Source organism: Bradyrhizobium sp. 22 (assembly GCF_000482425.1).
GTDB classification, from domain to species: domain Bacteria; phylum Pseudomonadota; class Alphaproteobacteria; order Rhizobiales; family Xanthobacteraceae; genus Bradyrhizobium; species Bradyrhizobium japonicum_B.
Genome location: NZ_KI519400.1, coordinates 399,287 through 455,199, shown reverse-complemented (window position 1 = coordinate 455,199; position 55,913 = coordinate 399,287). Strand labels below are relative to the sequence as shown.

The 55,913-nt window shown below is 65.0% G+C and carries 54 protein-coding genes (1 of these 54 cut by a window edge); 32 read left to right on the top strand and 22 right to left on the bottom strand.

Going from position 1 to position 55,913, the window contains the following annotated elements:
• The 8 genes from K410_RS37345 to K410_RS0127585 all read right to left on the bottom strand — a co-directional run.
• Window positions 1–1,269 carry the 5' portion of an arylsulfatase gene (locus K410_RS37345; protein ID WP_049820346.1) on the bottom strand. It extends 375 nt beyond the left edge of the window, so 1,269 of the gene's 1,644 nt are visible here — the first part of the coding sequence; the start codon lies at window positions 1,267–1,269; the stop codon falls past the left edge of the window.
• A 33-nt stretch (window positions 1,270–1,302) separates the two neighbouring features.
• The gene (locus K410_RS0127615) at window positions 1,303–2,076 is read right to left on the bottom strand and encodes a GntR family transcriptional regulator (protein ID WP_028137876.1); all 774 of its coding nucleotides are present in this window, start codon (window positions 2,074–2,076) and stop codon (window positions 1,303–1,305) included.
• Between the two features lie 4 nt (window positions 2,077–2,080).
• Window positions 2,081–3,133: an ABC transporter ATP-binding protein gene (locus K410_RS0127610; protein ID WP_028137875.1), complete on the bottom strand. Its 1,053-nt coding sequence runs from the start codon at window positions 3,131–3,133 to the stop codon at window positions 2,081–2,083.
• Complete coding sequence (locus K410_RS0127605; RefSeq protein ID WP_028137874.1) at window positions 3,130–3,969, bottom strand: carbohydrate ABC transporter permease; 840 nt, start codon at window positions 3,967–3,969, stop codon at window positions 3,130–3,132. The genes K410_RS0127610 and K410_RS0127605 overlap by 4 nt, the downstream gene beginning before the upstream one ends.
• Entirely contained in the window at window positions 3,966–4,901 is a 936-nt protein-coding gene (locus K410_RS0127600) for a carbohydrate ABC transporter permease (RefSeq protein WP_049820345.1), read from the bottom strand. Before K410_RS0127600 ends, K410_RS0127605 begins: the two co-directional genes overlap by 4 nt.
• Before the next feature lie 3 nt (window positions 4,902–4,904).
• Entirely contained in the window at window positions 4,905–6,299 is a 1,395-nt protein-coding gene (locus tag K410_RS0127595) for an ABC transporter substrate-binding protein (RefSeq protein ID WP_028137872.1), read from the bottom strand.
• 215 nt (window positions 6,300–6,514) lie between these two features.
• Window positions 6,515–7,249: an SDR family NAD(P)-dependent oxidoreductase gene (locus K410_RS0127590; protein ID WP_028137871.1), complete on the bottom strand. Its 735-nt coding sequence runs from the start codon at window positions 7,247–7,249 to the stop codon at window positions 6,515–6,517.
• 15 nt (window positions 7,250–7,264) lie between these two features.
• A complete protein-coding gene (locus K410_RS0127585) occupies window positions 7,265–8,299 on the bottom strand; it encodes a LacI family DNA-binding transcriptional regulator (RefSeq protein ID WP_028137870.1) in 1,035 nt (344 codons plus the stop codon).
• 197 nt (window positions 8,300–8,496) lie between these two features.
• On the opposite strand from K410_RS0127585, the gene K410_RS0127580 reads away from it, so the two are divergent.
• From K410_RS0127580 to K410_RS0127550, 7 genes are all read left to right on the top strand, one after another.
• A complete protein-coding gene (locus K410_RS0127580) occupies window positions 8,497–9,795 on the top strand; it encodes an ABC transporter substrate-binding protein (protein ID WP_028137869.1) in 1,299 nt (432 codons plus the stop codon).
• Window positions 9,796–9,857: 62 nt separating this feature from the next.
• Window positions 9,858–10,745 (top strand): carbohydrate ABC transporter permease, encoded by an 888-nt coding sequence (locus K410_RS0127575; RefSeq protein ID WP_049820344.1) that lies wholly within the window; start codon window positions 9,858–9,860, stop codon window positions 10,743–10,745.
• A gap of 4 nt (window positions 10,746–10,749) precedes the next feature.
• Window positions 10,750–11,577, top strand: a complete 828-nt coding sequence (locus K410_RS0127570) for a carbohydrate ABC transporter permease (RefSeq protein WP_028137867.1) — start codon at window positions 10,750–10,752, stop codon at window positions 11,575–11,577.
• 7 nt (window positions 11,578–11,584) lie between these two features.
• The gene (locus K410_RS0127565) at window positions 11,585–12,589 is read left to right on the top strand and encodes a zinc-dependent alcohol dehydrogenase family protein (protein ID WP_028137866.1); all 1,005 of its coding nucleotides are present in this window, start codon (window positions 11,585–11,587) and stop codon (window positions 12,587–12,589) included.
• A 6-nt stretch (window positions 12,590–12,595) separates the two neighbouring features.
• Window positions 12,596–13,669 carry an ABC transporter ATP-binding protein gene (locus K410_RS0127560; protein WP_028137865.1) on the top strand — a complete coding sequence of 358 codons (1,074 nt, stop codon included), beginning with the start codon at window positions 12,596–12,598 and terminating at the stop codon, window positions 13,667–13,669.
• The gene (locus K410_RS0127555) at window positions 13,666–14,625 is read left to right on the top strand and encodes a sugar kinase (protein WP_028137864.1); all 960 of its coding nucleotides are present in this window, start codon (window positions 13,666–13,668) and stop codon (window positions 14,623–14,625) included. The genes K410_RS0127560 and K410_RS0127555 overlap by 4 nt, the downstream gene beginning before the upstream one ends.
• Window positions 14,622–15,659 carry a tagatose 1,6-diphosphate aldolase gene (locus tag K410_RS0127550; RefSeq protein ID WP_028137863.1) on the top strand — a complete coding sequence of 346 codons (1,038 nt, stop codon included), beginning with the start codon at window positions 14,622–14,624 and terminating at the stop codon, window positions 15,657–15,659. Before K410_RS0127555 ends, K410_RS0127550 begins: the two co-directional genes overlap by 4 nt.
• A 184-nt stretch (window positions 15,660–15,843) precedes the next feature.
• Here K410_RS0127550 and K410_RS0127545 read toward each other — a convergent pair whose 3' ends face one another.
• The 4 genes from K410_RS0127545 to K410_RS0127530 all read right to left on the bottom strand — a co-directional run bounded on the left by K410_RS0127545 (window position 15,844) and on the right by K410_RS0127530 (window position 20,838).
• The gene (locus tag K410_RS0127545) at window positions 15,844–16,656 is read right to left on the bottom strand and encodes an IclR family transcriptional regulator (RefSeq protein WP_028137862.1); all 813 of its coding nucleotides are present in this window, start codon (window positions 16,654–16,656) and stop codon (window positions 15,844–15,846) included.
• Window positions 16,657–16,768: 112 nt separating this feature from the next.
• Complete coding sequence (locus tag K410_RS0127540; protein WP_028137861.1) at window positions 16,769–17,863, bottom strand: extracellular solute-binding protein; 1,095 nt, start codon at window positions 17,861–17,863, stop codon at window positions 16,769–16,771.
• A gap of 33 nt (window positions 17,864–17,896) precedes the next feature.
• Window positions 17,897–19,687: an ABC transporter permease subunit gene (locus K410_RS0127535; protein WP_028137860.1), complete on the bottom strand. Its 1,791-nt coding sequence runs from the start codon at window positions 19,685–19,687 to the stop codon at window positions 17,897–17,899.
• Window positions 19,684–20,838, bottom strand: a complete 1,155-nt coding sequence (locus K410_RS0127530; RefSeq protein WP_028137859.1) for an ABC transporter ATP-binding protein — start codon at window positions 20,836–20,838, stop codon at window positions 19,684–19,686. Before K410_RS0127530 ends, K410_RS0127535 begins: the two co-directional genes overlap by 4 nt.
• A gap of 242 nt (window positions 20,839–21,080) precedes the next feature.
• On the opposite strand from K410_RS0127530, the gene K410_RS0127525 reads away from it, so the two are divergent.
• From K410_RS0127525 to K410_RS0127490, 8 genes are read left to right on the top strand one after another with little or no spacing between them, the layout of a single operon-like run.
• Window positions 21,081–21,890 carry a CoA transferase subunit A gene (locus K410_RS0127525; RefSeq protein WP_080672307.1) on the top strand — a complete coding sequence of 270 codons (810 nt, stop codon included), beginning with the start codon at window positions 21,081–21,083 and terminating at the stop codon, window positions 21,888–21,890.
• On the top strand, window positions 21,890–22,648 hold the full coding sequence (locus K410_RS0127520) for a CoA transferase (RefSeq protein WP_028137857.1): 759 nt from the start codon (window positions 21,890–21,892) through the stop codon (window positions 22,646–22,648). The genes K410_RS0127525 and K410_RS0127520 overlap by 1 nt, the downstream gene beginning before the upstream one ends.
• The gene (locus K410_RS0127515; RefSeq protein ID WP_028137856.1) at window positions 22,645–24,954 is read left to right on the top strand and encodes a molybdopterin-dependent oxidoreductase; all 2,310 of its coding nucleotides are present in this window, start codon (window positions 22,645–22,647) and stop codon (window positions 24,952–24,954) included. The genes K410_RS0127520 and K410_RS0127515 overlap by 4 nt, the downstream gene beginning before the upstream one ends.
• 14 nt (window positions 24,955–24,968) lie before the next feature.
• Entirely contained in the window at window positions 24,969–25,538 is a 570-nt protein-coding gene (locus K410_RS0127510) for a peroxidase-related enzyme (protein ID WP_028137855.1), read from the top strand.
• A gap of 21 nt (window positions 25,539–25,559) precedes the next feature.
• Complete coding sequence (locus K410_RS0127505; protein WP_028137854.1) at window positions 25,560–26,324, top strand: PaaI family thioesterase; 765 nt, start codon at window positions 25,560–25,562, stop codon at window positions 26,322–26,324.
• 19 nt (window positions 26,325–26,343) lie between these two features.
• Window positions 26,344–27,036: an L-fuculose-phosphate aldolase gene (locus K410_RS0127500; protein WP_028137853.1), complete on the top strand. Its 693-nt coding sequence runs from the start codon at window positions 26,344–26,346 to the stop codon at window positions 27,034–27,036.
• Between the two features lie 32 nt (window positions 27,037–27,068).
• Window positions 27,069–28,031 carry a carbohydrate kinase family protein gene (locus tag K410_RS0127495; RefSeq protein WP_028137852.1) on the top strand — a complete coding sequence of 321 codons (963 nt, stop codon included), beginning with the start codon at window positions 27,069–27,071 and terminating at the stop codon, window positions 28,029–28,031.
• 48 nt (window positions 28,032–28,079) lie between these two features.
• Window positions 28,080–28,826 carry an SDR family NAD(P)-dependent oxidoreductase gene (locus tag K410_RS0127490; RefSeq protein ID WP_028137851.1) on the top strand — a complete coding sequence of 249 codons (747 nt, stop codon included), beginning with the start codon at window positions 28,080–28,082 and terminating at the stop codon, window positions 28,824–28,826.
• A 197-nt stretch (window positions 28,827–29,023) separates the two neighbouring features.
• On the opposite strand, the gene K410_RS0127485 is transcribed toward K410_RS0127490, so the two are convergent.
• The 3 genes from K410_RS0127485 to K410_RS0127475 are packed head-to-tail and all read right to left on the bottom strand — an operon-like array spanning window position 29,024 to window position 31,618.
• A complete protein-coding gene (locus K410_RS0127485) occupies window positions 29,024–30,019 on the bottom strand; it encodes an ABC transporter substrate-binding protein (protein ID WP_028137850.1) in 996 nt (331 codons plus the stop codon).
• 22 nt (window positions 30,020–30,041) lie between these two features.
• Window positions 30,042–30,851 carry an ABC transporter ATP-binding protein gene (locus tag K410_RS0127480; protein ID WP_028137849.1) on the bottom strand — a complete coding sequence of 270 codons (810 nt, stop codon included), beginning with the start codon at window positions 30,849–30,851 and terminating at the stop codon, window positions 30,042–30,044.
• On the bottom strand, window positions 30,848–31,618 hold the full coding sequence (locus tag K410_RS0127475; RefSeq protein WP_049820342.1) for an ABC transporter permease: 771 nt from the start codon (window positions 31,616–31,618) through the stop codon (window positions 30,848–30,850). The genes K410_RS0127480 and K410_RS0127475 overlap by 4 nt, the downstream gene beginning before the upstream one ends.
• 106 nt (window positions 31,619–31,724) lie before the next feature.
• Between K410_RS0127475 and K410_RS0127470 the strand changes: the two genes are divergently transcribed.
• The 5 genes from K410_RS0127470 (at window position 31,725) to K410_RS0127450 (ending at window position 37,622) form a co-directional block, all read left to right on the top strand.
• Window positions 31,725–32,852 carry a mandelate racemase/muconate lactonizing enzyme family protein gene (locus tag K410_RS0127470; RefSeq protein ID WP_028137847.1) on the top strand — a complete coding sequence of 376 codons (1,128 nt, stop codon included), beginning with the start codon at window positions 31,725–31,727 and terminating at the stop codon, window positions 32,850–32,852.
• Entirely contained in the window at window positions 32,852–34,447 is a 1,596-nt protein-coding gene (locus K410_RS0127465; protein WP_028137846.1) for a GMC family oxidoreductase, read from the top strand. The genes K410_RS0127470 and K410_RS0127465 overlap by 1 nt, the downstream gene beginning before the upstream one ends.
• Window positions 34,448–34,475: 28 nt before the next feature.
• Window positions 34,476–35,198: a GntR family transcriptional regulator gene (locus K410_RS0127460; RefSeq protein ID WP_028137845.1), complete on the top strand. Its 723-nt coding sequence runs from the start codon at window positions 34,476–34,478 to the stop codon at window positions 35,196–35,198.
• Between the two features lie 138 nt (window positions 35,199–35,336).
• Window positions 35,337–37,181, top strand: coding sequence for an ATP-dependent zinc metalloprotease FtsH (ftsH, locus tag K410_RS0127455; protein ID WP_028137844.1), 1,845 nt, complete (start codon window positions 35,337–35,339; stop codon window positions 37,179–37,181).
• Between the two features lie 219 nt (window positions 37,182–37,400).
• On the top strand, window positions 37,401–37,622 hold the full coding sequence (locus K410_RS0127450) for a DUF6894 family protein (RefSeq protein ID WP_028137843.1): 222 nt from the start codon (window positions 37,401–37,403) through the stop codon (window positions 37,620–37,622).
• Between the two features lie 22 nt (window positions 37,623–37,644).
• Here K410_RS0127450 and mgtA read toward each other — a convergent pair whose 3' ends face one another.
• Entirely contained in the window at window positions 37,645–40,185 is a 2,541-nt protein-coding gene (gene mgtA, locus K410_RS37340) for a magnesium-translocating P-type ATPase (protein WP_049820341.1), read from the bottom strand.
• A 139-nt stretch (window positions 40,186–40,324) separates the two neighbouring features.
• Window positions 40,325–40,789 (bottom strand): hypothetical protein, encoded by a 465-nt coding sequence (locus tag K410_RS0127440; protein ID WP_306556676.1) that lies wholly within the window; start codon window positions 40,787–40,789, stop codon window positions 40,325–40,327.
• 236 nt (window positions 40,790–41,025) lie between these two features.
• Between K410_RS0127440 and K410_RS0127435 the strand changes: the two genes are divergently transcribed.
• From K410_RS0127435 to K410_RS0127425, 3 genes are read left to right on the top strand one after another with little or no spacing between them, the layout of a single operon-like run.
• Window positions 41,026–42,372 (top strand): hypothetical protein, encoded by a 1,347-nt coding sequence (locus tag K410_RS0127435; protein ID WP_028137841.1) that lies wholly within the window; start codon window positions 41,026–41,028, stop codon window positions 42,370–42,372.
• Window positions 42,373–42,384: 12 nt separating this feature from the next.
• Window positions 42,385–42,894, top strand: coding sequence for a DUF2249 domain-containing protein (locus K410_RS0127430; RefSeq protein ID WP_028137840.1), 510 nt, complete (start codon window positions 42,385–42,387; stop codon window positions 42,892–42,894).
• Window positions 42,891–43,214, top strand: coding sequence for a metal-sulfur cluster assembly factor (locus K410_RS0127425; RefSeq protein ID WP_028137839.1), 324 nt, complete (start codon window positions 42,891–42,893; stop codon window positions 43,212–43,214). The genes K410_RS0127430 and K410_RS0127425 overlap by 4 nt, the downstream gene beginning before the upstream one ends.
• Before the next feature lie 13 nt (window positions 43,215–43,227).
• Here K410_RS0127425 and K410_RS0127420 read toward each other — a convergent pair whose 3' ends face one another.
• Together K410_RS0127420 and K410_RS0127415 are read right to left on the bottom strand one after the other, a co-directional pair.
• Window positions 43,228–43,818 carry a UbiX family flavin prenyltransferase gene (locus K410_RS0127420; RefSeq protein ID WP_028137838.1) on the bottom strand — a complete coding sequence of 197 codons (591 nt, stop codon included), beginning with the start codon at window positions 43,816–43,818 and terminating at the stop codon, window positions 43,228–43,230.
• Window positions 43,815–45,344 carry a UbiD family decarboxylase gene (locus K410_RS0127415; RefSeq protein WP_028137837.1) on the bottom strand — a complete coding sequence of 510 codons (1,530 nt, stop codon included), beginning with the start codon at window positions 45,342–45,344 and terminating at the stop codon, window positions 43,815–43,817. The genes K410_RS0127420 and K410_RS0127415 overlap by 4 nt, the downstream gene beginning before the upstream one ends.
• A gap of 100 nt (window positions 45,345–45,444) precedes the next feature.
• On the opposite strand from K410_RS0127415, the gene ubiT reads away from it, so the two are divergent.
• From ubiT to K410_RS0127395, 4 genes are all read left to right on the top strand, one after another.
• Window positions 45,445–45,990 (top strand): ubiquinone anaerobic biosynthesis accessory factor UbiT, encoded by a 546-nt coding sequence (gene ubiT / locus K410_RS0127410; protein ID WP_028137836.1) that lies wholly within the window; start codon window positions 45,445–45,447, stop codon window positions 45,988–45,990.
• Window positions 45,990–46,967 (top strand): ubiquinone anaerobic biosynthesis protein UbiU, encoded by a 978-nt coding sequence (gene ubiU, locus K410_RS0127405; RefSeq protein ID WP_028137835.1) that lies wholly within the window; start codon window positions 45,990–45,992, stop codon window positions 46,965–46,967. The genes ubiT and ubiU overlap by 1 nt, the downstream gene beginning before the upstream one ends.
• Window positions 46,968–46,993: 26 nt before the next feature.
• The gene (ubiV, locus tag K410_RS0127400; protein ID WP_028137834.1) at window positions 46,994–47,938 is read left to right on the top strand and encodes a ubiquinone anaerobic biosynthesis protein UbiV; all 945 of its coding nucleotides are present in this window, start codon (window positions 46,994–46,996) and stop codon (window positions 47,936–47,938) included.
• A gap of 78 nt (window positions 47,939–48,016) precedes the next feature.
• Window positions 48,017–48,874, top strand: coding sequence for an SDR family oxidoreductase (locus K410_RS0127395; protein ID WP_028137833.1), 858 nt, complete (start codon window positions 48,017–48,019; stop codon window positions 48,872–48,874).
• A 223-nt stretch (window positions 48,875–49,097) separates the two neighbouring features.
• Here K410_RS0127395 and K410_RS0127390 read toward each other — a convergent pair whose 3' ends face one another.
• Window positions 49,098–49,613, bottom strand: a complete 516-nt coding sequence (locus tag K410_RS0127390) for a YciE/YciF ferroxidase family protein (RefSeq protein WP_028137832.1) — start codon at window positions 49,611–49,613, stop codon at window positions 49,098–49,100.
• Window positions 49,614–49,699: 86 nt separating this feature from the next.
• Here K410_RS0127390 and K410_RS0127385 point away from each other — a divergent pair, with 86 nt between their 5' ends.
• Complete coding sequence (locus tag K410_RS0127385) at window positions 49,700–49,894, top strand: hypothetical protein (RefSeq protein WP_028137831.1); 195 nt, start codon at window positions 49,700–49,702, stop codon at window positions 49,892–49,894.
• A 61-nt stretch (window positions 49,895–49,955) separates the two neighbouring features.
• Window positions 49,956–50,204 (top strand): hypothetical protein, encoded by a 249-nt coding sequence (locus K410_RS37335; protein WP_049820340.1) that lies wholly within the window; start codon window positions 49,956–49,958, stop codon window positions 50,202–50,204.
• Window positions 50,205–50,240: 36 nt separating this feature from the next.
• Here the strand turns inward: K410_RS37335 and K410_RS0127375 are convergent, their stop codons facing one another.
• Window positions 50,241–50,591 (bottom strand): RidA family protein, encoded by a 351-nt coding sequence (locus K410_RS0127375; RefSeq protein WP_028137830.1) that lies wholly within the window; start codon window positions 50,589–50,591, stop codon window positions 50,241–50,243.
• 205 nt (window positions 50,592–50,796) lie between these two features.
• Between K410_RS0127375 and K410_RS0127370 the strand changes: the two genes are divergently transcribed.
• The 3 genes from K410_RS0127370 to msrA all read left to right on the top strand — a co-directional run bounded on the left by K410_RS0127370 (window position 50,797) and on the right by msrA (window position 54,300).
• Window positions 50,797–53,118, top strand: a complete 2,322-nt coding sequence (locus K410_RS0127370) for a molybdopterin guanine dinucleotide-containing S/N-oxide reductase (protein WP_028137829.1) — start codon at window positions 50,797–50,799, stop codon at window positions 53,116–53,118.
• 112 nt (window positions 53,119–53,230) lie between these two features.
• Window positions 53,231–53,653, top strand: coding sequence for an OsmC family protein (locus K410_RS0127365; protein ID WP_028137828.1), 423 nt, complete (start codon window positions 53,231–53,233; stop codon window positions 53,651–53,653).
• 131 nt (window positions 53,654–53,784) lie between these two features.
• On the top strand, window positions 53,785–54,300 hold the full coding sequence (gene msrA, locus K410_RS0127360) for a peptide-methionine (S)-S-oxide reductase MsrA (RefSeq protein WP_028137827.1): 516 nt from the start codon (window positions 53,785–53,787) through the stop codon (window positions 54,298–54,300).
• Here msrA and K410_RS0127355 read toward each other — a convergent pair.
• Window positions 54,297–55,451 (bottom strand): MFS transporter, encoded by a 1,155-nt coding sequence (locus tag K410_RS0127355; protein WP_028137826.1) that lies wholly within the window; start codon window positions 55,449–55,451, stop codon window positions 54,297–54,299. The two genes, msrA and K410_RS0127355, sit on opposite strands and share 4 nt — an antisense overlap.
• Window positions 55,452–55,913: the final 462 nt, after the last annotated feature.

The window sequence follows — 55,913 nt, the reverse complement described above, 5'->3', positions numbered from 1 at the left end:
GGTGACGTCGAGGATGGTCGCCATCACGTCGGTGAGCTGGCTCGGATTGTGCCGCAGGCCGCCCTTCTCGGAGATGCCGCGCGGCCAGTGTACGATGAACGGGGTCGCGATGCCGCCTTCGTGGATCCAGTGCTTGTAGAGACGGAACGGCGTGTTGGATAGGTTCGCCCAGGCGGTGCCGTAGCTTTGGTAGGTGTCCTCGGCGCCAGGCATCAGGGTCGGGTCATTCCCGAAACGCACCGGCCTGCCGTCGCGTGTCTTGGCCTGGGCGATCATGAGCTGGTCGACCAGCTCCTTTGCCGTGACGCCTTGCGGAATGTCCTCGGCGCAGGCGCCGTTGTCGGAGAGGAAGATGATCAGCGTGTTGTCCAGCTGGCCGGTCTCTTCCAGCGCCTTCAGGATCCGGCCGATGCCCTGGTCCATGCGGTCGATCTGGGCTGCGTAAACCTCCATGCAGCGCAATGTCCATTCGCGCTGCTCGGCGTCGGTCCACGGCGGCTGGGTCGGATCGCGGTCGGTCAGGCGCCAGTTCGGATGGATGATGCCGTCGTCGACGAGGCGCTTGAGGCGCTCCTCGCGCAGCTTGTCCCAGCCCGCATCGAAGCGGCCCTTGTACTTGGCGATATCCTCGTCATGGGCATGGAGCGGCCAGTGCGGCGCCGTGTAGGCGACGTACTGGAAGAACGGCGCGTTGGGCTTCTGCGCCTTGTGCTGGCGGATGAACGCGGCGGCCTGATCGCTGATCGCGTCGGTGTAGAAGAACGACGGATCCTTCTCCGCCTCGTGCTCGATATTGTCGTTGCCGCGGGTGAGCGTGTTGGGATGGTAAAAGCTGCCGGCCCCGATGATGGTGCCATAGAAATGGTCGAAGCCACGCTGCATCGGCCATGCGTCGGTCGGCTCCGTCAGGCTGCTGGCAATGTGCCATTTGCCGCTGAGATAGGACGTGTAGTTCTTGCTCTTCAGCGCCTCGGCGATCGTCACGCAGCTCTTGTTCAGATTGCCAGCGTAGCCCTCGGGGCCGTTGCTGTAGGTGAGGATGCCGATGCCGGTCTGGTGCGGATGCAGGCCGGTGAGCAGCGAGGCGCGTGAAGGGCTGCAGCGGGCGGTGTTGTAGAACTGCGAATAGCGCAAGCCATTGGCCGCGAGGCGGTCGAGGTTCGGCGTCTGGATCTCGCCGCCGTAGCAGCCGATGTCCGAAAAGCCCATGTCGTCGTTGAGGATGAGCAGGATGTTGGGGCTATCGGAGGTCTTTGCGCCATTCGGCATGTTTTGTGTCCTCGTTCTTGACGTGTGGCGTTGCTAGTGGCGGCGCGTCAGGCTGATGCTGAGGCGGAAATATTTCGGCAAGTAAACGGCGCGCAGCAGCTCGAGCGCCCGCCCGTCCTTGCCGAAGGTGACGCGCTCGATGGAGAGCAGGGGCGAGCCGACCTTCACCCCCAGCAGCTTGGCGCTGCCGGCGTCGGCGAGGTCCGCGCTGATGGTCTGCTGAGCGTCCTTGATGGCGAGGCCAAGCTCGTCCTCGAAGACGCGGTACATGATGATCGAGACCAGGTCGCGCTTCTCGAGCTCGAGTCCGATATCCGGGGGGTAGAAGGCGTGCTCGATGGCGATCGGCGTGTCGTCCGCGAGCCGCAAGCGCCGGAGCTGCCAGACCGCGCGTTCGCGCAGCTGCTCGCGAACGGCGGCGTCGTGCCGGTTGGTCATGCCCTGCTGCAGGATCTTGGCGCCGGCCTGATAGCCGGCGTCGCGGATCGTTTCCGAGAAGCCCATGAGACGGCCGACCCAGTTTTCAGGCTGGTTCGAGCGCAGGAAGGTCCCGCGGCCGCGCGAGCGGTCGAACATGCCTTCGTTCACGAGGGGCGCAATGGCGTTGCGGATGGTGATACGGCTGACGCCGAAATGACGCCCGAGCTCGGCCTCGGTCATGAGGCGACCGGTCCCGTCGATCAACTTGCCGTCGCGCACCTGACTGCGAATGGATTCGCGGATCTTGATATGCAGGGGCGTCGAGCCCTCCGGAACCGCATCGTTGCCGAGCGGTACGGGCTTCTTCTTGCGCGTTTGAACTGCCATGGTGTCAGAGCCGCATGCGTGTCGCTGGATCGAACAGGTGAATGTCTTGCGGACGGGCCGTGATCGAGATCATGTCGCCTTCGCCGGGAATGTTGCCGTCGGCGACGCGCATGCGGATCATGGTGCCGGCGCAGTCGAGATCGAGCACGGCGGTATCGCCGAGATCCTCGATCAGATCGACGCGCGCGCCGAGACCGCCTTCCGCCATGCGTAGCGCGCCGGGGCGGAGTCCGACCACCACGTCGCGCTCGCCGGCGATCGTGGTCGTTGTCTTCAGGCGATGGCCTGCGATGATGACGTCGCCATCCACGTACCGGGCGGGGACGAGGTTCATCGGGGGATTGCCGATGAAACCGGCAATGTCGATCGAGTTCGGGCGGGCGAACACCTCGGCCGGCGTGCCGACCTGCTGGATCTCGCCCGACATGAACACCGCCATGCGGTCCGCGAGCGTCATGGCCTCTTCCTGGTCGTGAGTGACGTAGACCGCGGTAACGCCGAGCGAGCGCTGCAGCTTCTTCAGTTCGGCGCGCGTTTCCAGCCGCAGCTTCGCGTCGAGATTCGACAGCGGCTCATCGAGCAGGAACAGGCGTGCCTTGCGCACGATGGCGCGGGCGAGCGCGCAGCGCTGCTGCTGGCCGCCCGAGAGCTGGCCCGGCTTGCGGTCGAGCAGATGATCGATCTTCACCTTGCGCGCCGCGTCTTTCACGGCGGGCGCGATCTCTGATTTGGGCAGCTTGGCCATCTCGAGCGGAAAGGCGATGTTCTCGGCTACCGTCATATGGGGGTAGAGCGCGTAGCTCTGGAACACCATGGCAATGTCGCGGTCGCGCGCGTCGGTGGAGGTGACGTCCTTGTCGTCGATCAGCACGCGGCCCGTGGTCGGCGCGTCGAGGCCGGCGAGGATGCGCAGCGTGGTGCTCTTGCCCGAGCCCGACGGGCCGAGCAGGGCGAAGAACTCCCCCGGCTTGATGTCGAAATTCACGTTCTTCAACGCGGCAAACTGGCCGTGCAGCTTGACGATGTTGCGAAAACTGACCTGACCTTGACCGCTCATCGGCGCCCTCCGCCCTTGACTGCACCGACCGTCAACCCCTTCACGATATGCTTCTGCGCGACCACGCCGAGGACGACGACAGGCAGCATGGCGAGGACCGAGACCGCGGCGAGCTTGGCCCACATCGTCTGCTCGACGGAGACGAAATTGAACATGGCGACCGTGACCGGACGCACCGTGTTGCCGCTCAGCACGACGGCGAACAGGAATTCATTCCACGCATTGAGGAACACGAACACGATCGTTACGGCGATGCCGCCGCGGACCTGCGGAATGATGATCCGCCACAACGTCTTCAGTCGGCTCGCGCCGTCGAGATAGGCGGCTTCCTCCATCTCGAAGGGAATGTCCTCGAAATAGGAGACCAGCAGCCAGATCGCGAACGGCAGCGAGAACGACAGATAGATCAGGATGATGCCCTGATAGGTATCGATCCAGCCGATGTTCCTGAGCACCAGGAAGTAGGGGATGATGATGCCGACCGGCGGCAGCATCTGCGTGGCCAGCACGTAGAAGCCCGCGAACTTCTTGCCGCGGAAGCGCAGTCGCGCCAGCGCATAGGCCGCCGGGACCGCCATCAGCATGGTGACGATGGTGGTTCCGACCGAGATGATGACGCTGGAGAGCAGGTTCGGCAGGATCGATCCGGAGCCGAACAGCACGTCGCGATAGGCTTCCAGCGTCGGCGCGAACACCAGCTTGGGCGGATAGGCCAATACGTCGGAATCGGTCTTGAGCGAGTTCAGCACGCTCCAGACGATCGGGAACGCCCAGGCGAGCAGGAAGACCGTGGAGATCGCGAGCAAGGCAATGATGCGGAGGCGCTTTGCGGTCATTTCGCCCTCCGCATCGCGAACAGGATGCCGGAGATGATGATGGTCACGATCAACAGCGCGACCGCGAGCGCCGAGCCGTAGCCGATCGAGAGCTCGGTGAAGGATTTCCGGTAGGCATAGAGATTGAGGATCTCGGTTGCCGTGCCGGGGCCGCCGGCGGTGACGGTGAAGATCGCCGCGAACGCGGTCAGCGCCACCATGGTCCGCATGATGATGACCATGACGATCGCCGGGCGCAGCAAGGGCAGTGTGATGCGGCGAAAGCGTTGCCAGGCGGAGGCACGATCGAGCCGCGCGGCTTCGTAGATATCCTCAGGCAGTGAGGCGAGCGAGGCCAGCAGCACCATGAAAGCGAACGGCGTCCACTGCCAGGTATGGATCGCGATCACCGAGACCATCGCGAGCGTGGGATCGCCAAGCCAGTTCTGGCTGCCGAGGCCGGCGTTGATGGCGAGGAAGTCGACGATGCCGAACTCCGGCGCCAGCATGAAGGTGCGCCAGATCATGCCGACCACGGCCGGCGACAGCACCACGGGCAGGATGGCGATGACCCTGAACCAGCCTTGGCCGCGCTTCATGTCCATGACCAGTAGGGCAAGCGCCAGGCCGATGATGACCTGGAGCGCGACGGTCGAACCGGTATAGACGAGGCTCACCAGCAGCGAGGTCCAGAAGCGCTCGTCGGAGAGCAGCACTTGGTAGTTCTCGAATCCGACGAAGCCGTTGGTGAACGGCATCGCCAGATCCATCCGGAATGTGCTGGTGTAGACCAGAAAGAGCAGCGGAAACGTCGTCGTGGCGAGCAGCGCAAGAAACGCCGGTGCAAGCAGGGCCGCCGCAAAGCGGCGTTCGCGCTGCGCCAGGACGCGGCCGAAATCGCTGCGAGGTTCTTCGCTCGCGATCCCGGCCGATGTCACCGCTGTGGTCGCCATGGCTCAGCCGCGCATCATCGGTTCGATGCGGCGCTGCGCATCGTCCAGTGCAGCCTTGATCGTGGCCTGGCCGGAGAGGGCGGACTGGATCGCGGTCGCCATGGTGTCGCCGATTGCCGGCCATTGCGGCACGCGCGGACGCCAGTCGACGTCGGTATCCTCCTGCAGAGCGCCCATCGTGGCCTCGACGAAGTTCTCGCCAAAGCCGTTCATCAGCTTGATGTAGTCGGGGTCCTTCCACACCGAGGTGCGGTTGACGCCGGAGCGTTTGGTGGGCCCGGCGAACTTGTGCGCGGTGCGCGCCTGGGTCTCGGCGCTCGCGGCCCATTGGATGAACAGCCAGGTCGCCTTGCGCTTCTTCTCCGGCAGCGCGGAATTGATCGGGAAGCCCCAGTTCCAGATCGACGTCGTGCGCTTGCCCGACGGGCCTTTGGGCCAGCGGGCATAGCCGACCTTGCCGATCACCTTGGACTTTTCGGGATTGTTGATGACCGAAGCCGACGAGTGCGCGTCGATGTAGCTGGCGACGGTGCCTTGCGAGAAGGCATCAGCGATATCCGGCCAGTTCCAGTTGGCCGCCGCGGTCGGTGCGTACTTCTTCATGATGTCGATGTACCAAGCGAGCGCCGCCTCCGCCTCGGGACCGTTGACGGTGAGCTTGCCGCCCTTCATCCAATCGCCGCCGAACTCGCGGAAGATCGACGGATAGATGTACATGTTCTGGCCGGCACCCGCGACGCCGCGCAGCGCCGCGCCCCAGACGCGATCGTTCGGCGTGTTCAACGCCGCCGCGTTGGACATGTAGGCCTCTAGCGTGTCGGCCGGCTTCAGGCCCTTCGCATCGTAGAGATCCTTGCGATAGACCTGAATGGTGACTTCACCGTCATAGGGCATGCCGTAGAGCTTGCCGTCGATGCCGTTGGCGCTGCGCCAGGCCGGGATGATGTCGTCGAGCTTGAACCATGCCGGGTCGGTCAGCGACTTGTCGGCGAGATAAGTGTCGAGCGGCTCGACCCATTTGTTCGCGGCATAGAGCGCGTAATACATGGGATCCGCGGCGTGGGTCGCGTAGGTGCCGGTCTTCGAGGTCAGGTCGATGACGCTCTTCTGCCGGATCTGCGCCGGCGGAATTTTTTCGAAGCGGACGTCGATGCCGGTCAACGCCTTGAATTGCGGCGCCAGGGTGATGAGGTTCTCGAAATAGCTCGCGGGAATCACGGCCACCGTGATGGTCTCGCCGGAGACCTGCTGCCAATCGATCTGAGCGGCCTTGTAAGGCGCAAGGTCGGCGTCCTGCGCTGCGGCTTGCCGAAGAAAGGCCGGACCAAGCGTCGCGAGAGCGGCGGCTGCGGTTCCGGTCTTGAGTAGCGTTCGTCGCGTCGGCGTGAATGACGGCATGCTGTCCTCCCGAAAATCCGGATTTATACTTCCGGTTAGTTAGGACATTTGCCTAAATGTTATAACAAGTCAACCGCGACACAATCGCCGCGCGTCCGGGCTCCGAGGACGTCATGTGGCGGCCCTCAGAGCCCCGGTGCCGACAAGAGATGGTTGAATCGATGATGCGCGATGTACGTCTTCGTCGACGTATAGCCGCGAGCGCTCGCGCGACGTCACCCGGCGAGAAACCCGCCATCAACAGCGACGACAGTGCCGGTCGCATATGTCGACGCCGGCATGCAGAGGAATGCAACCGCGCCCGCGATGTCCTCGGGCTGCCCCCAGCGCTTGAACGCGGTGCGGTCGGCGATCCGCTGGTAATGCGCAAGGTCGGCGCGGCCCGAGGCGTTGATCGCGGTTTCGACGTAGCCGGGCGCCACCGCATTGACGCGGATACCATCGTCGGCCCATTTCAGAGCCAGTGCCTTGGTCAGCATCACGACGCCGCCCTTGCTCGCGCAATAGGCTGGGATCCGCGGCAGCGCCAGTGTCGCGTTCATCGAGGCGATGTTGACGATCGAGCCCTTCTGCTGCGCGAGCAACGGATGGAACGCCATGCAGGTCCGGAACGTGCCGGTGAGATTGACGTCAATCACCTTCATGAAGGTCTCGATCTCGAATTCCTTGTCGCGCACCAGGATGCCGGCGCAATTCACCAGCGCGTCCACGCGCTTGTGCTGCCGGGCGAAGGCGGCGACGGCCGCATCATCGGTGATATCGAGCTTGGCGAGCATGAGACCCGCGCGTGGCTTGAGCAGAGTGCGGGCGAGATCCGCGTCATTGGCGCCCGTTGCCGTCACCGTCGCGCCGAGATCGCAGAACTGGTTGCTGATCGCTGCACCAATGTCGCCGGCGCCGCCGATCACGACGGCATGAAAGCCGGGCGCGAGAGAAAAGTTCGAACTCATCGGGAGGGTCTCACTTCAGGATTTCGGAGGCGGCGCCGTGGATTCGCGAACCACCAGCGAGAAGTCGATCTCGCGGTGCATGATGGTCTGCTCGCCGGCAAGGCTGCGTACGAGGTATTCGCCGGCGCGCTGCCAGGTTTCGCCTGTTGGAACGTGGATCGTGGTCAGACTCGGCCGCAAATGGCGGCTCCAGTCGAGATCGTCGAAGCCGACCACCGACAGATCGCGCGGCACGGAGAATCCGTCGCGCTCCGCCTCGAGCAGCACGCCATAGGCGATGACGTCGTTGCCGCACACCACTGCCGTCGGGCGGTCCTTGAGATTGAGGAGATAGCGAGCCGCCTCGCGGGCGTCGTCCAGTGTGTAGGGCACCTCGACATGCCATTGCGGGGGAAGCTCGATGCGGATTTCTCTCAGGGCGCGGCGAAAGCCGGCGACGCGCGCGCTGGCACGGTCGTTGTTGCGCTGAAGCGCCGAGACGATCCCGATGCGGCGGTGACCGAGCTCGATCACATGCGCAGCCGCGCGATGGGCGGCCGCCTCGTTGTCGGTGCCGACGCAAGGGTAGGGCCTGTCAGGCTGGTAGATGCCGACATTGATGAACGGCACCGCATTGTCCGCGAGCAGTTTTCGCAAGCCGTCGTGATGGCAGTCGCCGCGCAGCACGAGGCCGTCGACGCCGCGGCTGATCAGGTTGCGCGCCTGTTGCAATTCGACGTCGAGATCGTAGCCGCTCGTGGTGAGGAACAGCATGTATCCGACCGACGACAGATATTGCTGCAGCGAGGCGATGCCGCGCGCGAACATCGTGTTGTCGATGGTCGGCACGATTGCGCCAAGGGTCCGCGAACGCCGCGACGAGAGGATGCGCGCGGGCGCATGCGGAATATAGCCGAGTGCCTCGATGGCCTGCTCGATCCGCGCACGCAGGGAAGGGCTCACCGCGTTGGGATTGTTGAGGGCGCGCGACACCGAGGCCGTCGACACGCCGGCGCGCGCCGCCACGGCTCGAATGCCCTGTTTCACTGATTTGGCGCTGGTCAATCTCATGGAATGTAACGTTACATCGCGGACAGCGAGGCGTGAAGTGGCTGAACAACCTAATTTTGCTGCAACTTACAACGCGTGTCCATCGCTTGACACAGTGGATATCAGAGCTAGATTGTAACCGTTTTCAAAGCCTGTTTAATCAGGATGCGTTCAAGAAGGCTTGCCGACACAAGGCAGCCAGCCGGGAGGAGAGTTCGATGAAGGCCAGGATGCTCGCGACGCATGTCGCGCTGCCCGTTCTCGCAATAGCCGTCAGCGGGCAGGCCCATGCCGCCGATTTCGACTGGATGAAGTTCAAGGGCAAGACGGTCACCTTTCTCGCCAACAACAACCCGGTCTCACAGGCGCTGCTGACCTATAAGGCCGATTTCGAGAAGTTGACCGGCATGACTCTCAAGGTCGACGGTTATCAGGAACAGCAGATGCGCCAGCGTCTGGTCACCGTGATGAATGCGAACAGCGACGAGGTCGACGTGTTCATGACGCTGCCCTCGCGCGAGGGCGAGCAGTTCGCCGCAGCCGGCTGGTATGGCGATCTCACGGCGATGGCCAAGAACCAGGTCGCCAAGGATTACGATCCAGCGGGGCTGAGCCAGGCCCTGCTGAAAGCCGCGACATTCAACGGCAAGCTCACCAGCATGCCGATGAATATCGAGGGGCCGATCTTCTATTACCGCACCGACATCTTCAAGAAGTGTGGGCTCGAGGCGCCGAAGACCATCAAGGACGTCGAGGCTGCCGCCGAGAAGATCAAGACCTGCGACAGCACGGTGACGCCGTTCGTCTCGCGCGGCCTCAAGCCCGCGGTCGCCTACACCTTCAGCAACATGCTGCACAATATCGGCGGCACGTACATCACCAATGGCAAGTCGAATCTCTGCTCGGCCAAGGGCAAGGAGGCGCTCGACACCTATAGCCGGCTGCTGCGCGATTTCGGCCCGCCCGGCGTCGTCAATTACAGCTTCCAGCAGATCTCCGCATTGTATCGCAGCGGCCGCGCCGCGATGGCGTTCGAGTCGTCGAACGAGCTCCGCACGGTCATGGAAGGCGGCGCGCGCCTGAAGGACACCGGCCTATTGCCGTTCCCGGCCGGCGAGGCCGGTCAGGTGCCGACCACGATCGGCTGGGGCATGGCGGTGTCCTCGCACAGCAAGCAGCCTGATGCGGCCTGGTATTTCGTCCAGTGGGCGACCAGCCCCGAGGTGCAGAAGAAGATGGCGCTGCAGGGCATCGCGCCGCCGCGCCCGTCGGTCGCCAAGGACCCGGAATATCGCAAGTGGATCGACGAGGAGCCGGTCCGCAAGGAATGGCAGGCCGCGCTCGACGTGCTCGCCACCAAGGGTACGTCCGAAGTCGGTTATCCCATCGTCGCCAATCCGCAATCGCGCGAGTTCATCGGCCAGGCCGTGCAGGATCTGATCCTGAAGCAAAAGCCGATCGACCAGGCCTGCGCGGATGCCGACAAGGCGCTGGACGCGCTGATTGCGCTGAACTGACCGCCCGGTGCCGGCCGGCTCGCTGCCTGCCGGCACCTCATTCGATCGAAGGACAGGAACGCATGTCTGATACGGCTGCGCCACTCACGCAGGACCGGCAGAAGCTGGAGATGGCGGCGCTCTCGGCACCGGCCGTGCTGTTCACGGTCGCGATGATCGCGTTTCCCGTCGTTTATACGATCTGGCTCGGCTTCCAGACCTTTTCTTCCACCGGCAAGCAATCTTTCGCGGGTCTTGCCAACTATTCCAAGCTGATCTCCGACGTCGAGTTCTGGCACGGGCTGTGGGTCACGATCGCGCTCTATGTGCTGTCGCTGTTGCTGCAGCTCGTCTTCGGAGTCTGGCTGGCGCTGGTGCTGTTCCACGCCAGGCGCCTGCCGGGCATCGTGCGCTCGCTGTTCATCTCGCCCTTCATGATGCCGCCCGTGGTCGCCGGCATGATGTGGCTGGTGATCCTCGATCCGTCGCTGGGGGCCGCGAACTACGTCCTGCAATCGTTCGGCCTGCCGCCATCGGACTGGCTGGCCTCTCCGACATGGGTCATTCCGACCGTGGCGCTGATCGACAGCTGGCAGTGGACGCCTTACGTCGCTCTGATCGTGCTGGGCGGTCTGCAGTCGCTCCCGACGAGCGTCTACGAGGCCGCCCAGATCGACGGCGCGTCCCCGTTCAAGACCTTCCAGCGCATCACGCTGCCGCTGCTGCTGCCGACCATCGTCACCGCGGCGATCCTGCGCAGCGTCGATCTCCTGCGCTTCTTCGATATCATCTACATCACCACCCAGGGCGGTCCGGGCAACGCCTCGAACACGCTCAACATCTACGGCTTCCGGGTCGGCTTCGAGTTCTTCAACATCGGCTATGCCAGCGCCCTGATGCTGACGTTGACGGCAATCGTGTTCGGCGCCGTGCTCGCCTTCAACCGCCTGCGCGGCGCAGTCGCCTGGTGATGCCATGACCGATGCCGCCAATACCGATCGCTGGATCCGATGGCTCAACACGGTGCAGCTCGTGCTGGCCGGCGCGCTGATCATGGCGCCGACGGTCTGGATGGTGCTGTCTTCGTTCAAGCCGTCCTTCGAGGTCACCGCCTATCCGCCGACGCTGGTCTTCTCGCCGACGCTGGAGAACTACGTCGAACTGACCAGGACCACGCCGTTCCTGAGTTACGCATTCAACAGCCTCATCGTCACCGTCGGCTCGACCGCGCTGGGCCTGCTGTTCGGTATTCCGGCCGCTTTCGCTGTGTCATGGACGCGGATCACGTGGCCGGCAATTCTCACGCTGGCCGCGCGCATGGCGCCGGGCACGCTGTTCCTGCTGCCCTGGTACGTGATGTTCCGGCAGGTCGGCATGATCGGCTCCTACACCGCACTGATCCTCAGCCACGCCGTGATCACGCTGCCGATCGTGATCTGGGTGCTGCTGCCGTCCTTCGACGCCATTCCGCGCAGCGTCTTCGAGGCCGCGCAGGTCGACGGATGCAGCGTCACGCGCATCCTCTGGCGCATCGCGATGCCGCTGGTGGCGTCAGGGATTGCGGTCGCGGCGATCCTCGCCTTTGTGTTTTCGTGGAACTACTTCCTGTTTGCGCTGGTGCTCTCCAATGGCGACACCAAGACGCTGATCGCGGCGGCCTTCAACTTCATCGGCGAAGGCTCGACGCAATGGGGCGCCCTCATGGCCGCGGCGACGCTGATCGCATTGCCGCCGCTGGTGCTGGCTGCCCTGGTTCAGCGCTGGCTAGTGTCCGGACTGACGCTCGGCGCGGTGAAAGGCTAGACCTCTGATGAATGTATCGCCCCGTCCCAATTCGATCATGCAGGCCGCGGTGTTCCACGGCAACGATCGCATCACCATCGAGCGCGTGGCGATACCTGATGTCGGCGCAGGCGAGGTGCTCGTGCGCGTCTCGCGCACCGCGCTGTGCGGATCGGACTTCAAGCTGTGGCACAAGGGAGCCGAGTTCACTGCAGGCCACGAAATCTTCGGCGTGGTCGAGCAGCCCGGTCACAGGCTGCATGGGCGGCGCTGCGCCGTCTACATCCCCTTGCACTGCGATCACTGCGAAGCGTGCAAACGCGGCGACACCCAGATGTGCCTGGAAGTGTCCAGCCTGATCGGCTGGAACAGGCCGGGCGGCTATGCCGAATACGTGCCCGTGCCGGAGAATTGCCTGCTGCCGGTGCCTGATGATATCGAGGACAGCCTCGCCCCGCTGCTGCTCGACACCATCGGCACGTCGGGGCACGCCGTGCGCTTCGTCAGCCGCGTTGTGCCGCCGGCCGAGGCCGGACCGGTCCTCGTGATGGGGGCAGGGCCCGTCGGCCTCGGCGTCGTGCTGGCGCTCCGTGCGCTCGGTTACGATGACATCCACGTCGCCGATCCCAACGCCGCGCGCCTCCGGATCGCGCAAGCTTTTGGCGCGCAGGCGCACCCGGTCGGCGATACCTCCAAGCGCTTCGCCCTCATCATGGAATGCTCCGGCGCGCATGCGGCGCGCAATCTCGGCATCGAGCTCGTGCTGCCACGTGGCGCCCTGGTGCTGGTCGGTGAAAATGCCGCGCCCTGGACCATCGAGGAAGGCAAGGTGTTCCGCCGCAAGGATTTCTACATGATCCGCACCTTCTACTTTCCGGTTTCGGATTTCGAGCCGAATATCGAGCTGCTGCGCAAGTACAAGGACGAATACCGCGTCCTGGTCGACGGCGAGTTCGGGCTGTCGGCTCTCCCCGAGAATTTCGCCCGCTTCGCCAAGGGCGAGCTGATCAAGCCTGTGTTGGCGCTGGACTGAGCGATCATGGCCTCGATCTCGATCCGCAACCTCACCAAACGCTACGGCAATTTCACCGTGATCCCCGATCTCAATTTGGAGATCGCGGACCATGAATTTGTCGTCTTCGTCGGCCCGTCCGGCTGCGGCAAGTCGACCTTGCTGCGGATCATCGCCGGGCTCGAGCCGATCTCGTCGGGAGAGCTCTATATCGGCGACAAGCGCGTCAACGGCGTGCAGGCCGCGCAACGCGACATCGCCATGGTGTTCCAGGATTACGCGCTCTATCCGCACATGAAGGTCTACGACAACATGTCGTTCGCGCTGGAGCTGCGGGGCGTGCCGAAGGCCGAGATCGACGTACGGGTGAGGCGCGCCGCCGCGCTGCTGCACATCGAGCCCTATCTCGACCGCAAGCCGAAGGAGCTCTCCGGCGGGCAGCGCCAGCGCGTTGCCATGGGCCGCGCCATCGTGCGCAACCCCAAGGCGTTCCTGTTCGACGAGCCGCTGTCGAACCTGGACGCCAAGCTGCGCGGGCAGGTGCGGGCCGAGATCAAGGCGCTGTCGCAGGAGCTCAAGACCACCATGGTCTTCGTCACCCACGATCAGATCGAGGCCATGACCATGGCCGACCGGATCGTGGTGCTCCAGAGCGGCACGATCCAGCAATACGACACGCCGGAGACGGTCTACGAGCGCCCGGCCAACCAGTTTGTCGCCGGCTTTATCGGCTCGCCCGCAATGAATTTCTTCCCGGTCGAGTGGCGGCAGGACCGTGCGGTTCTCTCGCAAGGCGGGACGGTGGTGCCACTGGACGGCGAGACCGCAGCCCGCCTGAGCAATGCCGGCAGCGCCGTGCTCGGCATTCGTCCCGAACATTTCGCGGTGGCTCCAGATTCCGCCGATGGCGTCGCGATCAACGTCAAGCTGGTCGAGCCGCTCGGCTCGGATACGCTGATCCACTTCGATCTCGGCGGCGGCTCGGCGATCGCGCGGGTTGATCCGGCGCTGCGGCCGAAAGTCGGCGATCGCATCAACCTGCGCCCGCAGCCGGGCAAGACGCATCTATTCGATGCCGGCAACGGAGAGGTCCTGCGGTGAGCGCGTCGGTCGGCATCGGCGATCTCTCGGCGCTGGCGAACGTCGCGTCCAAGGCAAGGCCCGTGCACGTCATCTGTCTCGGCCTGTCCGCGCTCGACCAGGTCTGGCGTGTCGATCGGCCGTTCGCGGGTGGGAGCGAGAAGATCAAGGCACTCGCGTACGGCACGCTCGGCGGCGGCATGGCGGCCAACGCATCGGTTGCGGTGGCAAGGCTCGGCGCGTCCGTCGCGTTCTGGGGGCGGGCAGGGAACGATGCCGCCGGCCACGAGATGAAATCGGCGTTTGCGGCCGAGGGGGTCGATGTCGAGAACTTCCGGTTGTTTCCCGATGGCCGCTCCTCCGTCTCCGGGATCATCGTCGACAGCTCCGGTGAGCGGCAGATCGTGAATTTCCGCGGCCTCTATCCGGAGTCCGCCGACTGGCTTCCAATCGAACTCGTTGCGCGCGCCTCATCCGTGCTGGCTGATCCGCGCTGGGTCGAGGGCGCGGCGACGCTGTTCAGAGAAGCGCGCGGGCGCGGCATTCCGACGGTGCTTGATGGTGACATGGCCGAGCCTGATGTCTTCGAGCGGCTGCTGCCACTGACCGACCACGCCATCTTCTCCGAGCCCGCGCTCAAAGCCTTTGCCGGCTCGGCCCAGGATGAGAGCCTTGCTGCGCTTGCACGCTTCGGCTGCCGTGTCCTTGCCGTCACCCGCGGCGAGGGCGGCGTGAGCTGGTACGGGAACGGCCAGTTGCACCGGCAGGCCGCCTATGCCGTCGACGTCGTCGACACCACCGGCGCGGGCGACGTCTTCCATGGCGCCTATGCGCTGGCGATCGGCGCCGGCCTCGAGGTGCGGGCCGCCATGGCGTTTTCGGCGGCGACAGCCGCGATGAAATGCCGCCACGCCGGCGGCCGCAACGGAATCCCCGATATCAACGAGTGTCTTGCATTCATGAGGACGAAACCATGAGAACGATTGGAAAGAACCGCGGCCTGGCACGGCTTGCCGACGCGGATGGCCACTTTCGCATGGTCGCGCTGGATCAGCGGCCGCCACTGTTCGATGCCATCGCCAAAGCCAAAGGCATTGCGCGGGAGCAGGTCGAATATTCCGACGTCACGGCGGCCAAGCGCCTTCTGGTGGAGAACCTCGCGCCGCATTGCAGCTCCATGCTGTTTGACCCGAATTTCGCGGTGCCCGCCGCGATCGATCTGCTGCCGCCGCGCTGCGGCCTGATCATGACGCTGGAGGAGCACCGCGTCGAGGAGACCGCGGGCGGCCGCAAGTCGCGTGCGATCACCAACTGGAGCGTGGAGAAGATCCGCGCCATGGGCGGTGACGCCGTCAAGGTGCTGGCCTGGTACCGGCCGGACGCTGATGCCGCGGTGAACGAACATCAGAAGAAGTTCGTGCGCGAGATCGGCGAGGATTGCGCCCGCCACGACATCCCCTACGTGCTGGAGCTGCTGGTCTATCCGTTCCTCGGCAGCGCCAATCACACCGCCGACTACGTGGAATCGCCGGGCAAGCTGCCCGGCCTCGTCATCGACAGCGTGCGCGAATTCGCCAAGCCGGAATACGGCGTCGATCTCCTCAAGCTGGAGAGCCCGCTTGCGGCGGGCAGCCTGCCCGCCCGCGACGGCAGCGCGGAGGCCAAGGCCGCGCAGAAGGAGTTCGATGCGATCGGGGATATCTGCCGCGGCCGCAACATCCCCTGGGTGCTGCTGTCAGGCGGCGCCGCGCCCGAAAAGTTCGAGCGGGTGCTCGATTATTCCTATGCCGCGGGCGCGAGCGGCTTCCTGGCGGGTCGCACCATCTGGCTCGACGCCGTCCTGAAGAATTTCCCGGACCGTGCGGCGGTTTCGGCCAGCCTGCGCAAGGATGGCCTCGGCGTGCTTGAACGTCTCAACGAGCTGACCACGGCCAAGGGCACGCCGTGGAAGGCACGCTTTCCGGCCTTCACCGACATCAAGCAGGAAGGTGACTTCGCACGCGCCTACTGAAATGATGCAGCTCCGCATGGTCCCATTCCGATCGCAGGATCTGCAACGTGACTGACCCCTTTGCCGTCCGTTTGCGGCGAAGGAAGGCGCGCTGCATAGATCGTTCCCGCAGCGCCGCTGGGCGTCCACCAATGGTCGTACGGAGGCTCTGTCGGCACTGCCGCAGACGCCGCGGCGGGCAAGATCAAGGTGCGCGTCGCGATTGATGTGGAGGCGGAGAATCGCCTCTTGCTGTGGTGTATGCCAGCCTATTGGAATAGCCGAGCGCGGCGCCGATGGTTCTGGCTGCCTCCATCACGTGGACCGAATATTCCTTGATCTGCTTGCGCTTGATGCGGCTGTCGGGACCGGACATGCCGATCGCTCCGACGAGTTCGCCGGAACGGCCGAGGATCGCGCAAGCGCAGGCCGCGATGCCCTCGCGCCATTCGCCGTGCAGCACGGAAGAATAGCCCTGCGCGCGCGCCAGCTCGATGTCCTCCCGCAGCTCCTCGATCGTCGTTCGCGTCGTTTCCGTGTAACGCCTGAGATGCGGGCGGAATCGTTCCAGATAGTCATCAGGCATATGCGCGAGCATCGCCTTGCCTGTCGCCATGGTGAAAGCTGGGGCGCGCATGCCCACGCTCGTATGGGCGCGGATGTGGTGAGCGCTCTCGATCTTGTCGACGTAGACGACGTCGGTATCCTCGAGCACGGACAGATGGATGGTTTCGCCGGTGATCTCGGCAAGCTTCGTCATTGCCGGTCGCGCGACGTTGATGAGATCCATCCGGTGGATGACGTGGCTGCCGAGCGCCCAGATCTTGGTCGTGAGCTCGTAGGTGCTGTGCGGCGGGATCTGGCGCACATAGCCCTGGGACTGCAATGTCATCAGCAGCCGATGCACGTTGCTCTTGGTGAGCTTCAGCTCGCTCGCGAGGTCCGTGACCCCGCGGGGTTGCTCGCTCAGAGCAAGTGCTTCCAGGAGACGCAGCCCCTTGGTAAAAGCCTTATCCATCCACCAGCCAAAGTAGAATGATCTTTTACATCGTCTAGCATGGTTGCGCGATCCGCAACAGCCGGCGTGTGGGGACCGGCCCCGATCCTTGGATCGGGGCCGGTCAGCCTGCCTATTGCGCTAGCAAGGCGTTCAGCTTCTCCTGACCGTACTCTTCATTCGTGGATTTTCCGGCCGGCGAAGCCGCGCCCCAATAATCCGGGCTCCATTCGATCGCCTTCGAGACGTTGTCCGGGTTGTTGGCCCAGTAGCGCGCGAGCTTCTTGTCGGTCGCGGCCTCGAACACGACCTGGGAGGGAAGGGCGACCGGGAAGGTCGAGGTGAGCTGCGCCGCGCGCTTGGGCTCGAGCCGCCAGGACAACAGCTTCAGCGCGTTATCATAGTTCGGCGCTCCCTTGGGGATGGAGAAGAAGTCGTAGTAGATGAAACCCTGGTTGAAGGTCAGCTCGATCGGCGCGCCCTCCAGGGCGAGCTTGCTCATCGAGCCGGTGTAGGCCATGCACATGTCGGCCTCGCCGTCGAGCAGCAGCTGCGGCGGCTGTGCGGACGTCGTCCACCATTTGGCGATGTGCGGCTTGATCTCCTTGACCTTCTTCAGTGCCCGCTCCATGTCGATGGGGTAGAGCTTGCTCTTCTCCACGCCGTCAGCCATCAGGGCCGCTTCAAACACGAAACGCGGCCAGGCGGGCATGCAGCGGCGGCCGGGAAACTTCTTCACATCCCAGAAGTCGGCCCAGCTGGTCGGTACGTTCTCGCCCTTATACTTGTCCTTGTTGTAGACGAGGCCGACGCCGATCACCTGCAGTGCCACGCCCTTCTTGCGCTTCAGATTGTCCGGCATCGCCGCCAGCGTCTGCTTCGCCGCGTCGGACAGCTTGGAATAGTCGATGTCGGCCAGGCAGCAGTCACCGAGCAGCTTCGTCTCCTGGTCGAAGATGAACGTCAGGTCCCATTGCGCCTTGCCGGCTTCGGCCTGGGCCTTGATGCGCGGGCCGCTGCGGGCCTCCTGGACGGTGACCACCTTGATGCCGGTCTCCTTCTCGAAGGGGTCGTACATGACCTTGCGCAAAGCATCGCCATAACCGCCGCCCGGGTCCTGCATGATCACGACGTTGCTCTGCGCTTGAGCCAGACCCGTCCCCATCGCGACGAACAGGACCGAGGCCAGCACGGAAGCCGATAGTCGCAAGCGTTTCATTCCCAGCATTTTCTCTTTCCTCCAGTTGAAACTTGATCTGCGTCACGTTGCCTTCCGCGACGTGGCGAGAACCGGTCGTGCAAGGCCCAGCCCTGCGATCACCAGCAGCACCTCCAGCGTCGAGACCACGGCCAGCACCGGATTGAGCCGATAATTGACGTCACCCCACAGCATGAGGGGGAGCGTCTTCAGCTCCGCGCTCGACAGGAACAGCGTCAGCACCAGTTCGTCGAACGAGTGCAGGAAGGCGAAGAATGTCGCCGCAGCCAGGCCCGGCATGATGGCCGGCAGGGTCACCAGGCGGAACACCGTCAGGGACGATGCGCCATGGACGGCAGCGGCCTGTTCGAGCCTGGTATCGACGCCTTGGAGCGATGCGGACAGGATCACCACGACGAGGGGAAGGCCGCCGATCGCATGCGCCGCGGCAAGGCCGAAGATGGAGCCGACCAGGTCGAAACGCAGGAACAGGCTGTAGAGCGACAGGCCGAGCACGACCGGAGGCACGATGATCGGACTGACGAGCAGCAGCATGATGGTGGACTTGCCGCGAATGCTGCTCCTGACGATGCCGAGGGCGGCCGACGCGCCCAGCACGATCGCGATTCCCGCCGACATCGTTGCGACCACCAGGGACGTCCAGAACGCCCGCATCCAGTTCGAATCGGAAAAGAACTGCTCGTACCAGCGAAACGAGAAGCCCGGCGGCGGGAAGGTCAGATAGCTTGCGCTGCTGAAGGAAATGATCATCACCACGATGATCGGCAGGATGAGAATGGCAATGACCAGTCCGCCCATGAGGCGAACCGTCCAGGTCCCGAAGCTCGCCGGCAGCCGCCCGAACAGTCTCAGAAGCGGCCAACCGATCGCGTCGGCAGCTGACGCGCCGAGACTGCGGCGGCCGGCATCGACGGCATGGCGGTCTATCGTCCTCGGTGTAGCCTCCGTCAGCTTGCGGCCGCCCCAGATGAATTCGAATCCGAGGAAGCGTCCGGCCACCGCGACCACCGCCAATGTGATCGTCAACAGCACCACACCCAACGCCTGCAGGAAGCCCTCCGAGGTGACCGAGTCCGCCTGCTGGGTGATATGCATGGCAAACATCTGGTCGCCGGGTCCGCCGAGCAGGGTCGGCGTAATGAAGAAGCCGATCGCGGCGACGAAGACGAGCAGGAAGCCGGCGCCCATGCCGGGCAAGGTCAGTGGCAGCATCACGCGCCAGAACGCCGCAATGGGCCCTGCGCCGCTGGCCAGCGCCGCGCGGGTCAGGCTTTGGTCAAGCCGCGCCACGCTGGAATAGATCGTCAGCACCATCAGCGGCAGAAGCACCGCGGTCATGCCGAGAAGCACCGTGCCGCGATTGAAGAGCAGCTGCACCGGCTCGCTCAGGATGCCGATCGAAACCAGCATCTTGTTGACCGGGCCGTTGCGGCCGAGCAGGACCATCCAGGCGTAGGTCCGGATCAGGATGGCGATGAAATAGGGCAGCACGATCGCGGTCGCGATCAGGGCCTGGGCAATGCCGCGGCTGCGGTGAATGAGCAGCGCAGTCGGATATCCGAACAGCAGGCACAGGCACGCGACGGTGACCGAGATCTGCATCGTGCGGACGAGCGAATCCCAATAGAGCGGTATCGCGAATACCCGCTCGAAGTAGGACGTCCAAGACGGCCCGCTCACGCTGATACGGATGAGATCGATCAGGGGCAGGAGGTAGATGAAGGCCAGAAACGCGAGCGCAGGCAAGAGCAGCAGCGCCGGATCCTTCAACCTCCTCACGAGATCGAGATCCGCAGGACGGTCCGCCTGGGCGCCGATCGATGCCGAGGTCATGCAAGCACCCAGCAGTCCGCGGCGCCCCAGCTCACGTGCAGACGGTCCCCGACGTTCGGCAACGGCCGGTCGGCCATGTCGGTGCACCGGATCAGGAGCGGATCTCCACCCTCCATTTGCGCCTCGATCCGCAGGATCTCGCCGAGGAAGATCGCAGACGTGACGCTGACGGGCGTGGAGTTCGCGGTCGGCTCGTTCGACACGGCGATACGTTCCGGACGCACGAGCACCGTTGCGCGCCCGACGTCGATCGTGTCCCGGCTTTCGGCGCTGAACACGTATCCTGCACGGTTCTTCATCGTCAGCGTCGAGCCGCGCTTCTGCAAGATCTCCGCCTCGATCAGATTGCTCTCACCGACGAACGAGGCGACGAACCGATCGATCGGATGCCGGTAGATGTCCAGCGGGCGGCCGATCTGCACGATCTTGCCGGCGTTGAGCACCGCGATGCGGTCGCTCATCGTCAGGGCTTCGCCCTGGTCATGGGTGACGAACAGGATCGTGCTGCCGATGGTCCGGTGAAGGTCGCGGATCTCGATCTGGATCTGCTCGCGCAAACGCCGGTCAAGGGCGCTGAGGGGTTCATCCATCAGCACGACCTTGGGCCTCCTGACGATCGCGCGGGCGATGGCGACGCGCTGCTGCTGCCCGCCCGACATCTGCGAGGGAGACTTCGCCGCATGCTCCGTCAGCCGCATGATCTCCAGCGTTTCGGCGACGCGTCGCTCCGCGGTCGCCCGATCGACACCGGCCATGCGAAGGGGAAACGCGACGTTCTGGCTGACGGTCATGTTCGGAAACAGCGCGTAGCTCTGGAACACCATGCCGAAGCCGCGCTTGTGCGTCGGCACGTTGTGGACAGGCTTGCCGTCGACGAGGATCTCGCCGCTGTCGAGGCTCTGGAAGCCCGCCACGAGGTTGAGCAGCGTCGTCTTTCCGCTGCCGGAAGGGCCGAGCAGCGTGATGAATTCGCCCGGCTCGATGTCGATGCTGATGCGGTCGACCGCGTGGAAGCTGCCGTAGGTCTTCACTGCGTCGCGGACGGCGATGCTTGATCCGATGGCGTCGCGGTCACGGAGGCGGCCGGTCGGCGACGTTCCAACGTTCGCATCGCCGGAGCGCATTGCGCGCAGAGCCGTGGGCTCACCCATTCTCTCCTCCCAAGACGTTCTATATTGTGGAACACTATTCCAATTATTGTTGGCGTAGCGCGCCGTCTTGTCAAGTCGAAGCGACCGCTCGCGGCGCAATGGCGCCCCGCTGCGGTCGATGCGGAGGTGAGATCTCCTGCAAACAAAGGCTTCGCCGACCAAGTCAGATTGACACTCTCGTCGGGATCCGCCAACATAAACGTGGAATAGCGTTCTACAATATAGAACAGAACGGGAGGATGATGGTGTTGAGCGAGCCTCGCGCAATGGCGAAGCACATCGAGCCGGGCATGCGCGTAGCGCTCCCGGTCGACTACGCCGGCGTCTCCATGGCGATGACGCGGCCGATCATCGAGCATGGCGCGGGTGATCTCGATCTCGTCTGCGTGCCCACCGGCGGATTGCAGGTCGACCAGCTCATCGGCGCCGGTCTTGTCCGGACCGTGGAGACCAGCGCCGTCTCGCTGGGTGAAGCCGGTGCAGCGCCCCGGTTCAATGCGGCAGTCAAGGAAGGCGCGGTTCGACTGAAGGACGCGACATGCCCCGCCATCCATGCCGGCCTGATGGCGGCGCAGAAGGGCAGTCCGTTCATGCCGCTGCGGGGGCTGATCGGAACGGATCTGCTCCGCCATCGCGACGATTGGCGCGTGATTGATAATCCGCTGGCGGATGGCGGCGATCCGATCGTGCTGATCCCGGCCATCAAGCCGGACGTCACGATCTTCCACGTGCCCATGGCTGATCGCTTCGGCAATGTCTGGGTCGGCCGTCGACGCGAGCTTGCCGCCATGGCCTACGCTTCGCAGATTGTTCTCGTCACGGTGGAGCGAATCGTCGAGGAGAATCTGCTCGCCGACGAGATGAGCGCGGCCGGCGTGTTGCCGGCACTCTACGTTACGGCCATCGCGCGCGCGCCAAAGGGCGCGTGGCCCTACGGGCTGTGGGGCGAGTATCCCGCCGACAGCGCGGAGATCGCACGTTACGCGAAGGCCGCGCGAACGGCCGACGGCTTCTCCGCCTATATGGCGCAGGCGCAGATGGAGCCCGCGTGATGTCTGACGTTCTCTCTCGCGAAGTGCTGATCTGCACGATCGCGCGGCTGCTCGACGGCGTCAGGCATGTCGCCGTAGGCGCCTCTTCTCCGATTCCTGCCGCAGGCGCGATGCTGCTGCGTGCCATGAAGGAGGCGGGCGGCGCCGTCGGTCCGCGCATTTCCATCCTCGGTTCTGTCGAGCATAATTTCTTCACCAACGGCTCGGCCGAGCTGTTTGATTGTGCGGGTCAAGGCCGGATCGATGCGTTCTTCCTCGGTGGCGGCCAGATCGACGGCCGCGGCAACGTGAACCTCGTCGGCACCGGCGATTATCCGCGCTCCAGCGTGCGCTGGCCCGGCTCGTTCGGGTCGGCCTATCTCTATTTTGTCGTGCCGCGGGTCATCCTCTTCCGGGAGGAGCATACGCCGCGCGTCTTCGTCGAGCACGTGGACTTCATCAGTGCGCCGGGCGTCAGTCCTGAAGGTGTCTTCCGGAGCGGCGGCCCCGTTGCCCTCCTGACCGGCAAGGGTCTGTTTCGATTCGACAAGACCCGGCCTGGTTTCGACCTGGAGAGCGTCCATCCCGGGCACGATCTCGCCGAGATCAAGCAGGCGACCGGTTTCCGGTTTGGCCATGATGCCGAGCCGCGGCAGACCCCGCTGCCCGATCGATCGACGCTCGACCTGCTCCGCGGCCGCGTGTTCGACGAACTCGCCGAGACCTATCCCGAATTCGCCGCGCAGATGCGGCGGGAGCTCGGAGCGGTCGACGCATGAGCACGATCAAGCGGGTCCCGCATTGCAGCCATTGGGGTGCGTACACCATCCTCGTCGAGGATGGCCGCATCGTCGGTGTCGAACCGTTCGAGCACGATCCGGCGCCGTCCCCGATCATCCATTCCATCGCCGAGTGGGCCAATCCCGAGCGGCGCGTGCTACGGCCGATGGTTCGTTCCGGCTGGCTGGACAAGCGCGAGAAAAGCGATCGCCGCGGACGCGGCCGTGAGAAATTCGTGCCGGTCAGCTGGGACGAGGCGACGACGCTCGTCGCCGACGAGGTGCGCCGCGTAGCGGGCACGTTCGGCAATGCGTCGATCTTCGCCGGCTCCTATGGCTGGACCAATTCCGGCCGCCTGCATCATGCGTCTTCGCTTCTGAAGCGCATGCTCAATCTGGTCGGCGGCTTCACCAGGCACGTCGACACCTATTCGATCGCCGCAGGCCCCGTCATCCTGCGCCACACGCTCGGCAACGACGATGCATGCGGCGGCCGTGCCAACACGCTCGACACCATCGCGCAGCACACCGAGACGCTGGTGGTGTTCGGCGCCCTGTCGCCGCGAACGGCGCAAAACGAGGCCGGAGGAATTGGCAGCCACCGGCTCGAAACCTATCTCAGGCAGATCGTCGAACGCGGCGTCAAGGTCATCCACGTCTCGCCGCTGAAGGATGATCTGCCCGACTGGGTCGGCGCCGAATGGTGGCCGATCCGGCCGAACACGGACACGGCGCTGATGCTCGGCCTTGCCGGCGAGATCGTGAAGGCGGGCCGGCACGACACGGATTTCCTCGCGCGCTGCACCAGCGGTGCGGATCGCCTGCTTGGCTATCTCGAAGGCCAGGCGGACGGCGTGCACAAGGACGCCGCGTGGGCCGCCGGCATCTGCGGGCTCGACGCGGCCCGGATTGCCGGGCTCGCGAGCTGCCTGGTCGACACCCGCAGCATGCTGACGGTGAGCTGGAGCCTGCAGCGTGCCCATCACGGCGAGCAGCCGTTCTGGGCGGCGCTCGGACTTGCATCGGTTGTCGGCCAGATCGGATTGCCGGGCGGCGGCGTCGGCTACGGCTACGCCTCCCTGGGGGGCGTGGGGGCACCGCTCAACCTTGGTCGCTCTCCAGCCATTTCACAGCTGACCAGGCCGATCGACAGCTTCATTCCGGTGGCGCGGATCAGCGACATGCTGCTCAATCCCGGCAAACCGTTCAGCTACGAAGGCGAGATCCGCACCTATCCGGATACGAGGCTGGTGTATTGGGCGGGCGGCAATCCCTATCACCATCATCAGGACCTCAATCGGCTGGCGGAAGCCTGGACGAGGCCCGAAACGATCATCGTGCAGGATCCGATGTTCACCGCGACGGCCCAGCGCGCCGACATCGTGCTGCCGGCCACGACGTCGATCGAGCGCAACGATCTTGCCGGCAACAGGCGCTCCGACTTCATCCTGGCAATGAAGAAGGCCATCGAGCCGCTGGGCCAATCCCGCTCCGACTTCGCGATCTTCAACGCGATCGCAGGCAAGCTCGGGGTGGCCGATCGGTTCAACGAAGGCCGGGATGAAATGGGCTGGGTCCGGCATCTCTACGAAGGCTGCCGCAGCGACGCCTCGCAGCGCTTCGACTTCGAGATGCCGGATTTCGATGCGTTCTGGGACGCCGGCTATGCCCGCTGCCCGGTCAAGGCAGAACACACCTTCCTGGCGGACTTCCGCAACGAGCCGGAGGCGCACGCGCTCAGGACCGAGAGCGGAAAGATCGTGCTCGGCAGCGAAACCCTGGCCCAGCTGGACTATGCCGACTGCCGCCCGCATCCCGCGTGGATCGAGCCGGCTGAATGGCTCGGCAATGCCGACGCCGGCCAGATGCACCTGGTGTCGCATCAGCCGGCCGGCCGTCTTCACAGTCAGCTCGAAACCGGCGCGTCGAGCCGGGCCATGAAGCGCAATGGCCGTGAACAGGCTCGGCTTCATCCTGACGACGCGGCTGCTCTCGGCGTCGAAGACGGCCAGACCATCCGCGTCTGGAACGGCCGCGGGGAGTGCCTTGCGACGGCGGAGGTCACCGACAAGGTCCGGCAAGGCGTGCTGGTGCTTCCGACCGGCGCCTGGTTCACGCCGACCGGCAATAGCAGCCTGGAGGTCGCCGGCAATCCGAACGTGCTCACGCTCGATATCGGCACCTCTCAATTCGGCCAGGGCTGCTCGGCCCATACCTGCCTCGTGCGGGTCGAGCCCTACGCCGCCGATCGGCGCGATGCGTTCGAGGCCTATCGGGAAACGCTCGTCGCGCTTGCGGCGGTCTAACAGGAGCTAGGAACATGTCTGCGCCCGCCATCAGCCGTTTTCCCGTCCCCGACATCGCCACGCTGCCGGAGGACATCCGCTCGCGGATCGAGGCGGTTCAGGAGAAGTCCGGCTTCGTCCCGAACGTCTTCCTGACGCTCGCGCATCGTCCTGACGAGTTCCGGGCGTTCTTCGCCTACCACGATGCTCTGATGGACAAGCCCGGTCCGATCACCAAGGCCGAGCGCGAGATGATCGTGGTCGCGACCAGCAGCGCCAATCAATGCCAGTATTGCGTCGTCGCGCACGGCGCCATCCTACGCGTGCGTGCGAAGAATCCGCTGATCGCGGATCAGGTCGCCACCAATTACCGCAAGGCCGATATCACCGCGCGGCAAAGGGCGATGCTCGATTTCGCGATGAAGGTCTCGGCGCGCGCCTATGAGGTGGACGATAGCGACATGGCCGATCTCAAAGGACACGGATTCACCGAGGAGGACGTCTGGGACATCGCGGCCATCGCTGCCTTCTTCGGCATGTCCAACCGCCTCGCCAACGTCACCAGCATGCGTCCGAACGACGAGTTCTTCGCGATGGGACGCTGAGCGCCGCGAACGAGAACTGCAATGGTATCGCTGGTCATCGACAGGCGCTTCCGCGGCCCGCCCAATTCCGGCAATGGCGGCTATGTATGCGGATGTCTCGCAAGGCACGTAGCCGGTGACGCCGAAGTGACGTTGCGCGCCCCGCCGCCGCTGGAGCGGCCGCTCGACGTGCTGACGGGGACCGACGGCGTCATCGAGTTGCGCGAAAAAGACGGGCTGCTCGCGACGGCGCGTGCAGCAGGCCTCGATATGTCGGACATTCCCAGGGTAAGCTACGCGGCGGCCGAAGAGGCGGTCGGCAGAACGCCCTATGACGAGCAGACCCATAACCTTCCGGGATGCTTCGTCTGCGGCCCCGCACGTGGCCACGGCGACGGGCTCCGGATCTTCGCAGGTCCGCTCAAGGCGGGCACCGTCCCGGGCAAGCCGGTCGTATTCGCGGCCTCCTGGGTCCCTCACGGCAGCCTGTCCGGCGAGGACGGCTATGTCGCGCCCGAATTCGTCTGGGCCGCTCTCGATTGCCCGACCGGCTATTGCAGCGTGGGCGCCCGTCATCTCGGATTGAATGGTGACGAAACGGCCCTGCTCGGACGCATGGCCGCACGGATCATGCGCCGGCCGCGCCCGGAAGATCGATGTGTGGTGGTGGCGTGGCCGACCGGGCGGGAAGGCCGCAAGCTGTTTGCCGAGAGCGCTTTGCTCGATGCGGAGCAGGAGGTGCTGGCGACTGCGCGAGCCACCTGGCTGTTGGTCGACCGTCAGGTCCAGCTCGGAGCAAGTGCATGAAAGAGGGTGGGAGCAAGGTATGACCGGCCGCGAAGCGGAGCTCGAACTTCGTCAATCCATCATCGATGCCTGCCGCGAGATGGCGGCGCAGGGCATCAACCAGGGGACGTCAGGAAACATCAGCGTCCGAACCGACGACGGCATGCTGCTCACGCCGTCCGGTCTTCCCTACGACCGCATGAGGCCCGAGGACATCGTGGCCATGAAGTGGGACGGCTCGTGGAGCGCGCCGGCCGGCAACGTTCCGTCGACGGAATGGCGCTTTCACCTCGACATCCTGAAGTCGAAACCGGAGGTCGGCGCCGTCGTTCACGCCCATCCGGTGTTCTGCACCATCATCGCGATCATGAATCGCTCGATCCCTGCGATTCACTACATGATCGCCGCCGCCGGCGGGAACGACATTCCCTGCGCGCCCTATGCTCAATACGGCACGGCCGAGCTGTCGCAGGCGGCGCTGAACGCGCTTCGCTATCGCCGCGCCTGCCTGCTCGCGCATCACGGGCTGATCGCCGTCGGGCCCAATCTGCGCAAGGCCTTGTGGCTCGCGGTCGAGGTCGAGGTGCTCGCCAAGCAGTATCACGGCTGTCTTCAGCTCGGTACTCCTCCGCTGCTGCCGGACGAGGAAATCGACAGCATTTTGAAGCGATGGGGGCAATACGGCCTGCGCGATAGCGAGGGCGCGCCCAAGATCCCCCAGCGTTCGAGCTAGATCACGATCGAACCACCATCCTGCGAGAAATCATGGCTCACTCTCACGACGTCAGCGTCTGCGGCACTTACATTCTGGACATTCTGGGCGTCCCGGTGACCGAGATTCCGCCCGGCGGCGGCCGCTTGCTGATCGAAGAAATTCGGCTCGCGGTCGCAGGCACCGCCGGCGGAACGGTCGTCCCTTGCGCGCGTCTCGGTCTCAAGGCGCTCGCGGTCGGCGCGGTCGGCTCCGACGAGAAGGCCGACTGGATGCTGAATGCGCTGGAGCGTGAGGGGATCGACATCTCTCTCATGGAGCGGATGGCCGGCAGTCCGACCTCGGCCACGATCCTGCCGATCCGGCCCGACGGCTCGCGTCCGGTCATGCACGCAAGGGGCGCTTCCGCCCGCTGGCGGATCGCGCCGCAGGTGCAAGAGGCCGCTTGCCGCAGCAAGATCCTGCATCTCGGTGGGGTTGGCTCCCTGCTGGCGATGGACGGCGCGCCGTCCGTCGCATTGCTGCGCGATGCTAAGGTGGCCGGCTGCACGACGACGCTCGACCTGATCCAGGCTCGCGGTGAGACGTTGGCACTGGTCGAGCCTCTGATGCCCCATGTCGACTTCTTCATGCCAAGCATCGACGAGACCCATGCGATGGTTGGAACCGCGGATCCGGCCGCATGCGCGCGTTTCTTCATCGAGAAGGGGGCCGGAGCCTGCGCTATCTCCATGGGCGCCGACGGCTCGTTCGTGATGACGCGCGACGGACGTCAGTTCACCGTACCGGCCTTCGAGGTGAAGGTTCGTGATACGTCGGGATGCGGCGATTCCTACACCGGCGGCTTCATCGCGGGTCTCGTGCGCGGCTGGGATTTGCTGGACTGCGCCAGGCTTGCGACGGCGACATCCGCAATTGTCGCGACGGGTCTCGGCTCCGGCGCCAACCTCGTGTCATTCGAGGAGACCGTGAAGGCGATGAACTCGCTTCCGGTGCGCAAGCCCGCTCAGGCCTGAGCCGATCACATCATCAATACGTCAATCCGACCGATAGGGGAAAATAACATGGCCCGACATGCAATCGTTACGGGAGCAAGCCGCGGTATTGGCCGAGCAATCGCCATGGGTCTTGCCAGGCGAGGCTATGATCTCGCGCTGACCGACATCGCGCCTCAGGAGAAAGTTCTGCTTGAGACCGTCGCCGAGATCGGCGCGCTCGGTGGTCGTTGCATCCCGGTGCTTGGCGACGTCAGCGACCTCGGGGATTGTAAGCGGGCCGTAGCTGAAGCCGTGCAGGGGCTGGGACACATCGACGTCCTCGTCAACAACGCCGGCATACTTCGACTGGCCACGATCGACGAGCTGACGACCGAGACGTGGGATCAGACATTCGCCGTGAACACGCGCGGCGTGTTCCAGATGACCCAGGCCGTGGTGCCGCACATGAAGGAGCGCAAATACGGACGCATCGTCAATATCGCCTCGCTCGCAGCACGAACGGGCGGTCCGGGACAGTCCCACTACGCTGCATCGAAGTCGGCCGTGGTCGGCTTCACCCGGGTTTCGTCGATGGAATTCGGTGGCTTCGGCATCACGGTCAATGCCGTTTGCCCGGGCATCATCGTGACCGAGATGGGGATGAACAATCTTCGTGATCCCGAGCGCGTCGCCTATTTCGAGAAGGTCACGGACTTGCACCGGCTTGGACAGCCGGAGGATGTCGTCGGTCCCGTGGCATTCTTTGCGTCGGATGATTCCGCGTTCGTGACCGGCCAGGCCCTCAATGTGGACGGTGGTATCTTCTACAGCTAGCGGATTTGTGAGCTGCTCGTCTCGGCGGAGGCCAAAGGGCGTCTAGAAGGCGGTCCGACGGCGCCGCCTCCTCGATGCCGCCCGACATGGCCGGCATCTTCCCCGTTCTTTTCATGTCGTCGGCAGCGAATTGGGGCAGCTGCGCCGCGCTCTCTGCGCGGCCGACGTTCTTGCCTGCCACGCGGACGGCAGATCGTTCACGCAATCGTTTTCAGATATAAGCTCGGATCGAAATACTTGCTGGCAGGCGTGAAGTCCTTGATGCCGGCATTGGCCATGAAGAAGTCCGTCGATTGCTGCAGCCAATTGGTCACGGTCCCGTCCGAGTACATGCGCTTCCATTCCTTGGACGTGAACATCTTCTGGGCCTTGAACGATTCGGTGATGTCGGCCAGCGGCGTCTGGCTGTAATGGCCCTTCTGCAGCTTCTCCATGGCCTCGACGCTGTTTGCAACGATGTAGTCGTTGGCATCCGCCCAGCCAAGGATCAGCTTCGCCAGCGTCTCCTTGTTGCGCTCGTAATAGTCGTTGGCGGCCGCCCACCCGCCGATGATCGCGGCTTTCGGGTAATAGGCAGAGGCGTCGGCGAGCTTGACCGCGCCGGGCACCTTGTCGCGGACCGTGACGTTGAAGGGGACCCAAAGCGCTACGGCCGGCACCGCGCCGGAAATGAAGGCGGTCACGGCGGCAGGCATGGTCTGGTTGACGAGCTCGACCTCCTTCGGATCGACCTTGTTGGCACGGAGCGCGGTATCCAGGAATACGTGCGCGGTCGTGCCGGTCGCGGTCGCGATGCGTTTACCCTTCAGATCCTCGAACGATTTGATGCCCTGGTCGCCACGCACCCAGAGCTGAGCGGTCGCGACCTCGATGTCGTTGATCAGGAACACCTTGCCCTGGCCGCGAGCCGGAAAGTTCGAAAGCACCGCGCCGGTCGACAGCACGTCGAGGCTGCCGCCGATCAAGGCCTGGAAGATCTCCAACCCGGTGTTGAACTGTCGCAGCTCGAGATCGAGGCCCTGCTTCTCGAAGGAGCCGCGATCCATGCCGGTCCAGATCTGGCCGTCGACGGCGACGGTGTGGAGATAGCCGACGCGAACCTTCGTTTTTGCCTGCGCGATCGCGGGGGCTGCGGCCGTGAATGTGCCGAGTGCAAGGCCTGCCGTCGTGCTCAGAAATTGCCGCCGATCCATGATGCGTCCTCCGTCTTGCTTGTTATTCCGAGAATGAGACTGGGCGCATCTGCGCCTGCTGGGCACGATATTCGTCCATCACGAGCTGCCTGATATGGCTTCGCAGCTCGGCGAATTCCGGCCGCTCCTGGATCGACTCGTCGCGCGGATAGGCGAACGGAACGTCGATGATTTGCTTGATCCGTGCCGGCCGCGCCGTCACCACCACGATGCGGGAGGCGAGGTAGATCGCCTCCTCGACGGAATGGGTGATCAGCATGACGGTCTTGCCTTCGGTCTCCAGCACCTTGAGCAGCAGGTTCTGCATGTTGGAGCGGGTCTGGGCGTCGAGCGCGCCGAACGGCTCGTCCATCAGCAGGAATTGCGGCTTCACCGCATAGGCTCGCGCGATCGCGAGCCGCTGCCGCATGCCGCCGGACAGGTGTTTCGGATAGGAATTGGCGAAGTCGGACAGGCCCATCAGGCCGAGATAGTGATCGCAGATCGCCTCGCGCTCGGCAGCCGCGACGCGGTTGGCGTTGAGGGTCAGGCCGAAGGCGATGTTCTGCTTCACCGTCAACCAGGGGAATACGCCATATTCCTGGAAGATGACGCCGCGCTCGGGGCCGGGGCCGGCGACGGGACGTCCGTCGAACAGGACCTTGCCGGTCGTCGGTTTCTGGAAGCCGGCGAGCATGCTCATCATCGTGGTTTTGCCGCAGCCGGATGGGCCGATCACCGCAATGAAGTCGCCGTCGTTGATGTCGTAGCTGACGTCCTCGACCACCTGGAGACGGCCCTTCGCAGTCTCGAAAGACAGCGATACCTTGTCGAACTGCGCGCGCTTGGTCATGCGATGGCCCGATCCTGCCAGACCAGCAGCCGCGCGGTGATCTTGCGCAGGATCAAGTCCATGATCAGCGCGATCAGGCCGATGCAGATGATGCCGACATAGATGACGTCGAGCAGGAAGTAGGTCGAGGCATTCTGGATCATGGCGCCGAGCCCGCGCTGTGCAGCGATCAGCTCGGATGCGACCAGCGTCGCCCAGGCCACGCCCAACGCCACGCGCAACGCCGTGAGGATGTGCGGGACGGTGAGGGGAATGATGACCTTGTGAAAGATCTCGGCCTGGTTCGCTCCGAGCGTCTGCGCCACGCGGATGTAGAGCGGCGTGATCTGCGACACGCCCTCATACATCACGATCACGCCGGAGAAGAACGAGGCGTAGAACAGGATGACGAGCTTTGCGAGCTCGTCGACGCCGAAATAGACGATCACCAGCGGGATCAGAGCGATCGGGGGCAGCGCGCGAAAAAAGTTGATCATGGGATCGGCAAAGGTGCGGGCGGGGCGATACCACCCGAGCAGAAAGCCGACCGGCACGGCCACGAGGATGCCGAGCGCCACGCCGAGAAAGACGCGCCGCGTCGAGGCGAAGATGTCGATCAGCAGCCCTTCCCTGGTGAGAAGCTCGAAGAACTTTGCGGCGACCTGGTGCGGCGCGGGGATCAGCGAGACGTTGACGAAGCCGCTCCAGCGCACGGCGTACCAGAGCAGAATTGCGCCGATCCACGGTATCAATCCGAGACCAAGACGTCTCAGGCCAGCTCCGTTCATTCGACGCGTCCACCCAGATTGCGATTGATGTTTTCGGAAGTCATATTATAAATAGGATGACCATACAAGTGGTGCCTTTGATCGGAGGCGTCGCAGGCTTTCCCGCATGACTTCCCCGCCTTTCACCATCCGAAGCGTCCAGGCCTTTGGCTATCGCTACCCGCTGACCACGCCGGTCATCACGTCCTTCGGGCGGATGGCGGATCGGCCTGCTGTTTTCGTCCGCGTTGAAGACACCGACGGAAACATCGGCTGGGGCGAAGTGTGGTGCAATTTTCCTGCACCCGGTGCCGAGCATCGGGTCCGGCTCGTCAACGAGGTGCTTGCGCCGGCTTTGATCGGATTCAATGCGCCCGAGCCCTCTGCCGCGTTCGAACGCCTGACACAGGGAACCTCGGTGCTGGCGCTGCAGTCCGGAGAAGCCGGCCCGTTTGCCCAATCGATCGCCGGCATCGATCTCGCCGTTTGGGATCTCTACGCGCGGCGCCGGAATGTTGCGTTGTGGACGCTGCTCGGCGGCGCGACGCGCAAGATCAAGGTCTACGCCAGTGGCATCAATCCGGTCGGGTCCGAGCGGACGGCTGAAGCGGCCCTTGATCGCGGATACCGCGCGTTGAAGTTGAAGATCGGCTTCGATCAGGCAACTGACCGCGCCAATCTCGGCGCGCTGCGCCGTCTTGTGGGCGAAGGCCTGCTTGCTGCCGACGTCAACCAGGGCTGGACCATGGCGCAGGCACTGGAGCTTGCACCGCAGCTCGAGCGCTTCGGTCTCGCCTGGCTCGAGGAGCCGATCCGTGCTGATCGCCCCCGGCAAGAATGGCAACAGCTGTACGAGGCCATTCGCTTTCCGCTCGCAGCCGGCGAGAACATTGCGAGCCACGCCGGCTTTGCCGAGGTGCTGCGTGAGCCGATTCTCCGCGTCGTCCAGCCCGACATCGCCAAATGGGGCGGGCTGTCGGCCTGCACCAGCATTGCCCGCGACATCCTGGCGTCGGGAAAGATGTTCTGTCCGCACTATCTTGGCGCCGGCATCGGTCTTCTGGCATCCGCGCATCTCCTCGCCGGCGTCGGCGGCGACGGGCTGCTCGAAGTCGACTGCAACGAAAACCCGCTGCGCGATCGCTTTTGTGGTCCCGTGCTCGATGTCCGCGACGGCATGATCGAGCTCGGTGACGAGGCGGGTCTCGGCATCACGCCCGATCTCGCTTCCATCGCGCAATACCGGACCATCTGATGCCAGCTCGCGGCTACGACTACATCATCGTCGGCGCGGGCTCGGCCGGCTGCGTCGTTGCGAACCGGTTGTCGGCCGATCCATCTTGCCGCGTTCTGTTGCTGGAGGCCGGCGGACCCGACCGGAATTTCTGGCTGAAACTTCCGGTCGGTTACTACCGGACCATCTACAACGAGCGATTCTCGCGCCTGTTCAGGACCGAGCCCTCGGAAGGGAGCGGCGGCCGCGCCATTGTCTGGCCGCGCGGCCGCGTGCTCGGGGGCTCCTCGTCGATCAACGGTCTGATCTTCATCCGCGGCCAGCACGAGGACTTTGACGATTGGGAACGCCTCGGTGCCAACGGCTGGAGCTATCGCGAGCTTCTGCCGTATTTTCGGCGCTACGAACGCTATCGCGGCGGCGAGAGCCAGTTTCACGGCGGGCTCGGGGAGTTCGAGGTCTCCGACCTTCGCAATGACAATCCGGCCTCGAAGGCCTGGGTCGAGGCGGGTGTGCAGTTCGGCCTGCCGCGCAATCCCGACTTCAACGGCGCCACGACGCTGGGCGTCGGCACCTACCAGCTCGGCATCGGCCGGCACTGGCGGACCAGCTCCGCCTCTGCGTTTCTGCGCCCCATCGCCGGCCGTCCCAATCTCACCATCATCACCCATGCGCAGGTCAGCAGGGTCGTTTTCAACGGTCGCGTCGCGACCGGCGTCGAGTGGATCAGCAAGGGGCAGGTCCACAGTGCGGTGGCTGCTCGTGAGGTCATCCTGTCCGGCGGCGCGCTGCAATCCCCGCAGATCCTCCAGCTTTCTGGCGTCGGTCCGGCCGACCTGCTGCGCAAGCTCGGCATTGCCGTGGTTGTCGATTCTCCTGAGGTCGGCGCCAATCTCCAGGACCACTACCAGGCCCGGCTGATCGTCCGCCTGAAGGAACGAATTTCGCTCAACGACCAGGTCCGCAATCCCGTCGCGCTGGCGAGGATGGGCCTGCAATGGATGCTGGCAGGCAGCGGCCCGTTGACGGTCGGCGCGGGGCAGGTGGGCGGCGCAGCCTGCACGGAATACGCGGTTGGCGGGAGGCCGGACGTGCAGTTCAACGTGATGCCGCTCTCGGTCGACAAGCCTGGCGAGCCCCTGCACAGCTATTCCGGCTTCACCGCCTCGGTCTGGCAGTGCCATGGCAAGTCGCGCGGCCAGCTTGCGATCAGCTCGATTGACCCGTTCGAGCAGCCGCGCATCGTGCCGAATTATTTCGCCGAGGAGATCGATCGCAAGACCATTGTTGCGGGTCTGAAGATTCTGCGCGAGATTTATCAGCAGAAGGCCTTTCGCCCGCTCTGGGATGTCGAGATGGTGCCGGGCGAAGCGGCAAGGGATGATGCCGGGCTGTGGGATTTTGCGCGCAACACGGGGGGCACGGTGTTTCACTGTGTCGGGACCTGCCGCATGGGGCGGGACGCGCGGGCCGTGCTCGACCCGCAGCTGCGGGTGCGCGGCGTCGAGCGCCTGCGCGTGATCGACGCCTCGGTGATGCCGCAGATCACCTCGGCCAACACGAATGCGACCAGCCTGATGATCGGCGAACGGGGCGCCGCGCTGGTCATGGCGTGATCGCGCGGCCTGAATTCCGGAGGGCGAGATGGAATTGAGTTCCGATAGTCACGTCCCCAAATACGCGCAGATCGCCGACATCTTCCGGCAGCGGATCGCACGCGGCGTCTGGACCCAGGGTTTTCGGCTGCCGGCCAACGAGGAGCTGGCCGCCGAATTCGGTGTGTCGCGCGTCACGATCAGGCAGGCGGTGGAGCTGCTCGCACGCGACGGCGTGATCGAGGCACAGCAGGGCCGCGGCACCTTCGTCACGGGGACCGTGCGGCAGGATCGCTGGCTCAAGGTCGAGACCACGCTCTCCGATCTCGCCGACATGTACCGCGACACCTCGCCCGAGATCATCAACATCTCGGAAAGCCGCAGCGATGCCCCGCTGCTTCCCGGGGACGGCAAGCCGGCGGAAAAATACGTCTTCATGCGCCGGCTGCATTCGCGGCAGAAGCAGCCTTACTGCGTCATCTCCATCTATCTCGACGAGAAGATCTTCCGCAGGTCGCCGAGGCGTTTTCGCAACGAGACCGTGATCCCGATCCTCAACGATCTCAGGGATCCCGCCATCGCCAGCGCGCGCCAGACCCTGACGATCGGCACTGCGGATATCGAGGCGGCGCGGCTGCTGCGCGTGCCGCTGAATTCGCCGGTGGCCGAAGTCCGCCGCATCTTCACGACCGCGGACCGCACCGTGATCTATCTCGGCGAGGTCACCTATCGCGGCGACTTCGTGCGGATCGACATGGATCTGCGGCCCTAGGAAAGAAGGGCCGGGTCTCGCTCGATTGGACGACGGCTGTTGGCGGCTGGACTCCCCCCGACGTTGAGCTGAATCAAGCGGCAGCCGCCGCTCTCCGTTACCGTTCGCACCGCAGTCGACGGCGATGGGAGAAGCAGGGTGGAGTCCGATCGAGTTTCACGGAAGCAGGGCATCGCAATGGCCGCCATCCTGGCAGGCGGCATGCTCCTCGCCATGCTGCAATTCGGTCTGTCGACCTACAATACGATCGAAACCATTCCCTACAGCCAATTTGAGCAGCTGCTCGCCCAGGACAAGATCGCCGAGGTGTCCGTGGGCCCGGATACGATTCAAGGCAAATTGAAGGAGCCGCTGCCGAGCGGAAAGTCCGCCTTCGTGACCGCGCGGGTCGATATGGCCCTGGCCGAGAAGCTCGCGGCAAAGGGCGCCAGTGTCACCGGCGTCCCCGGCGGCGGCGCGTTGCAGACCTTGCTGTCCTGGATCTTTCCGGTCATCGCTTTCTTCGTGATCTGGCTCTGGATCGGCCGCTCCATGGGCGGCGGCCAGGGCCTGGGCGGGCTGATGGCGATCGGCAAGTCCCGCGCGAAGGTCTACGTCGAGAAAGACATCAAGGTCACCTTCGCGGACGTCGCCGGCGTGGACGAGGCGAAGTTCGAGCTCCAGGAAGTGGTGTCGTTTCTCAGGGATCCCAAGAGCTATGGTCGCCTGGGCGCGCACGTCCCCAAGGGTATCCTGCTGGTCGGACCGCCGGGAACGGGAAAGACCCTGCTGGCCCGCGCGGTGGCGGGAGAGGCCGGCGTTCCGTTCTTCTCGATCTCCGGCTCTGAATTCGTGGAGATGTTCGTCGGTGTCGGCGCGGCGCGGGTTCGGGATCTGTTCGAGCAGGCCCGCAAGGCCGCACCATGCATCATCTTCGTCGACGAGCTCGACGCACTCGGCCGCAGCCGCGGGCCGCTATCGTTCGGCGGCTACGACGAGAAGGAGCAGACGCTCAATCAGCTGTTGTCCGAGCTCGACGGCTTCGATCCGAGCGCCGGCGTCATTCTGCTGGCGGCCACCAACCGCCCGGAGATCCTCGACCCCGCGCTGCTGCGTGCAGGTCGGTTCGACCGGCAGGTCCTGGTCGACCGGCCGGACAAGAACGGACGCGTTGCGATCCTGAAGGTGCATGCCCACAAGATCCGCATGAGCAGCGACGTCGACCTCGACAAGGTGGCGGGTCTCACGACCGGATTTACCGGGGCAGACCTTGCGAACCTGATCAACGAAGCCGCAATCGCGGCGACCAGGCGGAGCGGAGACGAGGTCACGTTCGACGATTTCGTCACGGCGATCGAACGGATCGTGGCCGGAATCGAGAAGAAGAGCAGGGTGCTGAGCAAGGACGAACGGCGCAGGGTTGCCTATCATGAGATGGGCCATGCCCTCGTCGCCGCCAGCCTGCCTGGCGTCGACCCCGTGCAGAAGGTCTCGATCATCCCGCGCGGGATCGGTGCGCTGGGGTACACCATCCAGCGACCGACCGAGGACAGGTTCCTGCTGACGGTCGAGGAGCTGAAGAACCGCATCGCGGTGCTGATGGGCGGACGCGCATCGGAGCGCCTGATCTTCGACGGGGCGATCTCGACCGGCGCCGCCGACGATCTTCAACGCGCGACCGAGGTCGCGATCGAGATGGTGACCAAGTACGGCATGGACGAGACGGTGGGGCAACGCACTTACGCACCCAAGCCGCAAGCCTTTCTTGGCGCGGCCCAGGACAAGATCGTTGGCGCCGCCGAGGCGACCGGGCGCGAGATCGATCTCGCCGTCCGCAACCTTATCGAGGAGGGTGATCGCCGTGCCCGCGACATCCTCCAGCAGAGGCGGGCAGACCTCGACGCCGGCGTTGACCTGTTGATCGCAAACGAAACGGTGACGTCCGAGCAGTTTGCGCCATTGCGCGGCAAGCGCAGCGGCGAAAGCGAGCCGGTTGCCGCATGACGGCGCCGGGCGCCGGCAGCGCCCTGTCATGATGCCGCCAGAAGAGGCGGGGCTTCGGGGGACCGCCTGATTTTCCCGGGTTGATCCGGGTCAAGATCTGACCCGGCAGACGCATTATGATGCGGCTTTCCAGGTCGCTGCGGCCGCCCCCTCGGTCGCTCCCATTTTTCCGGGACGGTGACGTCAACCGAGCCGCGTGTGGAACGCGGAAATGAGTTCATGCCCACATATTATTTCGACATGAAGGACGGCGTGCCCGTCCGCGATAGAGCCGGACTGGAGCTTGTCAGCGACGGGGCCGCCATCGCGCACAGCAAGAACCTGGCCGACCGGATACGCCGGGAGAAGCCGAACGGCCATCCCGAGCTTGAGGTCGTCATCATTGATGAGAGCGGCCGCGAAGTTCACCGCGAGCAGATCTATCCGGACGCGGTTCGGTGAGCCCCGCCTTCGTCTTGAGACGTTAGGGATCCGAGATCGCCAGCCGCTTCGCGAGGCTTGCCGAGATCAGATAGGCCGTGGCGATGGCGATGATCGTCGCAAGCAGTCCCGCAGGCAGCGCGGTAAAGCCGAATGCGCCTCGCCATGGGCCGAGCGCAAGCGCCACGCCGGCAAGCAGGGCACCCAGGGACGTGGCGATCAAGATGGCGTGGGGGCGGTTTGCGCGCCACGGCAGCTTGCGAGACCGGATCACGAAGATCACCAGGATCTGGGTCGCTATCGATTCCAGGAACCAGCCGGTTTGAAACATCGGCGCATCCGCATCGAACAGTTTGAGAAGAACGGCGAAGGTGATCGCGTCGAACAGGGACGACACCATTCCCATGACGATGGTGAAGCGAAGGATGCTTGTCATGTCCCAGGATTCCGGCCGCGCAATGTCCTCGCGATCGACGTCATCGAAAGGGATGCCGATTTCGGAGAGATCGTAGATCAGATTGTTCAGCAGGATCTGCAGCGGCAGCAACGGCAGGAATGGAAGAACGATCGAGGCCAGGGCCATCGAAAGCATGTTGCCGAAATTCGAGCTGGTTCCCATCCGGACATATTTCAGGATGTTGGCGAACGTCCTGCGGCCTTCGCGCACGCCGGCCGCTAGCACGGACAGGTCGGGCGCCAGCAGGATCAGGTCGGCGGCCGCGCGGGCGACCTCGGTCGCGCCCGTGACGGATATGCCGACATGTGCGGCGTGGAGCGCGGGGGCGTCATTGACGCCGTCTCCCATGAAGCCGACGACGTGATTGCGGTGTCTGAGCGCGGCAATGATCCTCCGCTTCTGGTCGGGGTCGATGCGGGCAAATAGGTCGACGTGGTCGACCCGGGCGATGAGCGCGGCATCGGTCAGCTCGGAGATCTCGGCACCGGTCATGATCCGGTCCGCGCCGAGGCCGACCGATCGCGCCACGTGCGCGACCACGGCGCCATGGTCGCCGGAAATGATCTTGATGGTGACGCCGAGCGAGCCGAGCGCCTTGATGGCTGCGGCTGCATCCTGCTTCGGCGGATCGGCGAAGGCACAAAAGCCGATCATGGTCAGATTGGTCTCGTCGCCGATGGCAATGGTCTGCTGCCCCGCCGGAATGGACCTGATGGCGACGGCAAGAAGCCGGAAGCCGTCGCGGGCATAGCGCGCCTGGATGTCGGCCATCTTCCGTTGCCAGACGGCGTCGAGCGGATGAGCCAGACCATCGATTTCCACGGCCACGCAGCGAGAAAGGATGGATTCCGGAGCTCCTTTGGCAATCAGCGTCTGTTCGCCGTTGCGTCCGACCAGAACGGACAGGCATCGCCGTTCGAAGTCGAACGGGACTTCTGCAAGCCGGACCCAGCCGTCGTGATCGTCGCGGCTCGCCGACAGGATTGCGTCGTCGAGAGGGCTTCTGATGCCGGCCTGAAACGTGCTGTTCAGGCGCGCCAAGCTCAGAACGCGATCGCTGGCCCGATCCTCGGGATCGACATGTGCCTGCAGCGTGATCCGGGCTTCCGTGAGCGTGCCGGTCTTGTCGACGCAAAGCGTGTCCATCGCGCCCAGATCGTGAATTGCGGACAACCGCTTGACGATGACTTTCCGCTTCGCCATGCGCAGGGCGCCGCGGGCGAGAGTCACCGTCATCACCATCGGCAGCAGCTCGGGTGTCAAGCCGACGGCGAGCGCGATCGCGAACAGGAAGGACTCCATCGCGTTGCGTTGCGCGACGAGATGAGCCATCAGCACGAAGAGGGTGAGGAAGAGCGTCAGCCGCAGGATCAGGAGCCCGAGCCTGCGGACGCCCTGCTCGAGCGCCGTTGGCGGTGCGTTGGCGGCCATTGCCGAGGCGATCGCGCCAAAGCGCGTCCGGCCCCCGGTCGTCACGACCAGCATCCTGCCGCTGCCGCCGACGGTACTGGTTCCCGCGAACAGGGCGTTGGTGGCGTCTGCCGGCAATGCAGCGGAGCAGGTCGCGTCGGTCTTGAAGGCCGGAAACGGCTCGCCCGTCATCAGGGCTTCATTGACCTGCAGATCCTGCGCATCGAGGACGATGCCGTCGGCCGGTATCAAATCGCCGATACGGAGCTTGACGACGTCCCCCGGGACCAGTGCCGTCACCGAAATCGTCGCATCCCTGCCGTCCCTGACCACGTCAGCCTGAATGGCGACCGATTCCCGCAACCTTTCGGCGGTGAGCTCGGCACGGTGCTCCTGAACGATATCGAGCGTGATGGACAGGGACAGCACGGTGGCGATGATGGCAAAGCTGCCGATGTCGCCGCTCAACCCGGAGAGGAGTGCAGCCGCCAGCAGCATGGCGATCAGCGGATTCCACAGACGTTGGCCGAGCTTGCGCAGGGCCGACCGGCCCGGCGAGGCGTCGGCGCGGTTCGCCCCGTGGATCTTTAGCCGTCGGGCGGCTTCGCCCCGCGAGAGGCCGTCCGGGCCGGAACCGAGCGCGCGGTAAAGCTCGGCCTTTGGCATTTGCCAGAACGCCTCGGCCAAAACCTTGGCCGGGCTGGATTGTTCGATCATGGAAGGGCTCGGCGGTCGCTGATATCCAGGCGAAGCCAAGGGTACGGGGCTGCTCGTTTCCCGGATTGATGCAACGCAATCAGATCTCGGACGGCGTCGTCAGGAGGCGGACACCGGGAGCAAAGAGCCCCCGGCCGCATCATTTCTTCCGGCCGTTTCCTGACGGGGAAAATACCTGATTGGCGGGCGGCTGCCCGCCGGTCGGTACGGCGATGGCGATGAAGCTGCGGCCCATCGAGCTGTGACAGGCATTGCAGCCGTCGGTCAGCGCGCGCATGGAGCCGGCGAACTTGCGATCGTCTCCCGCCGCGATCGCGTCGGCGACCGCGAGCAGCGGCTCGTTCATCGTGGTCACGTTGGTGACGGGAATTGCAGGGTAGAAGATCGCCGCTTCGGCCAGGCTGTTCGTCAACTGGCGCAGCTCGTACGCGGCGAGATCCCAGTTTCTCGCCTTGCCCGCGTACCAAAGCTTGAGATGCTGAAGCTGCGCCATGCTCATGACTTGGGTGAGGCGAGGCGCATCCTGCTTTGCGTTCGGGGAGGGCTGGAAGCTGGACTGCGCAATCGCGGATGTGACCGCGCCCGCCGAGATCGCCAGCACCACACACCAATTCCTTAGCGTCATCCGACCACTCCTTGCCGATTGAACGTCTTGAATATCAGCGCCGCGGGCTGTGCTCTTGCGCTGCATCAATCCTTCCACGGCCTGGCGTCGACGCCGGTCCCATTGTCGTGAATGGCGCCGGAGTTTGCGCCTCGACAAAGTGGTTGCGACTGCCGCCGCTTACCGTTTTCGGGTGCTGACATGGAAATTCATGTGCAGTCGATGGGAAGCAGGCCGTGATCGGAACCAGCCTCTGTAGATGGGCCATCAGTTACTTCGCAGTCGCGATCGTATGGTTGCTGCTCGCAGAAGCACTGATGGTCGTTGGGTTTGGTTTTCCGAACCACGATATCGGCGCTCCGGAAACGCTCGTCATCGTCCACATGGTCAGCATTGGCTGGTTGAGCACGGTGCTGTGCGGCGCGCTGTTCCAGTTCGTGCCGGTGCTGGTCGCAAGGCCGCTCTATGCTGAACGCTGGACGCTGCCGGCTCTGGCGCTGCTGACGCTGGGGCTGATAGTCCTGCTCGCGGGTTTTCTGGCTCTGGGCGGGCACATCAACGGGCCGTCTTCGCTGCTTCCCACTGGGGCCGGCCTGCTGATCGCAGGCTTCGCCCTGGTCGTTGCCAATCTCGGCATGACGCTGTGGTCGGCCCGTCCGCTGCCGCGACCGGCGCGGTTCGTTGCAGGAGGGCTTGTCTGCATCTGCGTCACGGTGGCGTTCGGCGGCCTGTTCTCGCTGGTGCTGTCCGGGACCGCCATCGGCGCGCAATGGCCGGAGCTGTTGGTCTCGGGCGTGCCGATCCACGCGCTCGCCGGCCTTGGCGGCTGGCTGACCTTCACGGCCATGGGCGTCAGCTATCGCCTGCTTGCGATGTTCATGCTCGCGCCCGACGGCGATGTGCGGCTCGGCCGTCTCGCCTGGTCTGCCGGCATCATTGCGCTGGCCGTCGGGCTTGTCGGCGGCGTGCTCGCACTTTGGCGCATGACGGGGCTGAACCTGGCATTTGTGCTGGTAGGAGCAGCGGCGCTGCTGTCGCTGGCCGCCTACGGCCGCGACGTGCTCGGCCTGTACAGGACCCGCAAACGCCGCGCGCTCGAGCTCAACACGCGCATGAGCCTCGTGGCGCTGGCGAGCCTCATCGCCGTCGCGATCCTTGGCGTCGCTTGTCTTGCAACCGGCACCTTCTCGTCCCATGTCGGCGCGCTCGCCTTTCTCCTCGCGTTCGGCTGGCTCACGGGCCTCGTGCTCGCCAATCTCTACAAGATCGTGCCGTTCCTGACCTGGCTCGAAACCTATGGTCCGGTGATGGGCAGAGTGCCGACGCCCCGCGTCCAGGATCTCGTCGCCGAGCGCCGCGCGTCGAAATGGTTCGTGCTGTTCTTTGCCGGAAGCTGGACGGCGACGTCGATGCTCCTGATCGACGCACAACTCGGATTTCGCGTCGCCGTCGCGATCGTGACGGTTGCGACGCTCGGCCTGAGTGAAGAGTTGATCAGGGCCCGGCGGCTTGCGGACGTGGCGGCGCCGCTACGCCTGCCGGCGGGAGCAGCCGCGCCTCATCTGTTGGTCTCAAGAAACTGAAAGGAGACTGCAATGACCGAATTCATCGACGTCGATGTCCGGCCGATCCTGCGTGCAGGCGGCGAGCCGTTCTCGATCATCATGGCCGCGCTCGAGCGGCTCGAGCCCGGGGAGGGGCTGCGGCTCTATGCTCCCTTCAAGCCGGTCCCTCTGTTCGACGTCATGGCGAGCAGGGGCTTTGCTCATCGGGCAGCCGAGCTCGAAGGCGGCGAATGGGAGATCCGCTTCATGCCGGACGACGGCTCGGTCGAGGCGGCCGAACCGGTCCTCGCGGCCGCGAGCGAGGGCGATTGGCCGGAGCCCGCGGTCCATCTCGACAATCGCGACCTCGATCCGCCCGAGCCGATGGTTCGGATTCTGGCCGCCCTGGAGCGGCTCGCGCCGGGCCAGACGCTGTCCGCCTTGCTCAGCCGCGAACCGGTCTTCCTGTTTCGGGAGTTGAGCAAGCGCGGCCATCAATGGCGCGGCGGCTTCACGCCGCAGAAGGATTCCTATCAGTTGACGGTGAGGGTGCAGCCATGACGATCAACGATGATGATCTCGTGGACCAGATCAGGCAGGCACTGAAGGTCGTGATCGATCCGGAGCTCGGCCACAACATCGTCGACCTCGGCTTCATCTATGACGTGTCGGTCGACGACGGCGCCGCTCACATCACCATGACGGCGACCACGCGCGGTTGCCCCGCCGCGTCCTTCCTCAGGGAGGGGGTCGCGAGCAGCGCGTGCCTGGTTCCGGGCGTCGAATCGGTCGACGTCACCATGACATTCGAGCCGCCCTGGCAGCCCTCGATGATCTCGCCGGGCGTCAGGTCATCGCTCGGCTTTGCCGAGGTGAATTGATCCGGCGAGCCGGCTATGCGCCTTCCGAGCCCGACCAGGCCTTTGCGGGTGCGCGAAGCTTTGTCAGGTCGAGCAGGTTGATCGCCCGGGCGGCGATCTGGTCGATCACCTCGTCGAGCGATTGTGGCCTCAGATAGAAGGCCGGCATCGGCGGGGCAATGATCGCGCCGATCTCGGTTGCCTGCAGCATGCTGCGCAAATGGCCGAGGTGCAGCGGGCTCTCGCGGACCAGCAGCACCAGCCGCCGTCGCTCCTTGAGCTGCACGTCGGCCGCGCGCGTCAGGAGGTTGTCGAGCTGCCCCCAGGCGATGGCCGAGAGCGTGCGGATCGAGCACGGCGCCACGATCATGCCCGCAACCGGATACGAGCCGCTGGCGATCGCGGCGCCGACGTCCGAGTGAAGATGATGGCGGAAGGCGAGCGCGCGCAGCCGCGCCAGCGCATCGCTGCCCACTTCCTCGCTCAGCGTCCGCTCGGCCGCGGGCGAGACCACGAGGTGCACCGCGTAGTGCGGATCGTCGGCCAGCAGCTCGACGATGCGCATGCCGATCGCGGCGCCCGAGGCGCCGCTGATGCCGACGACGATGCCTTGCCGCCCGCTCATGTCAGGATCGGCGCGCGCACGGGCATGCCGGAAAGGCCGAGACTCGCCCACATCGCATCGACACGTGCGACCACGGCGGGATCCATCGCCAGCGGAACGCCCCATTCACGATCCGTCTCCGGCGGCATCTTCGTGGTGGCGTCGATGCCGAGCTTGCCGCCGAGCCCGGATTTCGGCGAGGCGAAATCGAGATAGTCGATCGGCGTGTCGGTGAGGATCACGAGATCGCGCGAGGCGTCGCTGCGCGTCGAGACCGCCCACATCACGGCTTTCCAGTCACGGACGTCGATGTCGTCGTCGACCACGATCAGGAGCTTGGTGTAGCTGAACTGCGGCAGCATCGACCACAGGCCCAGCATCAGCCGCCGCGCCTGGCCGGGATAGCGCTTCTTGATCGCCGCGACCGCGATGCGATAGGAGCACGCCTCCGGCGGCAGCCAGCAGTCGGTCACCTCAGGGAATTGCTGCCGGATCAGTGGCACGAACAGGCGATTGAGTGCTTCGCCGATCCGCGACGGCTCGTCCGGCGGACGGCCCGTGAAGGTCGAGAGATAGACCGGCTGCCGCCGGCTGGTGATCGCCGTCACGCGCATCACGGGGAATTCCTCGACGGAATTGTAGTACCCGGTGTGGTCGCCATAGGGCCCCTCGGGCGCGGTCTCGGTCGCAGAGACCAGGCCCTCGATGACGATCTCGGCCTCGGCCGGGATCGCGAGCGGGACGGTGAGGCATGGCGCGAGATCGGGCCGCTCGCCGCGCAGGATTCCGGCGAAGCGCAGCTCCGACATGGTCTCGGGCAGCGGAAGCACCGCGGCCAGGATGGTGGCCGGATCGGCCCCGATGACGATCGCGACCGGCATGTCGCGGCCGATCGCCTTCCATTGCTGGTGATGGCGGGCGCCGCCGCGATGCGCGAGCCAGCGGATGATGGCGCGGTCGCGACCGAGCACCTGCATGCGGTAGACGCCGACATTCTCCTCCTGGTCCGCCGTCGTCGAGTCCGGCGGCACGGTGATCACGAGCGGCCAGGTGATCAGCGGCGCCGGCTCGCCGGGCCAGCAGATCTGCACCGGCAATCTCGTGAGATCGATGTCGGGCCCCATCGTGACGCAATCCTGCACCGGTGCCGCCGCGCGCGTGCGCGGGCGCGTCGCTAGCGCGGCGCGGGCGAGCGGAAGCTTGCCGAAGGCGTCCCTGATGCTGTTCGGCGGCCGCGGCGCGCGCAGCTCGGCCATCAGCTCGCCAAGCTCTTCGAGGCGGTCGGGCGCAATCCCCATGCCCCACGCGATCCGCTCGACCGTTCCGAACAGATTGGTGAGGAGCGGCATCTCCGATGGTTCGCCGTCGGCCCTGACGGGCTGCTCGAACAATAATGCCGGTCCGTGCGCCCCCAGCACACGCCGGTGGATTTCCGTGATCTCGTGGACGACGGAGACCTTCTCGCGAATGCGTCGCAACTGCCCCCGGCCTTCGATGAAGCGCAGGAAGTCGGCCAGGTCGCGAAAGCGCGGCACATCACGTTGCAACTGAAGATGCTCCCAAAAAATCACAGCTAGCCGGCCTGTTTTTGGTCTTCATTGTTCCGGCTCAAATACAACAATGTGCAATCCGTCCAGATGTGGCGCCATGAATGACCCGTCCGCCGCATCGCCCGGCCCGTTGCCGACGATTCCCCCGCTCGTCGCATTGGCGATGCGTCCCCTGCCTCTGCTGCCTTTGCAGCTCGTGCTCGGCGGCGTCCTGCGGCGCATCCACCGGCGCAACCCAGCGATATTCGACCGGCTCGGCGCGCATGCGCGCGCGCGGTTCGGCATCAAGCCGACCGATCTGCCCTTTGCCTTCGTGGTCGAGGCGACGCCGCCGCGGCTGTCCGTCGTGCGCGAGCTGCCGAAGGGCCTGGATGCGCGCATCTCGGCCTCGCTCGCCAATCTCCTGGCTCTGCTCGAAGGCAAGGTCGACGGCGATGCCTTGATGTTCTCGCGCGAGCTCGTCATCGAGGGCGATGTCGAGGCGGTGCTGGCGCTGCGCAATGCGATCGACGACGCCCAGCTCGATCTCGCCGCCGAACTGTCCTCGCTGTTCGGCCCGCTGGGCGTGCCGGCGAGGCGCGCCTGCGAGGCCGTCCGCGGTCATGTGATCGGCTCATCGAGACATAGCGAGCAATCGAGATGATGGAATTGATCTGTCCCGCCGGGACGCCGGCGGCGCTGAAGAGCGCCATCGACGCCGGCGCCGACGCGATCTATTGCGGCTTCAACGACGAGACCAACGCCCGCAACTTTCCCGGCCTGAATTTCAGCCGCGACGAGCTGCGCAAGGCAATCGCGCTCGCGCATGACTGCGGCGCCAAGATCCTGGTGGCCATCAACACCTTTCCGCGCGCCGGCGCCGTCGACATCTGGCATCGCGCCGTGGATGATGCTGTGAGTGCCGGCGCCGACGCACTGATCCTCGCCGACATCGGATTGATGGACTACACGGCGCGGCGCCACCCGAACCAGCGTTTGCACGTCTCGGTCCAGGCCGCGGCCGCGAATCCGGATGCCATCGCCTTCTATGCCGAGAATTTCGGGGCGCGGCGCGTCGTGCTGCCGCGCGTCCTGAGCGTGCCGGAGATCGCCGAGATCACCCGGGAGTCCGCCTGCGAGACCGAGGTCTTCGTGTTCGGCGGCCTCTGCGTGATGGCCGAGGGGCGCTGCTCGCTGTCGTCCTACGCCACCGGCAAGTCGCCGAACATGCAAGGCGTCTGCTCGCCGCCGAGCCATGTGACCTACGAACAGACCGCGGAGGGGACGAAGTCCAGCCTCGGCGGCTTCGCCATCAACCGGTTCGGAACGAGCGAGCCCGCCGGCTATCCGACGCTGTGCAAGGGCCGTTTCTCGACCGCGCAGGGCGCCGGTTACATTTTCGAGGATCCCGTCAGCCTGGACGCCACCACGCTGCTCAGGGGCCTGCGCGATGCCGGGGTCACGGCGCTCAAGATCGAGGGACGCCAGCGCGGCCGCGCCTATGTCGAAAGCGTGGTGCGCCATTTCCGTCACGCGCTCGCGGCGCTCGAGAGCGGCAGCGAGGCGGATATTGCGAGCCTGAAGCCGTTCACCGAAGGCCAGGCCTCCACGCTCGGCGCCTATCGCAAGACCTGGCGCTAGTCTTTCGAAACATGTGAGCTCAAGCGATGCAACTCAGCCTCGGTCCAGTTCTGTACAATTGGGCGCCGGAACGCTGGCGCGACTTCTATTTCCGTATCGCCGAGGAAGCGCCGGTCGACATCGTATCGGTCGGCGAGATCGTCTGCTCGAAGCGGTCGCCGTTCTTCGCCGACCACATCCCGGCCGTGGTCGAGCGGCTGCAGAAGGCAGGCAAGCAGGTGCTGCTGGGCTCGCTGATCCTGGTCTCGCTGCGGCGCGAGCGCCGCCAGACCGAAGAGCTCGCTTCGGCCGAAGGCGCGCTGGTCGAGGTGAACGATCTGACCTGTCTCAGGGCGCTCGCAGGCCGGCCGCATGCCATCGGGCCCTTCGTCAACATCTACAACGAGGCGAGCGCGGCCTTTCACGCCGCGCATGGGGCGGGGCGCATCTGCCTGCCGCCCGAGTTGCCGCTGGCCTCGGTGGCGGCGATCGCGAAGGCCGTTCCCGATGTCACGATCGAGGTGTTCGCGTTCGGCAGGGTGCCGCTGGCGATCTCGGCCCGCTGCTATCATGCGCGCCTTCACAAGCTCGCCAAGGACAATTGCCGCTTCGTCTGCGAGAAGGATCCGGATGGTCTGCTCCTGAAAACGCTGGAGCAGCAGGAGTTTCTGACCATCAACGGCGTGCAGACGCTGTCTCACACTTGCGCCAATCTGCTGGGCGAGGCCGAACTGTTGCGCCAGAGCAAAGTCGGCTCGCTGCGCCTGTCGCCGCAGGATTGCGACATGGTCGCCGTCGCCAGGATTTTTCGCGACGTGCTCGACGGTCGCGACGATGTCGATGGCGGCAACCGCCGGCTTGCGGCGGCCTATCCTGGTGTGCCGTTCTCGAACGGGTTCCTGTGGGCAGAGCCAGGTCACCTCTATCGTCAGGCCCGATCAGGGGATGCGCAAGGTGCGGTGTCGCAGATCGGGGTCGTCTCACCCGGATAGGGCTACGGTCGTCCGGACCATCCCAGGAACAGTTTCGGCGGCGCTCCGTTAGCGCAGCGAGCTTCCCGGGAGTTGTCCATGACCGATTATCCAAAGCCTCCTTATCCACCGCAACAGCAACCGATGCCCGGTTCGACGCGGGCGATGCAGCCGCGGCCGGACCACGGCGAGGAGAGTTACAAGGGCGCCGGACGCCTGGCCGGAAAGAAGGCGCTGATCACCGGCGGCGACAGCGGCATCGGCCGCGCGGTCGCGATCGCCTACGCGCGCGAAGGCGCCGACATCGTCATCTCTTATCTGAACGAGGACGAGGATGCGGCCGAGGTCAAGGCGCTGGTGGAGCGGGAGCGGCGCAAGGTCGTCCTGATCCCCGGCGATATCAGCAATCCCGACCACTGCCGGTCGATCGTGCGTCGCACCGTGGAGGAGCTCGGCGGCATCGATATCCTGGTCAACAATGCGGCACATCAGGCCACGTTCAAGGATATCGCCGACATCAGCGACGAGGAATGGCAGCTCACGTTCGCGACCAACATCCACGCCATGTTCTATTTGACCAAGGCCGCTGTCCCGCACATGCGGCCAGGCGCTGCCATCATCAACACCGCGTCGGTGAACTCGGACATGCCAAATCCGACGCTGCTGGCTTACGCCACCACCAAGGGCGCCATCCAGAATTTCACCGGTGGGCTTGCCCAGATGCTTGCCGAGAAGGGTATTCGGGTCAACGCCGTTGCTCCGGGGCCGATCTGGACGCCGCTGATCCCGTCGACCATGCCTGAGGACAGGGTCAAGAACTTCGGCAAGCAGGTCCCGATGCAGCGCGCCGGTCAGCCGGCCGAGCTCGCAACGGCTTATGTCATGCTGGCCGATCCGCTCTCGAGCTACACCTCGGGAGCGACGCTCGCCGTCACCGGCGGGAAGCCGTTCATCTGACAGCATTAGGGCGATGTGAGACGAGGTCTAACACAAGAGTCGCGGCGCACTCCCTCGCCCGCTTGCGGGAGAGGGTCGGGGAGAGGGTGCATCCGCAATGGGACAATCCCCTAGAGGAGAAAGCCCTCACCCGCGCCTTAGGCGCGACCTCTCCCGCAAGCGGGAGAGGTGCCGGAGCCGCAGCAATCGATTCAACCAATCCATTCGGCTTTGCAACGCTTGCTCAAGCAGCGTCGGACGCCTTGGCGTTGACGCCCTTGCGCAGCGCTACCGTGTTCAGCTTGGTGTTGGCCGCCTTCTCCTCGTTCAGATTGGTCGTGAGGAAGCGCACGATGTCGTCGTGGCCGAGCTCTTCGGCCCAGGCGATCAGCGTGCCGTAGCGGCATATTTCGTAATGCTCCACCGCTTGCGCGTTGGCGACGATCGCGGCGTCGAGCACGGCCTTGTCCTCGATCTCACCGGCGGTCGCATCGGCTTCATCGATGAGGCCGTCGATGGCGGGACACTGCGTGCCGCTGGGCTGCTTGCCGAGCTTGGCGAACACCTTGTCGAGCCGTTCGACCTGCTTGTTGGTCTCGTCCAGATGCGCTTTCAGGCCTGCGGCGAGGTCCCTGTTGGTCGCCTTGTCGATCATCTTGGGCAGCGCTTTCAGGATCTGCTGTTCCGCGTAATAGATGTCCTGCAGCCCGTGCAGCAGCAGGTCTTCCATCGATTTGATGTCCTTGGTGAAGAAACCCATAAAAGACGCTCCTTTTCACAATGATGGCAGTGGAACGCTCTACGGCGGCAGCTGTTCCAATCGGTGGTGAAGACCAGGAGAGCCGAATGAACGACGGAATTGATCATCTTGCGGGCCTGCTCGGACGCGCGGCGATGGACGTGTGGGGCGACATGCCTCGCGACATCCAGGAGGCGCTGTTCGAGACCGCCATGAAGGGGCGCGAGACCGAGCGCGAGGAGCTTGCTCGGCTGCTGCATGAGCGGCATCCGCGCACAATTCACCCCGCCCGGCCGGGATGATGCAGGCAAGCGGAACGATCGTGCGGGCTCATGATTGGTAAACTGAGTGACGTCTCGCCGAATGGCTTCCGATCAGGCCGCGGCAGGCGCATCGCAGACCGTTGATCAAATCTGTGAGTCGATCGCCGTGACTGAGGTGAAAATCGGAAAATGGTACGACCCGATCTCGGAACGATGGATCGTGCCTCGCGAAATGCACGCCATCGTCCGATATGGTCGGCCCGGCGCCGAGAAGGTGGCGGAGGGGCACGAGCGAGGTGAGACGCAGCGGATCTGGCAGCTGCTGGTCGATTGCTGCGCGCGTGGATGATGCCGGCGGGCCCCCACGCCAGGCTTTGGCGCGCCGCTATGGCCGGGCAGCAATGGCCGTCATCTCGAGCTTGACGCCCGGACCGAGGTCGGCCACGCCGATTGCCGCGCGTGCCGGCAGATGAGCTTCTGCAAAGTGCGCTTTCCAGGCCGCGTTGAACGCTGCCTTCTCGTTGAGATCAGTCATGTAGATCGTCACCTGCAAGACGTGGGCTGGATCGGATCCGAGGGTCTTCAACAGCTGCGCCAGTTGGGCGAGCACGTCGTTGGCCTGGCCCGCCATATCGAGGCTGGTGTCCTCGGGGACGATGCCGCCGATGTAAAGCACGCCATTGTGCTCGACCACTTCGTGGAGCAGACCTTCATACGGCAAGACGCGTTTGATCATGAGACATCCGTTGTCGCTGTGAGAGCCGCGGCATATCGCACATTCCAGGCAAACGCGAGCGCCGGTGTCTGCGTATCGCCACCGCATGGTCCGGACCAGGGTTGCCAGGCGGTGCTCGCGCACGACAGCCCTGTCGGCGCTGATCTCGACGACATCCCGGGATGATCGGTATACTGCCACCTCGTGCCGGAACAAGGAACAGATGATGGACGATACGATTGGCTTTCCCGATCCCGGTCTTGACCTGTCGGACGGCTTCAGGCCGCACACCTCGCATTGGGGCGTGTTTTCGGCGCGTCAGGGCGCGGCCGGGCTGGAGGTCAGGGCCTATGCGGGCGACCCCGATCCGAACGGCATCATCGACAATTTTCCCGGTGCGCTCCGCCACCAGGCGCGCATCGCCCAGCCGGCGGTCCGCCGTGGCTGGCTCGAGCGCGGGCCGGGCCCCGACGATCGCCGCGGCCGCGATGAGTTCGTCCCGGTCAGCTGGGAGAAGGCGCTCGATCTGCTCGGCGACGAGCTCGGCCGCATCCGCGATACGCGCGGGCCGGGCGCCGTGTTCGGCGGCTCCTATGGCTGGTCGAGCGCCGGGCGCTTTCATCATGCCCAGAGCCAGGTGCATCGCTTTCTCAACATCGCGATGGGCGGCTATGTGCGCTCGGTGAACTCCTATTCGTCGGGGGCGTCCTCGGTGCTGCTGCCGCAGATTCTGGCGGGCTATGAGGACATCACCAAGCGCAACGTCACCTGGGAGCAGATCGCGGCCGAGACCGAGATCGTGCTGGCCTTCGGCGGCATGGCGCTGAAGAACTCCATGGTAGCCGGCGGCTCGATCAGCAAGCACGTCGAGCGCGGCGCGATGGCGGCGGCGCGGCGGCGCGGCTGCGAATTCATCCTGGTCAGCCCGCTGCGTGACGATCTGCCGGTGGAAGCTGGTGCGGAATGGATGAGTTGCGTGCCCGGCACCGACACCGCCTTGATGCTCGGCATCGTCCACACGCTGGTGAGCGAGGGGCTGCATGATCAGGCCTTCCTCGATCACTACACCGAAGGCTGGCCCGTCTTCCTGCGCTATCTCACCGGCGAGAGCGACGGGCAAGCCAAGCATGCCGAATGGGCTGCGGCCATCTCGGGCGTCGCGGCCGACACGATCCGGAAGCTGGCGCGCCGGCTCGCCGGAAAACGCGCGCTGATCACCGTCTCGCATTCGCTGCAGCGCGCCGAGCATGGCGAGCAGCCGGTATGGATGGGCATGGTGCTGGCGGCAGCCCTCGGCCAGATCGGCCTTCCCGGCGGCGGCTACGCCTATTCGCTCGGGGCGATCGGCTATTACGGCCGCCGTGTCAACGACGTGCCGGGACCGACGCTGGGGCAGGGCCGCAACGGCATCGCCGATTTCATTCCAGTGGCCCGCATCGCCGACATGCTGCTTAATCCCGGCACCACCTATCGTTACAACGGCGAGACGCGCACCTATCCCGATATCCGTCTCGTCTATTGGGCCGGCGGCAATCCGTTCCATCATCATCAGGATCTCAACCGCCTGCGCAAGGCCTTTGCGCAGCTCGACACCTTCGTCGTGCACGAGCTGGCCTGGACTGCCACGGCCCGGCATGCCGACATCGTGCTGCCCGCGACGATGACGCTGGAGCGCGAGGACATCGGCTATTCCACCAACGACCCCCTCATGGTCGCCATGCACCGGATCGCCGAGCCGTTCGGTCTTGCGCGCGACGATTACGACATCTTCGCCGATCTCGCCGAGCGTCTAGGGGCCCGTGAACCCTTCACCGAGGGGCGCACGTCGCGGCAATGGCTGGAGCATCTCTACGAGCCGACCCGCGCCTCGCTCGCCAGGCGCGGCCTGGAGGCGCCGAGTTTCGACGAATTCTGGGCGCGCGGCAGCCTGGTCGTGCCGCAGCAGCCCGACGACGGCGGCCGGCTGCGCCGCTTCCGCGAGGATCCCGTCAATCACGCGCTGCCGACGCCGAGCGGCCGCATCGAGATCTATTCGGCCAAGATCGCGGCCCATGGCGACGCCGATTGTCCGGGGCATCCGGTCTGGCTGGAGAAGTCCGACACGCCGAAGCCCGGCTCGCCGTGCTTCCTGGTCGCCAATCAACCGGTGACGCGCCTGCACAGCCAGCTCGATTTCGGCGGGCATTCGCTTAGCTCGAAACATCGCGGCCGCGAGGTGGCGCGCATGAACCCGGTCGACGCGGATGCGCGCGGCATCGGGGATGGCGACATCATCCGCCTGTTCAACGCGCGCGGCGCCTGCCTGGCCGCAGTCCACGTCACCGACGGCATCGCCGCTGGCGTCGTGCAGCTTCCGACCGGCGCCTGGTACGATCCGATGGATCCGGAAGACGAGGCGCCGCTCTGCGTTCACGGCAATCCCAACGTGCTCACCCGCGACGTCGGCACCTCGTCCCTGGCGCAGGGCTGCACCGGTCAGCTGACGACGGTCGAGGTGGAGAAGTTCACCGGCAATCTGCCGCCGATCCGCGCGTTCGATCCGGCATAGGGCTAATGGAACCGCTGCGGCGCACGGCCGATTTGGAAGGGCAGGCGGTCATGCCGATGCCGCCTTCCACGGATACGAGTGCCGGTACTGCAATCAAACGAGGAGAACCGAGATGATCCGCAAGGCAACGGCAGTCTGGAAGGGCACCGGTCGCGATGGCACGGGCCATTTGACGAGCGAATCCGGCGTGCTGGCGCAGACCCCCTATTCGTTCAAGACCCGGTTCGAGAACGAGAAGGGCACCAATCCCGAGGAATTGATCGCGGCCGCCCATGCCGGTTGCTTTACGATGGCGCTGGCCTTCGGCCTCCAGATGGCCGGTTTCACGCCGGACGAGCTCTCGACCGAAGCCGCCGTGACCCTCGAGCCCGAAGGCAAGGGCTTCAAGATCAGCAAGTCCGCGCTGACGCTGCGTGCCAAGGTGCCGAACCTCGACGAGGCAGCCTTTGCCAAGTTCGCCGGCGAGGCCGAGAAGAACTGCCCGGTGTCGAAGGTGCTCAACGCCGCGATCACGCTCGACGCCAAGCTGGGCTAAGGCGGGGGCTCGTTACGGGCCCACGGTTCGAGGAACCGGCCGGGCAGGCATGCAAGGCATGGCTTTCGGCCGGGCGGCCGAAAGCATATGTTGCGGCAGATGTCGAACGTAAAGCAATCGGGAGCGGACAGATGACGACAGAGCGCGCAGTTTTGGCCGGAGGCTGCTTCTGGGGCATGCAGGATCTGATCCGCAAGCAGCCGGGCGTGATCTCCACCCGGGTCGGCTACACCGGCGGACACGTCAAGAACGCCACCTACCGCAATCACGAAGGCCACGCCGAGGCGATCGAGATCATGTTTGATCCGGCCAGGACCAGCTTCCGGACCATGCTGGAGTTCTTTTTCCAGATCCACGATCCCACCACGCTCAATCGCCAGGGCAACGATCTCGGCACGAGCTACCGCTCGGCGATCTTCTACACCAGCGAGGAGCAGAAAAGGATCGCCGAAGACACCATCGCCGACGTCGAGGCGTCGGGCCTCTGGCCGGGCAAGGTGGTGACCGAGGTCGCGCCTGCTGGCGAGTTCTGGCAGGCCGAGCCGGAGCATCAGGATTATCTCGAACGTTATCCGGACGGCTACACCTGCCACTTCATCCGGCCCGGCTGGAAGCTGCCCCGCCGCGCGGCTGCGGTGGGCGGCTAGCTCGCCGTGCCCTGACGTGCGCTTGTCGTGACGATCGGCGCTGACAGCGTGACGAGGCCCATCAGCGCTGCCAGCAGCCCGAATGCCGCTGGCAGCCCGCCAATCTGTGCGATGAAGCCGACGCCGGCCGGACCGATGAGGACCCCGGCATAGCCCGCGGTCGTGACGGCCGCGACGGCCAGGCCGGCGGGCATCACCGTTTGCCGCGCCGCCCGGCGGAACAGCACCGGCACGAGGTTCGACGCGCCGAGCCCGATCAACAGGAAACCACCGATGGCAAGTGCTGCAACGGGCGCGGTGAGCAGCATCACGAAGCCCGCGATCGCGATTAGGCTGCCCCACAGCAACGTCGCGCGGTCTCCGATGCGGGCAACGACGGCGTCGCCGCCGAGCCGGCCCACCGTCATCGCGATCGAGAACACGATGTAGCCGGCGCCGCCCTGCGCCTCGGTGACGAGCCCGGCGCCGATCACGAGCAGCGCGCCCCAATCCAGCATCGCGCCTTCGACCAGGAAGGTGATGGCGCCGAGCAGCGCGAGCAGCAGCACCGATCCGTGCGGCAGCACGAACAGCGGGCCCTCCTGTACCTGCACCGAGCGGAGCAGGCGCGGCGCGGTCACGGCCATCGCGATCAGCATCAGCACGGAGCAGATCAGCGTGCAGGCGAGCGTGCCGAATTGCAGCGAGAGCAGCGCCGTCATCAGCGCGGCTCCGGCGAAGCCCCCGATGCTGAACAGCGCGTGGAAGCCGGACATCAGCGGGCGTTTCGCGGCGCGCTCCACCTTCACGGCATGGATGTTCATGGCGACGTCGATCGAGCCGAGCGCGGCGCCAAACGCGAACAGGGCCAGCGCAAGCGTCGCGGGCGAGTCTGCGACCGCGAGCAGGGGCAGGACCAGCGCCAGGCCGAACCCGCCCGCGATGATGATCGGCCTGCTGCCGTAGCGCGCGCTCACGATCCCGGTCAGCAGCATCGCGACCACCGAGCCGATGCCGAGGCTGAGCAGGAGCAGACCGAGCACGCCGTCGTCGACGCCGAGCCGCGTCTTCGCGAACGGCACCAGCGGCGCCCAGCATGCGATGCCGAAGCCGGCAACGAGGAAGGCAAGCCGGGTCGCAAGGCGTGTCGCCGGCCGGTCGGCAGAGGACAATGGAATCTCCGGGGGGAACAGAGGCGGGAGGAATGACAAGCCCGAAGATTGTTGCGACTTTATGTCGGCGGCAGCTCGTTGGCTCTGTGTCGCCCCATGTCAATCCGCCTCGTCAAAAATATTCCACTTTACCGAAATTCGGTTTTGACGTATGTATCGCCCATCCCGGCTCAACCAGGAGGGGCGATCTCGAGGTCGTCTTGATCGCGAGCCGGGCTTGCGGTGGACGCGGCAGCGTCGGCACGAGAGGTGCGGGCAGGGCGGGTAGTCCCTGTGAGTCCGTGGCCGCGTGCGGACGACGGCGCTGCTAGGCTTCGTCTCGCTCGTAAGTTTCCGGCTTCGTCGACGAGGCACGGGAATACTGCAGCGACATGGCGGGCCGTGCGTACGGCAAAACCGTGTGGTCCTGGCCGTCGTTGCTACGGTCAAGCCTACCGCGGAGGTGCGAGCGAGCCCAACCGG

Excerpts from the sequence above, each read along its gene's own strand:
- K410_RS0127585 (WP_028137870.1), bottom strand. The coding sequence starts at position 8,299 with ATGAGATTGACCAGCGCCAAATCAGTGAAACAGGGCATTCGAGCCGTG.
- msrA (WP_028137827.1), top strand. The coding sequence starts at position 53,785 with ATGACGACAGAGCGCGCAGTTTTGGCCGGAGGCTGCTTCTGGGGCATG.
- K410_RS0127595 (WP_028137872.1), bottom strand. The coding sequence starts at position 6,299 with ATGCCGTCATTCACGCCGACGCGACGAACGCTACTCAAGACCGGAACC.
- K410_RS0127365 (WP_028137828.1), top strand. The coding sequence starts at position 53,231 with ATGATCCGCAAGGCAACGGCAGTCTGGAAGGGCACCGGTCGCGATGGC.
- K410_RS0127460 (WP_028137845.1), top strand. The coding sequence starts at position 34,476 with ATGGAATTGAGTTCCGATAGTCACGTCCCCAAATACGCGCAGATCGCC.
- K410_RS0127370 (WP_028137829.1), top strand. The coding sequence starts at position 50,797 with ATGGACGATACGATTGGCTTTCCCGATCCCGGTCTTGACCTGTCGGAC.
- K410_RS0127535 (WP_028137860.1), bottom strand. The coding sequence starts at position 19,687 with ATGACCTCGGCATCGATCGGCGCCCAGGCGGACCGTCCTGCGGATCTC.
- K410_RS0127430 (WP_028137840.1), top strand. The coding sequence starts at position 42,385 with ATGACCGAATTCATCGACGTCGATGTCCGGCCGATCCTGCGTGCAGGC.
- K410_RS0127540 (WP_028137861.1), bottom strand. The coding sequence starts at position 17,863 with ATGCTGGGAATGAAACGCTTGCGACTATCGGCTTCCGTGCTGGCCTCG.
- K410_RS0127425 (WP_028137839.1), top strand. The coding sequence starts at position 42,891 with ATGACGATCAACGATGATGATCTCGTGGACCAGATCAGGCAGGCACTG.
- K410_RS0127495 (WP_028137852.1), top strand. The coding sequence starts at position 27,069 with ATGGCTCACTCTCACGACGTCAGCGTCTGCGGCACTTACATTCTGGAC.
- K410_RS0127420 (WP_028137838.1), bottom strand. The coding sequence starts at position 43,818 with ATGAGCGGGCGGCAAGGCATCGTCGTCGGCATCAGCGGCGCCTCGGGC.
- mgtA (WP_049820341.1), bottom strand. The coding sequence starts at position 40,185 with ATGATCGAACAATCCAGCCCGGCCAAGGTTTTGGCCGAGGCGTTCTGG.
- K410_RS0127615 (WP_028137876.1), bottom strand. The coding sequence starts at position 2,076 with ATGGCAGTTCAAACGCGCAAGAAGAAGCCCGTACCGCTCGGCAACGAT.
- K410_RS0127590 (WP_028137871.1), bottom strand. The coding sequence starts at position 7,249 with ATGAGTTCGAACTTTTCTCTCGCGCCCGGCTTTCATGCCGTCGTGATC.
- K410_RS0127580 (WP_028137869.1), top strand. The coding sequence starts at position 8,497 with ATGAAGGCCAGGATGCTCGCGACGCATGTCGCGCTGCCCGTTCTCGCA.
- K410_RS0127505 (WP_028137854.1), top strand. The coding sequence starts at position 25,560 with ATGGTATCGCTGGTCATCGACAGGCGCTTCCGCGGCCCGCCCAATTCC.
- K410_RS0127605 (WP_028137874.1), bottom strand. The coding sequence starts at position 3,969 with ATGACCGCAAAGCGCCTCCGCATCATTGCCTTGCTCGCGATCTCCACG.
- K410_RS0127550 (WP_028137863.1), top strand. The coding sequence starts at position 14,622 with ATGAGAACGATTGGAAAGAACCGCGGCCTGGCACGGCTTGCCGACGCG.
- K410_RS0127450 (WP_028137843.1), top strand. The coding sequence starts at position 37,401 with ATGCCCACATATTATTTCGACATGAAGGACGGCGTGCCCGTCCGCGAT.
- ubiT (WP_028137836.1), top strand. The coding sequence starts at position 45,445 with ATGAATGACCCGTCCGCCGCATCGCCCGGCCCGTTGCCGACGATTCCC.
- K410_RS0127530 (WP_028137859.1), bottom strand. The coding sequence starts at position 20,838 with ATGGGTGAGCCCACGGCTCTGCGCGCAATGCGCTCCGGCGATGCGAAC.
- K410_RS0127485 (WP_028137850.1), bottom strand. The coding sequence starts at position 30,019 with ATGGATCGGCGGCAATTTCTGAGCACGACGGCAGGCCTTGCACTCGGC.
- K410_RS0127490 (WP_028137851.1), top strand. The coding sequence starts at position 28,080 with ATGGCCCGACATGCAATCGTTACGGGAGCAAGCCGCGGTATTGGCCGA.
- K410_RS0127395 (WP_028137833.1), top strand. The coding sequence starts at position 48,017 with ATGACCGATTATCCAAAGCCTCCTTATCCACCGCAACAGCAACCGATG.
- K410_RS0127510 (WP_028137855.1), top strand. The coding sequence starts at position 24,969 with ATGTCTGCGCCCGCCATCAGCCGTTTTCCCGTCCCCGACATCGCCACG.
- K410_RS0127565 (WP_028137866.1), top strand. The coding sequence starts at position 11,585 with ATGAATGTATCGCCCCGTCCCAATTCGATCATGCAGGCCGCGGTGTTC.
- K410_RS0127600 (WP_049820345.1), bottom strand. The coding sequence starts at position 4,901 with ATGGCGACCACAGCGGTGACATCGGCCGGGATCGCGAGCGAAGAACCT.
- K410_RS0127385 (WP_028137831.1), top strand. The coding sequence starts at position 49,700 with ATGAACGACGGAATTGATCATCTTGCGGGCCTGCTCGGACGCGCGGCG.
- K410_RS0127575 (WP_049820344.1), top strand. The coding sequence starts at position 9,858 with ATGTCTGATACGGCTGCGCCACTCACGCAGGACCGGCAGAAGCTGGAG.
- ubiV (WP_028137834.1), top strand. The coding sequence starts at position 46,994 with ATGCAACTCAGCCTCGGTCCAGTTCTGTACAATTGGGCGCCGGAACGC.
- K410_RS0127470 (WP_028137847.1), top strand. The coding sequence starts at position 31,725 with ATGACTTCCCCGCCTTTCACCATCCGAAGCGTCCAGGCCTTTGGCTAT.
- K410_RS0127545 (WP_028137862.1), bottom strand. The coding sequence starts at position 16,656 with ATGGATAAGGCTTTTACCAAGGGGCTGCGTCTCCTGGAAGCACTTGCT.
- K410_RS0127475 (WP_049820342.1), bottom strand. The coding sequence starts at position 31,618 with ATGAACGGAGCTGGCCTGAGACGTCTTGGTCTCGGATTGATACCGTGG.
- K410_RS0127570 (WP_028137867.1), top strand. The coding sequence starts at position 10,750 with ATGACCGATGCCGCCAATACCGATCGCTGGATCCGATGGCTCAACACG.
- K410_RS0127375 (WP_028137830.1), bottom strand. The coding sequence starts at position 50,591 with ATGATCAAACGCGTCTTGCCGTATGAAGGTCTGCTCCACGAAGTGGTC.
- K410_RS0127560 (WP_028137865.1), top strand. The coding sequence starts at position 12,596 with ATGGCCTCGATCTCGATCCGCAACCTCACCAAACGCTACGGCAATTTC.
- K410_RS0127465 (WP_028137846.1), top strand. The coding sequence starts at position 32,852 with ATGCCAGCTCGCGGCTACGACTACATCATCGTCGGCGCGGGCTCGGCC.
- K410_RS0127480 (WP_028137849.1), bottom strand. The coding sequence starts at position 30,851 with ATGACCAAGCGCGCGCAGTTCGACAAGGTATCGCTGTCTTTCGAGACT.
- K410_RS0127520 (WP_028137857.1), top strand. The coding sequence starts at position 21,890 with ATGTCTGACGTTCTCTCTCGCGAAGTGCTGATCTGCACGATCGCGCGG.
- K410_RS0127500 (WP_028137853.1), top strand. The coding sequence starts at position 26,344 with ATGACCGGCCGCGAAGCGGAGCTCGAACTTCGTCAATCCATCATCGAT.
- K410_RS0127390 (WP_028137832.1), bottom strand. The coding sequence starts at position 49,613 with ATGGGTTTCTTCACCAAGGACATCAAATCGATGGAAGACCTGCTGCTG.
- ubiU (WP_028137835.1), top strand. The coding sequence starts at position 45,990 with ATGGAATTGATCTGTCCCGCCGGGACGCCGGCGGCGCTGAAGAGCGCC.
- K410_RS0127525 (WP_080672307.1), top strand. The coding sequence starts at position 21,081 with ATGGTGTTGAGCGAGCCTCGCGCAATGGCGAAGCACATCGAGCCGGGC.
- K410_RS37335 (WP_049820340.1), top strand. The coding sequence starts at position 49,956 with ATGGCTTCCGATCAGGCCGCGGCAGGCGCATCGCAGACCGTTGATCAA.
- K410_RS0127515 (WP_028137856.1), top strand. The coding sequence starts at position 22,645 with ATGAGCACGATCAAGCGGGTCCCGCATTGCAGCCATTGGGGTGCGTAC.
- K410_RS0127610 (WP_028137875.1), bottom strand. The coding sequence starts at position 3,133 with ATGAGCGGTCAAGGTCAGGTCAGTTTTCGCAACATCGTCAAGCTGCAC.